The 46,549-nt window shown below is 58.2% G+C and carries 41 protein-coding genes and 3 tRNA genes; 19 read left to right on the top strand and 25 right to left on the bottom strand.

All coding sequences use genetic code 11. The features are described 5' to 3' along the window. The 8 genes from L972_RS17495 to repC all read left to right on the top strand — a co-directional run. Positions 1-1,660: restriction endonuclease subunit S (locus L972_RS17495; RefSeq protein ID WP_156127061.1), on the top strand; the 1,660-nt coding region annotated here is incomplete at its 5' end. Beyond that, positions 1,660-2,367: a DUF3800 domain-containing protein gene (locus L972_RS17490; RefSeq protein WP_081990753.1), complete on the top strand. Its 708-nt coding sequence runs from the start codon at positions 1,660-1,662 to the stop codon at positions 2,365-2,367. The genes L972_RS17495 and L972_RS17490, both read left to right, overlap by 1 nt. Further along, entirely contained in the window at positions 2,361-2,846 is a 486-nt protein-coding gene (locus L972_RS17485) for a hypothetical protein (protein WP_197058106.1), read from the top strand. Before L972_RS17490 ends, L972_RS17485 begins: the two co-directional genes overlap by 7 nt. A 395-nt stretch (positions 2,847-3,241) precedes the next feature. Then, positions 3,242-4,024: a hypothetical protein gene (locus L972_RS17480; RefSeq protein ID WP_047439892.1), complete on the top strand. Its 783-nt coding sequence runs from the start codon at positions 3,242-3,244 to the stop codon at positions 4,022-4,024. 53 nt (positions 4,025-4,077) lie between these two features. After that, complete coding sequence (locus L972_RS17475; RefSeq protein WP_231560945.1) at positions 4,078-4,647, top strand: hypothetical protein; 570 nt, start codon at positions 4,078-4,080, stop codon at positions 4,645-4,647. A 240-nt stretch (positions 4,648-4,887) separates the two neighbouring features. After that, entirely contained in the window at positions 4,888-5,223 is a 336-nt protein-coding gene (locus tag L972_RS17470) for a helix-turn-helix domain-containing protein (protein ID WP_015848536.1), read from the top strand. Then, positions 5,210-6,088 carry a helicase RepA family protein gene (locus L972_RS17465; protein ID WP_323136994.1) on the top strand — a complete coding sequence of 293 codons (879 nt, stop codon included), beginning with the start codon at positions 5,210-5,212 and terminating at the stop codon, positions 6,086-6,088. Before L972_RS17470 ends, L972_RS17465 begins: the two co-directional genes overlap by 14 nt. Before the next feature lie 25 nt (positions 6,089-6,113). Beyond that, complete coding sequence (gene repC / locus L972_RS17460; protein ID WP_052200084.1) at positions 6,114-6,914, top strand: replication protein C, IncQ-type; 801 nt, start codon at positions 6,114-6,116, stop codon at positions 6,912-6,914. A gap of 201 nt (positions 6,915-7,115) precedes the next feature. Here repC and L972_RS17455 read toward each other — a convergent pair whose 3' ends face one another. The 9 genes from L972_RS17455 to L972_RS17420 form a co-directional block, all read right to left on the bottom strand. Beyond that, positions 7,116-8,255 carry a site-specific integrase gene (locus tag L972_RS17455; protein ID WP_047439882.1) on the bottom strand — a complete coding sequence of 380 codons (1,140 nt, stop codon included), beginning with the start codon at positions 8,253-8,255 and terminating at the stop codon, positions 7,116-7,118. Between the two features lie 161 nt (positions 8,256-8,416). Next, positions 8,417-9,778 (bottom strand): tRNA uridine-5-carboxymethylaminomethyl(34) synthesis GTPase MnmE, encoded by a 1,362-nt coding sequence (mnmE, locus tag L972_RS17450; RefSeq protein ID WP_019445516.1) that lies wholly within the window; start codon positions 9,776-9,778, stop codon positions 8,417-8,419. A gap of 99 nt (positions 9,779-9,877) precedes the next feature. Beyond that, a complete protein-coding gene (yidC, locus tag L972_RS17445) occupies positions 9,878-11,524 on the bottom strand; it encodes a membrane protein insertase YidC (RefSeq protein WP_005355794.1) in 1,647 nt (548 codons plus the stop codon). Between the two features lie 5 nt (positions 11,525-11,529). Beyond that, entirely contained in the window at positions 11,530-11,778 is a 249-nt protein-coding gene (gene yidD / locus L972_RS21100; protein WP_010672280.1) for a membrane protein insertion efficiency factor YidD, read from the bottom strand. Then, a complete protein-coding gene (gene rnpA / locus L972_RS17440; RefSeq protein WP_005339313.1) occupies positions 11,745-12,104 on the bottom strand; it encodes a ribonuclease P protein component in 360 nt (119 codons plus the stop codon). The genes yidD and rnpA overlap by 34 nt, the downstream gene beginning before the upstream one ends. Next, a complete protein-coding gene (gene rpmH / locus L972_RS17435; protein ID WP_005307156.1) occupies positions 12,104-12,238 on the bottom strand; it encodes a 50S ribosomal protein L34 in 135 nt (44 codons plus the stop codon). The genes rnpA and rpmH overlap by 1 nt, the downstream gene beginning before the upstream one ends. A gap of 270 nt (positions 12,239-12,508) precedes the next feature. Next, positions 12,509-13,243, bottom strand: coding sequence for an amino acid ABC transporter ATP-binding protein (locus L972_RS17430; protein ID WP_005339311.1), 735 nt, complete (start codon positions 13,241-13,243; stop codon positions 12,509-12,511). Positions 13,244-13,255: 12 nt separating this feature from the next. Next, positions 13,256-13,924 carry an amino acid ABC transporter permease gene (locus L972_RS17425; protein ID WP_019445518.1) on the bottom strand — a complete coding sequence of 223 codons (669 nt, stop codon included), beginning with the start codon at positions 13,922-13,924 and terminating at the stop codon, positions 13,256-13,258. Next, complete coding sequence (locus L972_RS17420) at positions 13,925-14,683, bottom strand: amino acid ABC transporter substrate-binding protein (protein WP_047439880.1); 759 nt, start codon at positions 14,681-14,683, stop codon at positions 13,925-13,927. Positions 14,684-14,994: 311 nt separating this feature from the next. Here L972_RS17420 and dnaA point away from each other — a divergent pair, with 311 nt between their 5' ends. From dnaA to gyrB, 4 genes are all read left to right on the top strand, one after another. Next, positions 14,995-16,365: a chromosomal replication initiator protein DnaA gene (gene dnaA, locus L972_RS17415; RefSeq protein ID WP_005339307.1), complete on the top strand. Its 1,371-nt coding sequence runs from the start codon at positions 14,995-14,997 to the stop codon at positions 16,363-16,365. Between the two features lie 83 nt (positions 16,366-16,448). Continuing rightward, on the top strand, positions 16,449-17,552 hold the full coding sequence (gene dnaN / locus L972_RS17410; protein ID WP_005339306.1) for a DNA polymerase III subunit beta: 1,104 nt from the start codon (positions 16,449-16,451) through the stop codon (positions 17,550-17,552). A gap of 2 nt (positions 17,553-17,554) precedes the next feature. Continuing rightward, positions 17,555-18,658: a DNA replication/repair protein RecF gene (recF, locus tag L972_RS17405; protein WP_047439878.1), complete on the top strand. Its 1,104-nt coding sequence runs from the start codon at positions 17,555-17,557 to the stop codon at positions 18,656-18,658. Then, positions 18,655-21,066 carry a DNA topoisomerase (ATP-hydrolyzing) subunit B gene (gene gyrB / locus L972_RS17400; RefSeq protein WP_047439876.1) on the top strand — a complete coding sequence of 804 codons (2,412 nt, stop codon included), beginning with the start codon at positions 18,655-18,657 and terminating at the stop codon, positions 21,064-21,066. The genes recF and gyrB overlap by 4 nt, the downstream gene beginning before the upstream one ends. 103 nt (positions 21,067-21,169) lie before the next feature. On the opposite strand, the gene L972_RS17395 is transcribed toward gyrB, so the two are convergent. The 4 genes from L972_RS17395 to L972_RS17380 form a co-directional block, all read right to left on the bottom strand. Further along, positions 21,170-21,547, bottom strand: coding sequence for a VOC family protein (locus L972_RS17395; protein ID WP_047439875.1), 378 nt, complete (start codon positions 21,545-21,547; stop codon positions 21,170-21,172). A gap of 66 nt (positions 21,548-21,613) precedes the next feature. Next, positions 21,614-22,318, bottom strand: a complete 705-nt coding sequence (locus L972_RS17390; protein WP_047439872.1) for a helix-turn-helix transcriptional regulator — start codon at positions 22,316-22,318, stop codon at positions 21,614-21,616. A 65-nt stretch (positions 22,319-22,383) separates the two neighbouring features. Further along, the gene (locus tag L972_RS17385) at positions 22,384-23,343 is read right to left on the bottom strand and encodes a helix-turn-helix domain-containing protein (protein ID WP_047439870.1); all 960 of its coding nucleotides are present in this window, start codon (positions 23,341-23,343) and stop codon (positions 22,384-22,386) included. A 91-nt stretch (positions 23,344-23,434) separates the two neighbouring features. Next, the gene (locus tag L972_RS17380; RefSeq protein ID WP_047439868.1) at positions 23,435-24,205 is read right to left on the bottom strand and encodes an MBL fold metallo-hydrolase; all 771 of its coding nucleotides are present in this window, start codon (positions 24,203-24,205) and stop codon (positions 23,435-23,437) included. Positions 24,206-24,485: 280 nt separating this feature from the next. On the opposite strand from L972_RS17380, the gene L972_RS17375 reads away from it, so the two are divergent. Both L972_RS17375 and L972_RS17370 read left to right on the top strand, forming a co-directional pair. Further along, positions 24,486-24,899, top strand: a complete 414-nt coding sequence (locus L972_RS17375) for an Hsp20 family protein (protein ID WP_005339298.1) — start codon at positions 24,486-24,488, stop codon at positions 24,897-24,899. Positions 24,900-24,991: 92 nt separating this feature from the next. Beyond that, entirely contained in the window at positions 24,992-25,432 is a 441-nt protein-coding gene (locus tag L972_RS17370; RefSeq protein ID WP_005339297.1) for an Hsp20 family protein, read from the top strand. Positions 25,433-25,504: 72 nt separating this feature from the next. Here the strand turns inward: L972_RS17370 and L972_RS17365 are convergent, their stop codons facing one another. Continuing rightward, positions 25,505-26,755, bottom strand: a complete 1,251-nt coding sequence (locus tag L972_RS17365; protein ID WP_047439867.1) for a valine--pyruvate transaminase — start codon at positions 26,753-26,755, stop codon at positions 25,505-25,507. 293 nt (positions 26,756-27,048) lie between these two features. Between L972_RS17365 and L972_RS21095 the strand changes: the two genes are divergently transcribed. Further along, the gene (locus L972_RS21095) at positions 27,049-27,282 is read left to right on the top strand and encodes a hypothetical protein (protein ID WP_021230450.1); all 234 of its coding nucleotides are present in this window, start codon (positions 27,049-27,051) and stop codon (positions 27,280-27,282) included. Here the strand turns inward: L972_RS21095 and L972_RS17360 are convergent. After that, positions 27,212-28,036, bottom strand: a complete 825-nt coding sequence (locus L972_RS17360; RefSeq protein ID WP_047439865.1) for an AraC family transcriptional regulator — start codon at positions 28,034-28,036, stop codon at positions 27,212-27,214. The two genes, L972_RS21095 and L972_RS17360, sit on opposite strands and share 71 nt — an antisense overlap. Positions 28,037-28,128: 92 nt before the next feature. Here L972_RS17360 and L972_RS17355 point away from each other — a divergent pair, with 92 nt between their 5' ends. Then, positions 28,129-29,256: a multidrug effflux MFS transporter gene (locus tag L972_RS17355; protein WP_047439863.1), complete on the top strand. Its 1,128-nt coding sequence runs from the start codon at positions 28,129-28,131 to the stop codon at positions 29,254-29,256. A 4-nt stretch (positions 29,257-29,260) separates the two neighbouring features. Here L972_RS17355 and L972_RS17350 read toward each other — a convergent pair whose 3' ends face one another. From L972_RS17350 to L972_RS17305, 10 genes are all read right to left on the bottom strand, one after another. Further along, positions 29,261-29,944, bottom strand: coding sequence for a response regulator (locus L972_RS17350; RefSeq protein WP_047439862.1), 684 nt, complete (start codon positions 29,942-29,944; stop codon positions 29,261-29,263). A gap of 58 nt (positions 29,945-30,002) precedes the next feature. Further along, entirely contained in the window at positions 30,003-32,591 is a 2,589-nt protein-coding gene (locus tag L972_RS17345; protein WP_047439860.1) for a sensor histidine kinase, read from the bottom strand. A 126-nt stretch (positions 32,592-32,717) separates the two neighbouring features. After that, positions 32,718-33,245, bottom strand: coding sequence for a potassium-transporting ATPase subunit C (locus L972_RS17340; protein ID WP_047439859.1), 528 nt, complete (start codon positions 33,243-33,245; stop codon positions 32,718-32,720). Positions 33,246-33,306: 61 nt separating this feature from the next. Next, complete coding sequence (gene kdpB / locus L972_RS17335; RefSeq protein ID WP_047439857.1) at positions 33,307-35,364, bottom strand: potassium-transporting ATPase subunit KdpB; 2,058 nt, start codon at positions 35,362-35,364, stop codon at positions 33,307-33,309. A 67-nt stretch (positions 35,365-35,431) separates the two neighbouring features. Continuing rightward, entirely contained in the window at positions 35,432-37,126 is a 1,695-nt protein-coding gene (kdpA, locus tag L972_RS17330) for a potassium-transporting ATPase subunit KdpA (RefSeq protein WP_047439855.1), read from the bottom strand. Between the two features lie 454 nt (positions 37,127-37,580). Further along, on the bottom strand, positions 37,581-38,930 hold the full coding sequence (gene gorA / locus L972_RS17325) for a glutathione-disulfide reductase (protein ID WP_047439853.1): 1,350 nt from the start codon (positions 38,928-38,930) through the stop codon (positions 37,581-37,583). Positions 38,931-39,006: 76 nt separating this feature from the next. Next, the gene (locus L972_RS17320) at positions 39,007-40,974 is read right to left on the bottom strand and encodes an ATP-binding protein (RefSeq protein WP_047439851.1); all 1,968 of its coding nucleotides are present in this window, start codon (positions 40,972-40,974) and stop codon (positions 39,007-39,009) included. 118 nt (positions 40,975-41,092) lie between these two features. Continuing rightward, complete coding sequence (locus tag L972_RS17315; protein WP_005355755.1) at positions 41,093-44,173, bottom strand: multidrug efflux RND transporter permease subunit; 3,081 nt, start codon at positions 44,171-44,173, stop codon at positions 41,093-41,095. Between the two features lie 15 nt (positions 44,174-44,188). Further along, positions 44,189-45,322, bottom strand: coding sequence for an efflux RND transporter periplasmic adaptor subunit (locus L972_RS17310; RefSeq protein WP_005355753.1), 1,134 nt, complete (start codon positions 45,320-45,322; stop codon positions 44,189-44,191). Then, positions 45,319-45,915: a TetR/AcrR family transcriptional regulator gene (locus L972_RS17305; protein ID WP_005339267.1), complete on the bottom strand. Its 597-nt coding sequence runs from the start codon at positions 45,913-45,915 to the stop codon at positions 45,319-45,321. The genes L972_RS17310 and L972_RS17305 overlap by 4 nt, the downstream gene beginning before the upstream one ends. A gap of 232 nt (positions 45,916-46,147) precedes the next feature. Between L972_RS17305 and L972_RS17300 the strand changes: the two genes are divergently transcribed. The 3 genes from L972_RS17300 (at position 46,148) to L972_RS17290 (ending at position 46,457) form a co-directional block, all read left to right on the top strand. Continuing rightward, a tRNA-Arg gene (locus L972_RS17300) sits at positions 46,148-46,224 on the top strand. A gap of 51 nt (positions 46,225-46,275) precedes the next feature. Beyond that, positions 46,276-46,351: transfer RNA gene (locus L972_RS17295), tRNA-His, on the top strand. Between the two features lie 20 nt (positions 46,352-46,371). Then, positions 46,372-46,457: transfer RNA gene (locus tag L972_RS17290), tRNA-Leu, on the top strand. Positions 46,458-46,549: the final 92 nt, after the last annotated feature.

Raw genomic sequence — 46,549 nt, 5'->3', positions numbered from 1 at the left:
AGTCAGCCGAGAAGAATTTCCCCGCTTATTCGCACCTTCCCTAGAGCTGGCCGTGCGCGGTAAATTGGTGCCGCAAGACCCCAGCGATGAACCGGCCTCCGTGCTGTTGGAACGGATCGCCGCCGAAAAGACGCGGCTGGTGAAAGAGGGCAAGATTAAAAAGCCCAAAGCCTTGCCAGAAATTGGTGAGGAAGAGAAGCCGTTTGAATTACCGGATGGGTGGGTGTGGTCAATGCTTGCAGAGATCGCAGAGATCAATCCACGTAATGAAAGCGATGATACTGTTGACGCATCATTTGTACCCATGTCTTTAATCAGCACCGCATATAACGGGCAGCATGAATTTGAAGCAAGGAAGTGGGGCGAGATAAAGAAAGGTTTTACCCATTTTTCTAATGGGGATATTGGCATAGCAAAAATAACACCATGCTTTGAGAATAGTAAGGCTGCAGTTTTTCGTGGTTTAACTAATGGAATAGGTGCAGGAACGACAGAGCTTCATATAGCTAGACCATATACAGATTATGTTTCAGCATTCTTTATATTATTAAATATAAAATCGCCTATATATCTCAAAAAAGGTGAGGCAGGAATGACCGGAACCGCAGGTCAAAAGCGACTTGCCAAGGACTTTTTCTCATTCTATCCATTGCCAATTCCGCCATTTGCAGAACAGCACCGCATCGTTGCCAAAGTGGATGAGCTTATGGCCCTCTGCGACCAGTTGGAGCAGTGCAGCGAATCGCAGTTGGCGGCCCATCAGACGCTGGTGGAGACCCTGCTCGCCACACTGACAGACTCCTGCGATGCCGACGAGTTGGCGCAAAACTGGGCGCGGCTAAGCACTCATTTCGATACCCTCTTTACCACTGAGGCCAGCATCGACGCCTTGAAACAGACCATCCTGCAACTGGCAGTAATGGGTAAGCTGGTACCGCAAGACCCAAGCGATGAACCCGCCTCCGCCCTGCTGGAACGCATCGCTGCCGAAAAGGCGCTGCTGGTCAAAGAGAAGAAAATCAAAAAAGAGAAACCGCTGCCGATGATTCGGGCGGAGGAACAGCTATTTGAGCTACCAATAGGTTGGGAATGGGTTAGATTTAGCCAAGTTGCACACTCTCGCCTTGGAAAAATGCTCGATAATGCAAAAAATATTGGCAATGAATTGCCATATTTAAGAAATACAAATGTGCAGTGGGATCTGATTGAGCTTGATGATATAAAACAAATGAAAATCGATGATAATGAAAAAGATGAGCTAGCTCTTAGGTATGGTGATTTATTGATATGTGAAGGTGGTGAACCTGGAAGATGTGCTATTTGGAAGCATCATAATAAGGAAATGTATTTTCAAAAAGCACTGCACCGAGCAAGGCCTTATCAAGGGGTAATGGCAGAGTATTTACAAATTTGTTTAACTAATGATGCTGCTACGGGAACCTTAGAACAGTATTTTACAGGAGCAACAATTAAGCATTTTGTTGGTGCAAAACTGAATGAATATTCAATTCCTCTACCTCCTACTGCGGTACAAAAATTGATAGTAGCTAAAGTCGATGAACTGACGACACTCTGCGATCAACTTAAATCCCGCCTGCAAACCAGCCAGCAGACCCAACTTGCCTTGGCCGAGTCGCTGGTGGAAGGAGCCCTTGCCTGATGAGCCGCATATTTAATGTCTATTGTGATGAGTCCTGCCATCTGGAGAACGATGGTCAATCGGCCATGGTGCTTGGGGCTGTATGGTGTCCGCTGGATAAGCGCCACGAGATCGTGCGTCGCTTGCGGGAGATCAAGCAAAAGCATGGGTTGGCGCCGGATTTCGAGGTGAAGTGGACCAAGGTTAGTCAGTCGAAACTCGCCTTCTATCGTGACCTGCTGGATTACTTTTTCGATGATGATGACCTTCACTTTCGTGGTCTGGTTATCCCGGATAAATCACAGCTAAATCATGAAGCGTTTGGGCAGAGTCATGACGACTGGTACTACAAAATGTATTTCGTCATGTTGAAGACGATCTTTGAGCCGCAGAATGGCTATCGAGTCTATATCGATATCAAGGATACCTTGGGGCATGAGAAGATCAGCAAGTTGCATGATGTTTTGTGCAATAACACGTATGACTACTCGAAGAAAATCATTCATCGGGTGCAGCGGATCCACTCTCATGAAGCCGAGTTGCTGCAAGTTGCGGATCTTTTGATCGGAGCCCTGAGCTATCTGCATCGAGGGTTGACCAGCAGCCAAGCCAAGCTGGCGTTGATTGAAAGAATACGGCAACGAAGTGGTTACAAGCTGACACACAATACCCTTCTGCGAGAGAGCAAGTTCAATCTGATGGTCTGGTGCAGCAGGGGTGGATGGTGATGCAACCTATATGGCTACCTGACCTCATTCTGATGACCGCCTCTGGCGGTGATTGGGGGCGTTTTTTCTCTGCTGTTTATGCGGCCTTCGAACAAGACTTTGTACTCAACAAACCCGAGTTCAGAGGCAAGCGTCTTGGTCTGAAACGTCATCCTGAATATGCCGGGAAATCAGCGACCTTCTGGCACATGATTTCAACTGGAGAAGTTGAAGCAGAGCGAGAACCCGATTTACGTCGATGCGAACGCATCCGCTGGCCCAAACCCATCATCGAGAATGATAGCGATCCTGAGCTGAAGGTGTGGGCTGAGCCTCGTGGCAAGCAACAACGCATCCATATCTGGTTTGAAGCGGAAGGCTACCTAGTCGTGCTGGATGATCGAGGAGAATACATCCTGCCGTGGACGGCATTTTTCATCGAACATGAGCACGAACGGCGCAAGTACAACAAGCGCTGGGAACGGTATGGGAGTTATTGACTGCTAGGGGAGGGAATTAAGCTGGCCGCGCCCTCCGGAGAGGACGGGGCCGTAACTCCTTCTACGCTGACGCCAAAGGCTGGTAGATGAGATGCGCAAAGTGTAACGGTTACCCCGATGATTAGCAACCGACTGGCTGTATGGCGAAGTAATAAGGCGTGTATGCCGACACAAAGACAGATTCAAAAAAACAACCCCGGCGTAAGTTGCAAAGCAACCAAGAGGCCGGGGTCATGTTGCGGGAAACCTTAAAGAGACGCCCTCTTTCAGTCAAACATTTTTACCCCATTTTGTGATGGATAGAGTGGTAGTCGAGTGGATATCAAAGCAGGATCTCGAAGGCTCTTCAGCTAAGTGAGAGCCTGCTTGAAATATCAATATTACAAGGAGTTGCGATGCTACATGCAATCCTGCATGGCAAGGCTGGGCGTATCGAGCGGGAAGGGGAATCCCTGCGCTGGCGCGACCTGTTTAAAGGCAGCGAAGATCTGCTAACTGCCACTTTCTTTGGCCGTCTGCCCCACCTCTCGGACGGTACTCTGGGGGCCGTGCTGCACTTTCTACTCGGTGACAATCCGCTAGACCCGGCCAGCTTTCAACGGCTGGAGCTGTGGCCAAAACTGGTATCGCTGCAGGATCGCCGTTATGTCGAGCCCGATGTGCTGCTCCACTTTGACGACACGCTGGTGGTTATCGAGGTGAAGCCCCCGTTCGGTGGCGACCAGTATCGGGAGCAGTGGCTGGCGCAGGTCAATGCTGTGGTCAGTGAAGCCGAGTTTGATGACTATGAAGACCGGCTCTATTACGTGGCACTTGGCAATATCCCTGTCGCTCCGCTGTCTCCCCCCGATCTGCCGAAGCGCTTTGTCCAGATGACCTTGCGTGAATGGGAGCCACTGCGCCGCTATCTGCAAACTGCCTCCGAGTTTGAATCCTGCCGTCAGGATCGCGCCATCCGCGATGAGTGGCTGCAGGCGTTTGAGCTGTTTGGCATGGCCCCGGTGGTACCTGAATGGGCGCCGTTGTTTGCCTACGCAGGGCGGCTGGATCTGGATTGCGGGGTGATGTCAGAACGGCAAATTACCCCACCCGCTGAGCCTACTGGTTGGGCTGCTCTGCTCGATTATGCCGGGACATTCCACCTATCTCGCCCCGATTTCTCTTTTTTGAATCACTGACTCTGGCTAAGGATGCCGTCATGCCACACGATCTTGAACAGACCACCCAGCTGGTGACCCAACTGCAACAAGCTCACCGACTCGCAGCCGGTTTCTACCAGCGTATCCTCCCGCTATTCGATCAGATCGCCAGTCAGGCGCTGGACGCCGAGTTCTGGTATTGGGAGCCCAGCGAAAATAGCCGCCCCTGCCGCTCAGGAACCCGCCCTTCCAGCAGCTGGGCATGGGACTATCTGCCACTGTTTGCATCGAATCACGCTTACCGGGACAGGAATGGCGATAAGGCTCTGCAAGGTGATAAGACGCTGATTTTTCGCCTCTATATCGATGATGATTTCCGTCAAAACTCAGCCTTGCGTGCACATACGAAGGGTCAGCCTGATCCTTTGCAACTGTCTGGCAACGCCGTGGTTGAAGTAAATCTGTACCGTTGCCTGCAGGATAGTGATAACCACCTCTGGGATCTGCTCAAGCAGGTTAGCTGGCCTGCTCATCAACCTGACTGGCAGCAAAGTGACAAATGTCATCAGCTTGAGATCTGCTCCAATCATCTGCCGCTCGCCCAGCTGCTTGCCGACCCTGATAGCGTGGCCGATTGGATCAAAGAAATGAACCATCGCTGAGCCTGTGGTTGGCTTGGGATAGCCAACCTAGTGGAGCCTAATGACTTTACTGGCGGTCTCTCGCCCAAATGTCATTTGGCTCTACCAACCCCCCTTCCTGTTCCCATCTTAAATTTCACATCCGAAAATTTTCCAGAAAACGCTGTAAGTGCCCAAAACGGGCACTTACAGCGGTCTGGATTTCGTTAGGTCCCCGGTACGCTCTTGCATGCTGATGTTTGTAACTAGGAGACAATCTGCATGCGCGAACAAAATTCGTCAGTTTTCAGTGATCCGAATGGGGCAATCCTGAAAGAGCTTTATGAGCTTAAGCAGTTGGTAATCCAGCAAGGACAGGCGCAAAAAGAGGTGCTTTCTGCCGAGGAGTGCGCTGAGTTGCTGGGGGTTTCTGTCTGCTATGTGTACCGGCTGACCAGTGAAAAGCGTCTGCCGCATTACAAGCCACAAGGCAAAAAGATCTACTTCAAGCGCGTTGAGCTGCTGGACTGGCTGCTCTCCCACCGCATTTCACCAGACGCCGAACTCACTGAGCATGTAACCAAGCGTGTGCGGCAAGCTAGCCATGGGCGGTTGTGAGGTGGGTATGACACAGGATCTGATTACATCTCTCTGCCCCCGGGATCTCCGGTCGGCTTTTATTGAACCTCCGAAACCCCTCGATTTTGTCCTACCGGGGCTGCCTGTTGGCTGCGTTGGTGCGTTGGTGTCACCGGGAGGGGTGGGCAAATCGATGTTGGCATTGCAACTGGCAATGCAGATCGCCGGTGGGCCGGATTGGATTGGACTTGGCAAGCTGGGCAGGGGAACCGTGCTCTACCTGCCTGCTGAGGACCCTTGGCCTGTACTGCACCAGCGCTTGTTTGCCTTGGGCGGAGGTCTTGATGCTGAACTTCGTGCCAACGTCGAACGAAACCTTCGTCTTATACCGCTGCAGGGCTCCAGTCCGAATGTGCTGGATAGCCATTGGTGGGAAGCGATTGCTATATGGGCTGAAGGGGTGAGGTTGATTGTCATCGATACTTTGAGGCGCTTCCACGATGCCGACGAGAACGCGGCCTGTGCCATGACGCAGGTACTGGGTCAGTTGGAGCGGCTGGCCATGAGGCTGGGATGCGCTGTGTTGTTTGTACACCACACCAGCAAATCCGCAGTATTCCAAGAAGTTGGCGATCTGCAGCAGGCAAGCCGTGGTTCGTCGGTGCTGGTAGACAATGTGCGCTGGCAGGGCTACCTCGCCACTATGACCAAGAAAGAGGCGCAGCAGCTGGGAGTATCGGCAGAGAAGAGCAAGCTTCACGTGCGGTTTGGGGTAAGCAAAAGTAATTATGGGCCGCCACTACCGGAGCGCTGGTTGGTGCGGGGGGAAGGTGGCGTGCTGTATCCCGCTCCCGCTAGGTTGGGCGTAACACGCCGAGCGGGAGGCAAACGTGTCTTGCTTTGAATTGACTCATGCTAGGCATGACCATATGCACTGTCTTGCACCCGGGTTGTTTAGGGCGATCTCGCATGGCCAACGCCGCCGTGACAAGCTGGAGGTGATTTACCGTTTCGGTGGTGGCAATCAGATCGAGTTCTCCGGGCCTGAGCCGCTGGGTGCAGATGACCTCCGTGTGCTTCAGGGGTTGGTTGCCCTGGCTGGACTTGAGTCACAAAGTAACGAGATTGAGCCAGTTGCGGTGAGCGAAACTGGGGCGATATTGCGAGATCTTCTGGATCTTCGTTGGGCTGCCAACCAGCAAAGGGTATTGGTGGTCAGAAGCAGCCTGCGCAAACTGGCCAAGGAGGTTGGATACGCCAATCCTCGGGATACCAATACTGTACGTTGCTGTATCGAGCGATTGTGGAAGGTGTCGGTGATCGCAAAGGTGGCTGGCCAGCGTAGCGGCTTTCGCTTATTGGCGAACTATGTCAGTGACACTCAGACTGATGGACTTTTTTTGGCGCTTAATCCCTTGCTGACCTACGCCATTATGGGTAATGGTCGCCATGTTCGTATCGACATGACAGAAGTTCGGCACTTGAATGGCAGCATCGCTCGGTTGTTGCATCAGCGGCTATGTGCCTGGGTGGATTGTGGTCAGAAAAGGGCAGTGCAGTTAGACACCTTGGTCGCTTATGCCTTTCCCGATGAGGTCAGCACGGCCACCCATCGCAAGCGGCAATCAAGAGTTCGTAAGGCATTGGATGAGCTGACTGCTTTGGGCTGGTCTATCTGCGAACATGCCAAGGGGCGGTTTACCATCGGCCGGCCTGCACTATCACGATAACGGTCACAAACTATCACGAAAGTGGTCACAAAGTTCACGATAACGGTCACAAGCCAATTCAGTGAAACCCAGTTACCGCTTGGGCTGCAGGGCGATCCTGAAATCCGATCTATATTATCTAAGATAATCTAGGCCAGCGCATGGTCGCGCTGGCCTATTTGTTGGCTCTTCCTGGCCATGATCTCGTCGAGGGTGCTTCTATCACTCCAATACGTTGGGAAAATCGAGCATGGCATCTCTACGCCGTGATTCAAGGATGTCTGCATAGATCTCTGTGGTTCTCAGCTCACTGTGTCCCAGCAAGCGGGAGAGGGCATAGATATCGACGCCGCGGTTAAGCTGGATGACGGCGAAGGTATGACGCGCGCTGTGGAAGGTTACCTTCTTGGTTATACCCGCCTGCAACGCCCACCGGGTGAGCTCCATGTTGTGCCAAGCCGAGTACTTGAGGCCCTTGAAGATCCGCTCTGTTGCCTTGCCTGAGCGCCCCATCAGCTGCATCGCCATGTCATTCAAATCCAGGTATTGCAGGCCGCTGGTCTTTTTCTGGGTGAAGACGATACGGTAATGGCCATAGAAAGGCTCCAGCTCGGCCCAGGTCAGCTTGTGAATGTCGGACCAGCGCAAGCCAGTGCAACAAGAGAACAGAAAGGCGCGCTTAAGAACGTCATAGCGGCACTCAGCCTGGGCCATGGCCCGAACCTCATCTTCGGTCAGATAAACCCGCTTGTTCTTCTCCCCCTGGATGACTTTGACGCGTCGTACCGGATTATCCATCAGCAGCCGCTCCTGCTCTGCTTGGTTCAGGGCTGCCCTCAACTTGTTGAAGTAGGCACTTTGGGTGTTGCGGCTCAGTGGCGTGCCGCTTTTGGTGCGGGCCTTGTGCATCAGGTAGTGCCGAAAACCCTCCAGGAACAGCTGATCGACCTCCTCGAAAGTCAAATCAGGCAGTTTATGGTACTGGCGCAAATGCTTGAGGGTAGACACCCAGATGGAATAGTTGCTCTTGCTGCCTGCCGCCTTTTGGTCGGTCACTTCCTGGAAGTACTCAAAGAAGCTGGCCTTGTGGGCGCTCGATAAATCCAGATGGTGTTTGCCGGTCTCGTATTCGAAGAGCCGCTTGGCGCGAATGGCTTCGGCTGCCCGCTGGGTTTCTTTGTTGTGAAGCCGCTGTGCCGGGGTACGCGGCTTGTCGTACAGGAAGAGATCCAGGGGCTCTCTGCTGCGCTTGTGCTTGCGGATGCCTGTGGCGGGATCAAGGTAGGAGCCGGCGTAGTAGGTTAAGCGCGCAGTGCGCTTGCCTTCGGCGTCCGGTTCGCGGAATTCGATGCTGATCTTCATGAGTGTCCCCCAAAAGTACCCCAAGAGGTTACTTCGGGGTACTCTCGGGGTAAATTCTCACGAAACAAGATCAGGTAAGAACAGCCAGTAAAAACAAAGTCCAATATTTACAATGTCTTATGTTCTTTATGGCTGCTTTTTATTGCTGATTTTTCACCACATTACTTGCCGATGCAGAAGCTGGAGAAGATACGACCCAGCAGATCGTCGGAGCTGAATTCACCGGTGATCTCGGAGAGGGACTCCTGCGCGAGGCGCAGCTCTTCAGCCACCAGCTCGCCGGCCACGAACACTTCCAGCTGCTCTTTGGCCACCAGCAGCCGCTCGGCAGCACGCTCCAGCGCATCCAGATGGCGGCGGCGGGCCATAAAGCCCCCTTCGGTGTTGCCCTGGAAGCCCATGCAGGCTTTCAGGTGCTCGCGCAGGGCAGGCAGCCCCAGCTCTGTCTTGGCTGAGATGCGGTAGACGGCGTGGCCCTGCTCCTGGCTCGGTGCCAGATCCTCTCCGGTCAGGTCGGCCTTGTTGCGAATGACGGTGAGGCCGATGTTTTTTGGCAACCGATCAACAAATTCCGGCCAGATCTCCCGCGGGTCAACCGCGTCTGTGGTGGTGCCATCCACCATAAACAGCACCCGATCGGCCTGTTCGATCTCGGCCCAGGCGCGCTCGATACCGATCTGCTCCACCTTGTCCTGAGTGTCGCGCAGACCAGCGGTGTCGATGATGTGCAGCGGCATGCCATCGAGATGGATATGCTCGCGCAGCACGTCGCGGGTGGTACCGGCAATCTCGGTGACGATGGCCGACTCACGGCCCGCCAGGGCATTTAGCAGGCTCGATTTGCCGGCGTTGGGACGACCGGCGATCACCACCTTCATCCCTTCCCGCAGCAGGGCGCCCTGTTTGGCTTCCCCGCGCACGTCGTCCAGCTCGGACATGATGGCGTAGAGGTCGCCCGCCACCTTGCCGTCGGAGAGGAAGTCGATCTCCTCGTCCGGGAAGTCGATGGCCGCTTCCACATAGATGCGCAGCCGGATCAGGCTCTCCACCAGTTGCTGGATTTTGCTGGAGAACTGCCCCTGCAGGGAGTGCATGGCGCTGCGGGCGGCCTGTTCGCTGGAGGCTTCAATAAGGTCAGCGATAGCTTCGGCCTGGGCCAGATCCAGCTTGTCGTTGATGAAGGCGCGCTCGCTGAACTCGCCGGGGCGGGCAGGGCGGATGCCGTCGATTTTCAGAATGCGGCGGATCAGCATGTCCATGATGACGGGGCCGCCGTGGCCCTGCAGCTCCAGCACATCCTCGCCGGTGAAGCTGTTGGGAGCTTTGAACAGCAGGGCGATGCCCTGATCCAGTACCTGGCCTTGCTCATCCTTGAACGGCAGATATTCGGCGTAGCGCACCCGCGGGAGCTTGCCGAGCACTATCCCGGCGACCTGTTCGGCGGCGGGGCCGGAGACCCGGACTATGCCGACGCCACCACGGCCTGGCGCGGTGGCCTGGGCCACGATCGTATCTGTTGTCATCTTGCTTGGCTCGTTTGTTCGCTGATAGGAAAACGTAGTGGGAGACATTGTAATAAAAAAGGCGGCCCGAAGGCCGCCTCTTTTGTCATCACGGGAAGATTAGCTGCGTGAATGCAGTCCTTTCTTCTCCAGCTGACGATAGATGATGGTCTGCTGGATGATGGAGATGACGTTGCTCACCAGCCAGTAGAGAGTCAGGCCAGCCGGGAACCAGAGGAACATGAAAGTGAAGATGATCGGCATGAACTGCATCACTTTCTGCTGCATCGGGTCGGTTACGGTGGTCGGGCTCATCTTCTGCAGATACCACATGGAGGCACCCATGAGGATTGGCAGCACGAAGAAGGGGTCCTTCACTGACAGGTCAGTGATCCACAGGGCAAACGGCGCGTGACGCAGTTCAACGGACTCCATCAGTGCCCAGTAAAGGGCGATGAAGATCGGCATCTGAACCAGGATCGGCAGGCAGCCACCCAGCGGGTTGACCTTCTCCTTCTTGTACAGCTCCATCATGCCCTGAGACATCTTCTGGCGGTCATCGCCGAAGCGCTCGCGCAGGGCCGCAATCTTGGGTTGCAGCATGCGCATCTTGGCCATGGAGGTGTACTGGGCCTTGGTCAGCGGGAACATGATGCCGCGTACCAGCAGGGTCAGCATGATGATGGCCAGACCCCAGTTCTGGACGAAACCGTGGAACACGGTCAGCAGCCAGTGCAGCGGTTGGGCGATGAACCACAGCCAGCCGTAGTCGACGGTCAGGTCGAGGTGGTTAGCCACCTTGGCCATCTGGTCTTGCAGCTTGGGACCGACCCACAGCTTGCTGGTCACTTCAGCCTGTTGGCCGGCAGCCACGTCAACCAGCGGCGCCTTGTAACCGATGATGGCTTGGCCTTTGCCCGGGATCACACGGCTGTAGAAGCTGTTGGTATCGTCGGCATTTGGTGCCCAGGCAGAGACGAAGTAGTGTTGCAGCATGGCGACCCAACCACCCTTGGTGGTCTTGTTCAGGTCGGCATCCTTCATCTCGTCGAAGGTGTACTTCTTGTAGCGGGTATCTTCAGTGGAGAAGGCACCACCACGGTAAGCGCTGGCTACCATGGCATGACCTTCCTGATCCTTCGGCGTTGCTACGGTCTGCTTCAGCTGACCATAGAACTGCACCTGAACCGGCTCGGCAGATTTGTTGTCGATCTTGTAATCAACGCCAACGGCATAGTCGCCACGCTTGAGGATGAACTCCTTGGTGAAGACCACGCCCTTGCTGTCGGTCCAAGTCATCGGAACGACGACTTGATCCTGACCATCGGCCAGCTGATAGCTGGTCTGGGCGGCTTCATAGGTAGGACGACCTTCGGCCTGACTGTCCGGACCGTTGCGACCCACCAGACCGCTCTGGGCGATATAGAGGTGCTCAGGCTTGCTGGTCAGCAGCACGAACGGTTGGTCCTTGCCCTCTTCCAGTTTGTGAGACAGCAGTTCGGCAGACACGACGTCACCACCCTGGGTATCCAGGGTCAGCTTGAGCACGTCAGAGGAGACGGTGATCAGCTTGCGTGCGGCAGTCGCGTTGGCTTGCTCGGAAACCTGAGGAATATCACCGGTCTGACCGGCTTCAGGTACGAAATGTTCGGTTTGGGCCACGGTAGTCGGGGCCGGCTTCGGAGCCTTGTCGGACTCCCACTGTTGCCAGAGCAGAAAGCTCACGAACAGCAAACCGATCAGGAGTAGATTGCGTTGTGATTCCATAGTCTTCAGTTTCTTCGCTTTGGTTGCGGAACCGGGTCATAACCACCCTCGGATAAGGGATGGCATTTTAATAGACGTTTGCTAGCTAACCAAACGCCTTTTATGAAACCGTGAAGTCGGATGGCTTCTATCGCAAATTGGGAACAAGTTGGAGTAAAACGGCAGCGCGGCCCGAGCAGAGGGCTAATGATTAGCTGATACAGGCGTATCAGTTTGATAGCTACCCATTGCAACGGCGTGACAGAGTGCGCCATAGCTTTTCCAGTAACTTGAACAGTTCCTCGTTATCCATCTCTTTCACACCGGCCTTGGCGATCACCACGATGTCGATAGCGGGCAGCTGATGTTGTTTGAGGCGGAAACTTTCCCGGACCACCCGTTTGACACGGTTACGCCAGACGGCACGCTTGAGTGCTTTTTTAGGCACAGCGAGACCAAGACGAGAGTGTTCGAGTGAATTGGGGCAGGCGAGAAGCGTAATTTGCGGGGAAGCAGCCCGGACAGGCTCGGCGAAAACGCGTTTGAAGTGTTCGGGAGTTAACAGACGTAACTCCCGAGAGAAGGTGTGCTGGGTAGGCATTAAACTACCAGACGGGCACGACCCTTGGCACGACGAGCGGCCAGAACTTTACGACCGTTGGCAGTTGCCATGCGGGCGCGGAAACCGTGAGAGCGCTTGCGCTTCAGGTTGGACGGTTGAAAAGTACGTTTCATGATTCGATTCCGTATTTCTGTACAGTTTTGATTGTCACACTTAGCCGACGCGCCAGCTATAGCGTGTGACGACTAGCAAAAGAGGCCGAATTCTAAACAGAGTTCGGCTTTTAGTCAATCCGCCGTTCCCTCTCATCCTGCCATGGTCTTGAAAAGGCCACTGCCGAGCGTGAGGATCCAGAGGATCAAGGGCTCCGGATTATACTGGCAACCCGGGGTTAAACAAGGGATCCCTCAATAAAAAAGGCGGCCAGGCCGCCAAAGAGAGAGCTATTTAAGGACTTTCCGCAAGAACTCCCGGGTACGGGGATCCTTGGGATCGACCAATATCTGATCCGGCGGGCCCTGCTCGACGATCCGCCCCCCTTCCATGAAGATCACCCGATCGGCAACATCACGAGCAAATTCAATCTCATGGGTCACCACCACCATGGTCTGGTGCTGGCGGGCCAACTCTTTCATCAGTCCCAAAACCTCGTCGACCCACTCGGGATCGAGGGCCGAGGTGGGCTCGTCAAACAGGATCACCTTGGAGTGGGCCGCCATGGCGCGGCCAATGCCGACCCGCTGCTGTTGGCCGCCTGAGAGCGACGCCGGATAGGCATCCTGCTTGTCGGCAAGACCAATGTCCTTGAGGATGCCGAGCGCTGTGGCACGGGCCTCGGCTTTTGGCTGCTTCCAGACGGTGATCAGCCCTTCGGCGATGTTGTCGAGCGCCGTCTTGTTGGCAAACAGGGCATAGTTCTGGAACACGAAGGAGGCCCGCTTGCGCAGCTCGATCGCCTGCTGTTCACTGGCCTTGGCCAGATTGAGCTCGAGATCGTCGATGGCCAGGGTGCCCGCATCCGGGGTCTCCAGCAGGTTCAGGCAGCGCAACAGGGTCGATTTTCCGGTGCCGGAGGGGCCGATGATGACGACAATTTCCCCCTTTTTGACCTCCAGATCGATGCCGTTGAGCACCTGATTGCCGTGATATGCCTTGGAGAGGCCGGTTAGCTTGATCATGAACGCCCTCCTTTAATAGGCACGGTTGAGACGGACTTCCAGCAGATGCTGCAAGCGGGTAAAGAAGATCACCACCACCCAGTAGATCAGCGCCACCGCCATAAAGCTCTCGAAGAACTTGAAGGAAGAGGAGGCTTCCATTTGCGCCTTGCCCATTATCTCGGCCACCCCCAGCGTGAAGGCCAGCGAGGTGCTCTTGATCATGTCGATGAAGTAGTTCATCAGCGACGGGGTGGCGATACGGGCTGCCTGCGGCAGGATGATCCGCTGCATCGCCTGATAACGGCTCATGCCGATACTGAGCGCCGCTTCCATCTGGCTTTTGTGAATGCCGAGGATGGCTGCGCGGATCGACTCGGCCATGTAGGCGGCGAAGTGCAGGGTCAGACCGACGATGGCGGCGGTAAAGGCATCCATCCCCACGAAGATCGGGAACAGTTGCGGCAGTCCGTAGTAGAGCAGGAACAGCTGAACGAGTAGCGGTGTACCCCGAAAGAACGAGATATAGAGCATCGCCAGCCAGTGAATCGCGGGGACGCGAAACACCCGTACTATCGCCAGGGCCAGCGAGAGTACGAGTGCCAGCACGAATCCCCACAGGGCCATCTCCATCGTGGTGCCCAGATATTTGAGCAGGATGGGAAACAGCCCCAGCGTGTATTCGAGGTCAAATTCCATCATTTATTTGTCGGTGATGTCGGAAGCGAACCATTTCTCGGAGATCTGACGCAGGGAGCCATCCTTGCGCATGGCGGTCAGAGCCTCGTCGACCTTCTTCAGCAGCGCCTGTTTCTCCGGGGTCTTCAGGAAGGGCAGGGCGTTCTCGATAGTCTCGAACGGTGCGCCAGCCTGTTGCAGCGGCAGCTTGGACTCCTTGATCAGCTGGGCGGTGGAGACGCGGTCCATCACGAAGGCATCGATGCGACCCAGGGCAACATCCTGCTCGAAGGCGGAGTCATAGGTGCGGATATCGATCTTCTTGTTCGGGTCATTCTTGCGCAGCAGCTCTTCGAAGTTGGAACCCAGGTTCACGGCCACCTTCTTGCCTTCCAGATCCTTGATACCGTGAATGGTGCTGTTGCCCTTGCGTACTACGATCTGGGCGCCGTCATAGACGTAAGGCTGGGAGAAGTCGTACTTCGCCTTGCGCTCGTCAGTGATGGTGATCTGGTTGGAGATGGTATCGATGCGGCCGGTTTCCAGCATGCCGAACAGGCCGGAGAAGCTGGCGGTCACGAATTCGACCTTGTAGCCGGTACGCTCGCCGATCTGGTTCCACATATCCACTTCAAAGCCTTGTAGCTTGTCCTGCTTGACGAAGGTGAACGGGAAATATTTGCCAGACATGCCGACCTTGATGGTCTCCTGGGCGATGGCCTGACTGGACAGGGTGGCGAGCAGGATGGCTGCGCCGGAAATCAGTTTGATGGATGTTTTCATGGTGTTTCTCTCTCTCAATGTCTTGTATTTGTAGTTGTAATAACTGGTTTGGCCCTGATGTTATTGGAATAAAATTTAAAAAATAAATGACATTTGGTTATATGAAATAACAGGAGAGAAGCACGGGATCGACCAATCCGGACGGTGGATCAAGCTGTGGGTAACTTTGGGGATGAAATCCGATCCAAAGGCGCTGGATCCTTGAAAGTCAAGGATCTTATTTGCTGGATCCACCGGGCGATGGCTGGAGATCCGGCGGCTAAAAACGTAGAATAGCCGGTCTTTAGTTAATCAATCGACAGGAGTTTAGAGTGACTGCTTCGCTATGGCAGCAGTGCCTTAACCGGCTGCAAGATGAGTTGCCCTCGGCAGAATTCAGCATGTGGATCCGGCCGCTTCAAGCGGAGTTGAGTGACAATACTCTGACCCTGTATGCACCGAATCGCTTTGTTCTGGACTGGGTACGAGACAAGTATCTCATCCGGGTTAACGGCATCATCAACGAACTCTGCGGGGTCGACGGCCCCGCCCTGCGTTTTGATATAGGCAATCGTCCCCATCCTGTTGCTGTCGCCAGAGCGCCGGTACAGGGTGCCGCGCCTGTGAATAACTTGCAGAAGAGCTGGGAAAGCAAGGCTGAAGCCAAGCCCGAGCCGAACCACAAGAGCAACACCAACGTGAACTATACCTTCGAGAATTTCGTCGAGGGTAAGTCCAACCAGTTGGCGCGTGCGGCTGCCCGTCAGGTAGCGGACAATCCGGGTGGTGCTTACAACCCGTTGTTCCTCTATGGCGGCACCGGCCTGGGTAAAACCCACCTGCTGCACGCCGTTGGCAATGCCATCAAGGAGAGTAAAAAAGATGCCAAAGTCATCTATATGCACTCCGAGCGGTTTGTTCAGGACATGGTGAAAGCGCTGCAAAATAACGCCATTGAAGAGTTCAAGCGTTACTACCGCAGTGTCGATGCCCTGCTCATCGATGACATCCAGTTCTTCGCCAACAAGGAGCGCTCCCAGGAGGAGTTCTTCCATACCTTCAATGCCTTGCTGGAAGGTAACCAGCAGATCATCCTCACCTCGGATCGCTATCCGAAGGAGATCAATGGTGTCGAGGATCGCCTCAAGTCCCGCTTCGGCTGGGGCCTGACCGTGGCGATCGAGCCGCCGGAGCTGGAGACCCGCGTCGCGATCCTGATGCGCAAGGCAGACGAGAACCAGATCCATCTGCCGGATGAAGTGGCCTTCTTCATTGCCAAACGTCTGCGATCCAACGTCCGTGAACTGGAAGGTGCCCTCAACCGGGTTATCGCCAACGCCAACTTCACCGGCCGTGCCATCAACATCGATTTCGTGCGCGAAGCGCTGCGCGACCTGTTGGCACTGCAGGAGAAGCTGGTCACCATCGACAATATCCAGAAGACGGTGGCGGAGTACTACAAGATCAAGCTGGCGGATCTGCTCTCCAAGCGTCGTTCCCGCTCTGTTGCCCGTCCGCGCCAGCTGGCGATGGCACTGGCCAAGGAGCTGACCAATCACAGTTTGCCGGAGATAGGTGATGCCTTTGGTGGCCGTGACCACACTACCGTTCTTCATGCCTGCCGCAAGATCGAGCAGCTGAAGGAGGAGAGTCACGACATCAAGGAGGACTATTCCAACCTGATCCGTACCCTTTCTTCCTGATAACGGAATGGAGTGGACAGATGCAGCGCGAATATTCCAACCTGATCCGAATCTTTTCCTCCTAATCACAACGGAGAGCACAGATGCAGCTCGAAATTAGCCGTGAGGCCCTGTTACGTCCTCTGCAACTGGTGTCCGGCGCCCTCGGCGGCCGACCGACCCTGCCGATCCTCGGCAACGTGCTGCTTGATGTCAGCAACGGTCTGCTGTCACTGACCGGTACCGATCTCGAAGTAGAGATGATCGGTCAGGTCTATCTGAACGGGGCCAGCGAAGATGGCCGCACCACAGTACCGGCGCGTAAACTGCTGGATATCTGCCGTGGTCTGCCGGAAGGCGCCGAGATCCGTCTCAATACCGAAGGGGAGCGCCTGATCATCCGCTCCGGTCGCTCCCGCTTCAACCTCTCGACCCTGCCGGCGACCGAGTATCCGAACATCGAGGATTGGGAATCCGTGCTCGAGTTCGATATCAGCCAGCTGGAGCTGAAGAAGCTGATCGATGCGACCCAGTTCTCCATGGCCAGCCAGGACGTGCGTTACTACCTGAACGGCATGCTGTTCGAGAGCGAAGGTCACGGTCTGCGCACCGTGGCGACCGACGGTCACCGTCTGGCCACCTGCCGCCGCGAGGTAGTAGGGGAATCGCTGCCCGATCATCAGGTTATCCTGCCGCGCAAAGGGGTACTGGAGCTGGTGCGTCTGCTGGAAGCGGAAGACAAGCCGGTGCGGCTGCAGATCGGCCGCAGCAACCTGCGTGCTGCCCTCGACGGCTTCATCTTCACCTCCAAGCTGGTGGATGGCCGCTTCCCGGACTGGCGCCGCGTCATTCCGCGCAACAGCGACAAGGCCCTGATCGCCGGCCGTGAGGATCTGCGTCAGGCGTTTGCCCGCGCCGCCATCCTCTCCAACGAGAAATTCCGTGGGGTGCGTCTCAATCTGCAGGAAAACCTGCTGCGCATCACCGCCAACAACCCGGAACAGGAAGAAGCCGAAGAGCTGCTTGACGTACAATATGCCGCTGGCGAGATGGAGATCGGCTTTAACGTCTCTTATGTGCTCGACGTGCTGAATACGTTAAAATGTGACCAAATTCGGATTAGCCTGAGCGATTCCATCAGCAGTGCCATTATTGAGGATTTTGAACATCAGGATGCTCAGTACGTGGTGATGCCGATGCGGATCTAGTCGTGTCCCTGGTCAAACTCCAGCTCAGCGACTTTCGCAATATCCAGCAAGCCAGTCTCAAGCTGTCGCCCGGCCTCAACATTCTGGTCGGGTGCAATGGCAGCGGCAAGACCAGCGTGCTGGAAGCCATTCACTACCTTGGTCTGGGGCGCTCCTTTCGCACTCATTTGACCGGGCGGGTCATCCGCCAGGGGGAGAGGGCCTTTACCCTGTTTGCCCAGTGTGAACTGGAAGGGCGTCAGGTACCGATCGGTCTTGCCAAAGACAAGAGTGGCGAGACCCAGCTCAAGATTGCCGGGGCGCAGGCCCAGCGGCTTGCCGATTTGGCGGAGCTGTTGCCGGTGCAGTTGATCCATCCCGATGGCTTCAACCTGCTGACGGGCGGGCCTCAGGCTCGCCGCGCCTGGCTCGATTGGGGCGTTTTCCATCAGGAGCCGACCTTCTTTGCCCTGTGGGGGCGAGTGCGGCGGCTGCTGAAACAGCGCAATGCGCTGCTGCGCCAGAGCACCCAGTACCGCCAGCTGGCGTTCTGGGATCAGGAGCTGGTGCGGCTGGGGGGTGAGCTGGCCGAGTTTCGCGCCAGTTATTGTCAGGCCATTACGCCCCTGATCAAGGAGATGACGGCGGATTTTCTGCCGGAATTCGATATCAGTCTCGGCTTTTACCGAGGCTGGGAGAAAGATACTCCCCTCGGCGATCTGCTGGAGGCGGGGTTTGAGCGGGATCGGGCGCTGGGCTATACCGGTGTCGGTCCACAGAAAGCCGATGTGCGCCTCAAGGCGAACGGGGTACCCGCTCAGGATATTTTGTCCCGGGGTCAGCTGAAGTTGCTGGTCTGCGCCATGCGGTTGGCCCAAGGGCTCTATTTGAATCAACATAGCAGCCGTGGCTGTATTTTTTTAATTGACGATTTTGCCTCTGAACTGGATGTCGACAAGCGCCGCTTGCTGGCCGCAAGGCTGAAGCAGTGTGCGTCCCAGGTGTTTATCACCGCCATCGACACCGGTCAGCTCGCAGACATGATGGATGCGAATGACTGCAGGTTGTTCCACGTGGAACAGGGTAAAATCTCCGAAACGTTAGAGAAGGCAGAGAGTAAGCTATGAGTGAAAATACTTACGACTCCTCGAATATCAAGGTGCTGAAGGGCCTGGATGCGGTCCGCAAGCGCCCGGGGATGTATATCGGCGATACGGATGATGGCTCGGGTCTGCACCACATGGTGTTCGAGGTCGTCGATAACTCCATTGACGAGGCGCTCGCTGGCTACTGCTCCGATATTCTGGTCAAGATCCATTCCGACGGTTCTGTCTCTGTGCGTGACAATGGCCGGGGTATCCCGGTAGACATGCACGAGGAGGAGGGCCGCTCCGCCGCAGAGGTCATCATGACCGTGCTGCACGCTGGCGGTAAGTTTGATGACAACTCCTACAAGGTATCCGGCGGCCTGCACGGCGTGGGTGTCTCGGTAGTTAACGCCCTCTCTGACAAGCTGTTGCTGACCATTCGTCGTAACGGCCACGTCTACGAGCAGACCTATCATCTGGGTGAGCCGCAGGCGCCGCTCAAGCAGATTGGTGACAGCACCGGCACCGGTACCGAAGTTCGCTTCTGGCCGAGCCCTGCCATTTTCAGCGATACCCTGTTCCACTACGAGATCCTGGCCAAGCGCCTGCGCGAGCTCTCCTTCCTCAACTCCGGTGTCTCCATCCGTCTGCAAGACGAGCGTGATGGCCGCGAGGCGCATTTCTGCTACGAGGGTGGCATCAAGGCGTTCGTTGAATACCTGAACCAGAACAAGACCCCGATCCACCCGAAGGTGTTCCATTTCACCACCGAGCAGGATGGTATCGGCGTTGAAGTGGCGATGCAGTGGAACGACGCCTATCAGGAAGGGGTCTACTGCTTCACCAACAACATCCCGCAGCGGGATGGTGGTACTCACCTCGTTGGCTTCCGTACCGCGCTGACCCGTACTCTGAACTCCTATATGGACAAAGAGGACTACAGCAAGAAGGCCAAGTCTGCCGCCAGTGGCGACGACGTGCGTGAAGGTCTGATTGCCGTTATCTCCGTCAAGGTGCCGGATCCCAAGTTCTCCTCCCAGACCAAAGACAAGCTGGTCTCTTCCGAAGTGAAGACCGCCGTTGAACAGGCGATGGGTGAGAAGCTGGCTGACTTCCTGCTGGAAAACCCGGGCGATGCCAAGATCGTGGTCAACAAGATCATCGATGCGGCCCGTGCCCGCGAAGCGGCCCGCAAAGCCCGCGAACTGACCCGCCGCAAAGGCGCGCTGGATATCGCCGGTCTGCCCGGCAAGCTGGCTGACTGTCAGGAAAAAGACCCGGCTCTCTCCGAACTCTACATAGTGGAAGGGGACTCTGCTGGCGGTTCCGCCAAGCAGGGTCGCAACCGTAAGAACCAGGCCATCCTGCCGCTCAAGGGCAAGATCCTGAACGTGGAGAAGGCCCGTTTCGACAAGATGATCTCCTCGCAAGAGGTGGGCACCCTGATTACCGCACTGGGTTGCGGTATCGGTCGTGACGAGTACAACCCGGACAAGCTGCGTTATCACAACATCATCATCATGACCGATGCGGACGTCGATGGTGCGCACATCCGAACCCTGCTGCTGACCTTCTTCTATCGTCAGATGCCGGAAATCATCGAACGCGGCTACGTCTACATCGCCCAGCCGCCGCTCTACAAAGTGAAGAAGGGCAAGCAGGAGCAGTATCTGAAAGACGAAGACTCGCTGCTGCAGTACCAGACCGCCATGGCGCTGGATGGTGCCACCCTGCACGTCAACGAGTCTGCCCCGGCTATCGGTGGTGAGGCACTGGAGCGTCTGGTCAACCAGCACCGCTCGGTGACTCACCTGATCACCCGCATGTCTCGTCGTGCGCCAGAAGCCGTGCTGACCCAGCTGATCTATCAGCCGGAGTTGAACGAAGCGCTGCTGAATAGCGAGAGCGATCTGCTGGCCTGGTGTCAGGGTATGGAAGCCGTGCTCAACGAGAGCAACCACGCTATCCAGTACCAGATCCAGGTTCGTCGTGATGAAGAGCGCAGCCTGTACGTGCCACACGCCGTGGTACGTCAGCACGGTGTCGACCGCGAATATCCGCTCAGCTACGACTTCCTGCAGTCTGGTGAGTACCGTCAGCTGGTTTCGCTGGGCAAGGAGATCGCCAACCTGATCGAGGAAGGTGGTTTCATCAAGCGTGGCGAGAAGGTCAAGCCGGTTGCCAACTTCGTGGAAGCAGTCGAGTGGCTGATGGGCGAAGGCAAGCGCGGCATCTACATCCAGCGCTATAAAGGGTTGGGCGAGATGAACCCGGACCAGTTGTGGGAAACCACCATGGATCCGGAAGCCCGCCGCATGCTGCGCGTCACCATCGACGACGCCGTCGGTGCTGACCAGCTCTTCTCCACCCTGATGGGTGATGCCGTTGAGCCCCGTCGTGACTTTATCGAGACCAACGCCCTGCGCGTAGCCAACCTCGACGTCTAATCGACGCTATCAGCTCGATATACAAAAGCCGCTCCCTGTGAGCGGCTTTTTGTTTTTCTGGCGGAGGAGACGTTGCTCGTTCCACGTGGAACATTGAACCCGATTAACCAAGCTCAGGTGCCAGGCAGTAGAGTCGCAGACGATGGCCATCCGGATCGAGGGCCATGCAGGTGTAGCCAAACTCCATCTTGGTCGGCGCCTGGATCAGGGTGAGCCCGCGTGCCAGCCATTCGGCAGACAGGCGATCGACGGCATCATCATCGGGGAGGGCGAAGGCCAGCTCCATCGCTCCGGCCGTTTGGGTCACGGCAGGTTCAACAGTGGCGCTGGACCAGAGTGCCAGTCTGGCGCCTGACTCGAACACGAACATGGCAAAGGTAGGTGACTCCTCCACCGGTTCACGCCCGAACAGCTCGCGGTAGAAGAGCGCGCTGCGGGTCGGATTGGTAACGTAGAGGATGGTGAACTGGGGGACTAACATGGTGATGCTCCTTGCTGATGAGATGGCGCATCGGCGTCGACCCCCTCAGGATGGCGCTACCTGCTGTCAGTTTCTGTCAGCAATGAATTTCGGCTGCGGGATCTGCTGGGTGGTGCGCCACTCCTTCAGCAGGCTCTCTCTGTTTTTTGGATAGCGGCAATCTTGCGGCTGCATCCGGGTGATGCGATCGACCCGAAAGTGGCGAAAGCCCTGACGCAGTTCGCACCAGGCCACCAGTACCCGCACCTGTTCGAAGTAGCCGAGGGCAAATGGCCAGATGGTGCGCTCAGAGGCCTCATCCTTGAGATCGCGATAGCCCAGGGTCACCTTGCGTTGTTGGCGGATGGCGCTGCGCAGGGGGGCTTCATCGGTGAGGCTCTCGCTGCGGGAGGTGCCGATCAGCAGGGCATTGCTCTGGAGCTGCTGGCGATAGTCGGCTGGCAGTACGGCTTCTATCTTGGCCAGCGCACTGCTGGCCGATGCTCTCAAGGCTCCGTCACCGTGGGCGACGACCCAACGTGACCCCAGCACTAGCGCATCCAGCTCCTCTTCACTGAACATCAATGGCGGCAGCATGAAGCCGGGACGCAGCACATAGCCGATCCCCGGTTCACCCTCGATATGGGCACCTTGCGCCTGCAGGGTGGCGATATCCCGATAGAGGGTGCGCAGGCTGATGCCAAGCTGGTTGGCCAGCTCCGCGCCTGTGATGGCGTAACGGTGGCCGCGCAGCAGCTGGAGCAGGGCCAGCAGGCGTTCGGAACGGGACATGGGATTACTCCTCGGGATTTCTGGTTAGCCTGCCATAGCGGAGTGAGCGGGTATAGAGGATGTCATCAGACATTGTTTCCGCGAAAAGATCGGCGCCACTCGCTGGGGGAGATGGTAAAGCGGGCGCGGAAGTGGTTGCGCAGGGAGGTGGCACTCTTGAAGCCGACCAGCTCGGCGATGCGATCGATGGAATGGCCGCTCACCTCCAGCAGCTCCTGACTGCGCCTGAGCCGCTCCGCCAGCAGCCATTCACCCACCGAGAGGCCGGTAGCCTGATGAAAACGGCGGGTAAAGGTGCGGCGGCTCATCAGGGTGTGGGCCGCCAGAGAATCCAGGGTGTGGGGTTCGGCCAGATGGGCACGCAGGTGATCGAGCAACTGGTTCATCCTGACATCGCGAGTGGAGGCGGGCACCGGCTGTTCGATAAACTGGGCTTGGCCCCCTTCCCGGTGAGGCGGGATCACCAGCCGCCGCGCCACCTTGTTGGTGATGGCCGAGCCGTGGTACTGGCGTACCAGATAGAGGCAGCAGTCCAGCCCGGCGGCGGTGCCTGCCGAGGTGACCAGCCCTTCGTCATCCACATAGAGGGCGTTGGTATCGAGCTGCACGCAGGGAAAGCGGTGGCAGAAATCCTGCTCATACTCCCAGTGGGTCGATGCCTTGCGACCATTGAGCAGCCCGGCGTAGGCGAGCACATAGGTGCCGAGACAGAGCCCGACCAGTCGGGCACCTCTGGCTCTGGCGGCAATCAGAGCATTGAGCAGCTGTGCTGGTGGTCGTGCTGCCGGGTCGTGCCAGAAGGGAATGACGATGATCTCCGCCTCGGCCAGTACCTCCAGCCCATGGGGAGCCTGAATGGTGAAGCCTTGCGCCGAGTGTGAATGAGGGTTGCCATCACCGCAGCAGATCTTGAGCTCGAACAGCGGCTGGCCCGGCAGGATGTCGCCGAAGATGAGGCAGGGGACGGCGCAGTGAAAAGGGCTGAAGTGATCGAAGGTCACCACGGCAACGATCGGGGTGGGCATTATGTTGACTCCTCTCTGCGCGCAGACCACTCATCATAAGCGTCTGGCAGTAAAAGCCGAAGGGCCATGTTTGGCATGGCCCTCTTGTGGATCACAGCGATATCGCCTCGCCATCTTGCGGCACCCGTACCCGATCCATCATGCCCCGTTCCGCCAGATAGTCGCGCAGCTCCTGGCGTGACAGTACGGCGTGGTTGACCGCCTCCATATGGCTGGCGATCAGCGTGGCCTGCGGTGCGGCCTGATAAACGGCGGCGACATCCTCCTTGCCCATGATGATGGAACCGAGCCCGGGCACCTGTGCATCGCCACAGTTGAGGATGATGACCTCGGGCTGATGCTGTTGCAGGGCTTGCTCGACCGAGGGATGCCAGATGGTATCACCGGCCAGATAGAGGCACTGTTCGTCGGGATGGGAGAAGACCACGCCGCATACCTCTCCCATGCGCTCGCCCAGTACCGCCATCAACTGGTCGTTGCCGTGCTGGCCACCGGTCTGCTGCAGGCGAATGCCGGCAAACTCGGGCTGGTCGCTCAGCAGACGCACATCCTCAAAGCCACTGGCACGAATAGCATCGGCATCTTTCTGATGTTGCACCAAGAGCGGCAGATGCTTGGGGATCAGGGCTTTGGCGGCGTCATCCCAGTGGTCGGGATGGTCGTGGGTGACGATAACGGCATCCACATCGACCAGCTCATCGAGCGGCAGCGGCAGCTCGACCAGCGGATTGCGCAGATGGCTGTTGGCGGTGCCCTCAAAGCCGGGGAAGGCTCCCTTGGCCGAGAGCATGGGGTCGATCAGAAAGCGGGTGCCGGCATAGTCGAGCAGCAAGGTGGCGTTGCGAACCTGGGTAATCTTCATGGGATGGCTCCATGTTGGCTGGTGGGTATGCAACCAATTATGGGAGACGGAGCGAGTTGTCATCAGTGGCCCACGGGTCGATTATCATCACTATCGGGCCAACAGGTTGATGTTCTACAGGTCGGTGCGGCCATTTAAAAAATTTGAAAAAATCCCCTTGAAAGGAAAAAGTGAGCCCCTATATAGGTAACAAGGCCGGAACGCTCGACAGAGGTTTCGACCAGGCGCCCGTCCATAAGGAGGGCAAACAATCCGTTATCGCTCATAAGAGGGTAATACTATGCGTTCTATCGACTTTTCTCCGCTCTATCGTTCTGCCATCGGTTTCGATCGTCTGGCCAATCTCATCGAATCTGCGGCCAGCAATGGCAATGCCGGTTATCCCCCCTACAACATCGAGCAGCTGGGTGACAACGACTACCGCATCAGCATGGCGGTGGCAGGCTTTACCCAGGAAGAGCTGGAGCTGAGCTTCCAGGAAAATCTGCTGACGGTAAAAGGCAACAAGCAGGCCGACACCGGGCGCAACTATCTCTATCAGGGGATCGCCGAACGTGGTTTCGAGCGCCGCTTCCAGCTGGCCGACTATGTGCGGGTGAAAGGGGCCGACCTGAAAAACGGCTTGTTGCACATCGAGCTGGTGCGTGAAGTGCCCGAGGCGATGAAGCCGCGCAAGATTGAGATCAACGGCTGATAGCCTGAATTCACTGAAATTTTAAAATTTCCCGGGTGCCGATAACGGGCCTGTGGAGAGTTGAACCTGTTGCTTATTAGAAGGATAGGATTATGCGTAACCTCGATTTTTCTCATCTCTATTCCAACGCCGTCGGCTTCGAGCGGATGGCCCGCGAGCTGGAAGGTTTGTTCGAGCAGAAGACTGCCGCTTACCCTCCGTACAACATTGAAAAGCGCGATCAGGATGGCTATCGCATCACGGTCGCCGTGGCTGGCTTCGAGCGCGAAGAGCTGGAGCTGGAGACCGAAAACGGTACCCTCAAGGTGAAGGGGCGCAAAGGAGCTGCGGCCGGTGAGCGTCAGTTCCTCCATCAGGGGATTGCCGAGCGTGACTTCGAGCTCGCCTTCAAGCTGAGCCAGCACGTGGAAGTGCAGGGCGCCAAACTGGAGCATGGTCTGCTGACCATAGATCTGGCCCGCGAACTGCCGGAGGCTCTCAAGCCCCGTGCCATCCCCATCGGCAAACCCGAGCAACTGGCGCTACCCGGCTAAGCAAACCGGATCGCGATAAACAAGGGAGGCCTGCATCTGCAGGCCTCTCTGTTTTTGGCTGGCCGGACTGACTTAGCCAGCGTAGAGGGCGTTGATCTCGTCGGCCAGAATGGCGATGCCGCGGCGCACCAACTCCTCGCTCTGGGAGTAGTTGAGGCGGATGCACTCCTGGCTGTGGCGCCACTCGGGGTCGTCGATGCCGGGGAAGAAGTAGTGACCCGGCACGATCAGCAGGTTCTTCGCCTTCAGTCGCTCATAGAGTTCCTGACTGTGGATCGGCAAGCCTTCAAACCAGAGCCAGAGGAAGAGGGCCCCTTCCGGCTTGTGGATATGGAAGCGCGGGTCGGGGATCGCTTCGCGCAGCAGCTTCACCGCCAGCTCCGCCTTCTGCTGATAGAAGGGCTTCACCACCTGTTCGCTGAGGGCGATGATATCGCCGCTCTCGATCATCGGGATGGTGATGGCGGGGCCCAGACTGCCCGGTGCCAGATTGATGATGCCGCTCAGGTTGGTGATGGCCTGGATGATCTTCTCGTCGGCGATGACGATGCCGCAGCGAGTGCCCGGCAGGCCCAGCTTGGAGAGGCTCATGCAGAGGATGGTGTTGGCGTTCCAGAACGGCTTGGCTTCGCTGAAGATGATGCCCGGGAAGGGGACGCCGTAGGCGTTGTCGATCAGCAGCGGGATTCCCTTGTCGCGGGCGATCTGATCGAGATGTTCGATCTCTTCGTCGGTCAGCACATTGCCGGTGGGGTTGGTCGGGCGGGAGACGCAGATCACCCCGATATCGTCACCTACCTGCAGACTCTCGAAATCCACGTGGTATTTGAACTGGCCATCTGGCAGCTTCTCGATGGTGGGCTTGTAGGCCACGAAGTAGTCGTCGGCTAGCGCCGAGTCGGCATAGCCGATGTATTCGGGGGCGAGCGGGAACAGCACCTTCTTCTTGCGGCCATCGGCAAATTCACCGGCCAGCAGGTTGAACAGGTAGAAGAAGGCATTCTGGCTGCCGTTGGTCAGGGCGATATTGCGGGCCGAGATATCCCAGCCCAGCTCCTTGCTGAGCAGGGCTGCCAGCGCTTTGGTGAACCTGTCTTTGCCTTGCGGGCCGTCGTAGTTGGCCATCGCTTTGACCAGCTCGCCGTTGTCGAGCAGGCTCTTGGCTTCCGCCTGAAAGCGTTCCAGCATGGCGGGGATCGGGGCCGGATTGCCGCCACCCAGCATGATGGCGTCCGGATTGGTCAGCCCCTGATTGAGGTCATCCATGAGTTGGGTAATGCCGGCGTGGCGAGTGAACTTCTCGCCGAACAAGGAAAATTCCATTCAGTGACAGATCCAGATTTGAGTTACGGGGATGTAGCACCATAGCTCAGTTTAAAAGCGGGTGTCGATCAAAAAGATGGGACGTTCCACGTGGAACATGGCGCAAAAATCAAGCGTGGTTAAAAGCACCAACTGTTGGTTTAAAAATGACCGAGCGGGATGCATTTTGCGACTCAATTTGGTATCGAGATATAGTTAATTTGAACAAAATCATCATGTTATGAATTGCGTGAGGATTGGCACAACTATTGGAATAGTTATCTGGTCATCTCAACCATACCGGAGCAAACCAGATGAAAAGCCTGATCGCTACCCTGATTGTGAGTGTCCTGAGCCTGAACGTGATGGCCAACGAAAACCCGCGGCCCGAGCTGGAGAGTGCCCAGCTGGAGCAGGATGTGCAGAGCGAGTTGCAACAGGCATCCCATGCCGTGGTGCAGGATGCGTTGCACAATCTCAAGCCGCTGGCGCTGGATACCCTGGTGGTGGAAGCGAGCCAGGCTGTGGCGACTCACCCCGAGAGCTGAGATAGCGCAGGGGGGTCTGTCCCGTATGTTGTTTGAAGAAACTGATGAAGGCGCTGTCGCTGGAGAACTCCAGCGCAGCGGCAATCCGGCTGATGGGCTCGCTTTCTGCCAGCAGCTCCATGGCGCGCAACAGCCGCCACTGCTGACGCCACGCCTGATAGCTCATGCCGGTCTCCCGCATGAAGATGCGGCTAATGGTCTTGTCACTGGCACCCACCCGTTCGGCCAGCCGGTTGAGCCGATCGGGCAGGACATCCTCCCGCTTCAACTGCTGTAGCCAGTCGCCCAGTCTGGGATCCGTCGGCAGCGGCAACTGCCACGACTCCCGTGGCGCCTGCTCCAACTCCTCCATAAACAGTGCAACCGTCCGTTGCTGCTGCTCTTGCGGTTTGTCCCACGGCCAGAGCGCCATCCGCTCGATCAGTTCGTGCAGCAGCGGATTGACCGCCAGCACCTCCACCGTGCCGGGCAACTCGGGGTGCGGCTGGAAGTAGAGTGAGCGGTAGGCCACCACACCACGCATCAGTACCCGGTGGGCTGTGCCCGCAGGCAGCCAGGCGGCGCGGGTGGGTGGCAGCAGGCAGACCCGACCTTCCAGCTCCATGGTCATGCAGCCGGATTGGGCGAACAACAGCTGATGGCGCTGATGTTGATGCAGGCCCGAGTCGTGCCAACCGAGGGCGGAGGCGATGCCGATCACGCTGCCCGTCAGCTGGTCGGGGTCAAAAGGGTGATCGGGAAGAATAAAGGCCATATGTTCGATTTTTGATGTTTATAGTCCTGCTTATTGTAATCAGACAATCGGTATCTCTCTAGAATGGCGACCTCTTGTGAAGGAGGTTTGTCATGAACAACAAGTTGCCACCGCTCTGGCTGGTGGTGGGATTGATGATGTTTCCCCAAATTGTGGAAACCATCTACAGCCCGGTCCTGACCCACATCGCTACCCAGTTTCAGGTGAGCGAAGGGCAGGCATCCCAGACCCTGTCGGTCTATTTTCTGGCGTTTGCGGTGGGCGTGGTCTGCTGGGGACGGCTCTGCGATCTGATTGGGCGGCGTCCCGCCATGCTGGCCGGTCTGCTCACCTATGGTGTAGGCACCTTGCTGGCGCTGCTGGCCAATCAGTTTGAAACCCTGCTGCTGGCCCGGGTCATCGCGGCCTTTGGCGCTGCGGTGGGATCCGTGGTGACCCAGACCATGCTGCGCGACAGCTATCAGGGCAGCGATCTGGCGCGGGTCTTCTCGGTGATGGGCATTGCGCTCTCACTCAGTCCGGTGCTGGGGTTGCTCAGTGGTGGTCAGCTGGCGAGCGGGTTCGGTTATCTCGGGGTATTCAGCGGTCTGCTGATACTGGCGGCTCTCTTGCTGCTGGTTGCCTGCTGGCAGCTGCCGGAAACCCGCCCGGCCACCACCCGGAAAGTCGCACTCTGGCCGCTGGCGTGCCGGATGATGAAGGATGGCGGGCTCTGGCGCAGTGCCATGCTGGTCGCCCTGTTCAACACCATGCTGTTTGGCTACTACAGTCTGGCCCCATTCCTGTTTGCCGGATTGGGATTGAGCACCGGTGAGTTTGGCTATTCGGGGATCTTGCTGGCGCTGGCGACTCTGCTCGGCAGCCTGCTCAACAAGCATCTGCTGGGGAGGGGGTGGCTGCCGTCATCTCTGGTCAGATTGGCTTGCGCTCTGGCGCTGGTTGCCGGGCTGCTGGTATGGGCGACTCAGGCCAGCCTCTGGTTCCTGTTGCCCATGATGGGTGTAGTCATCGCTTTTGGGCTGGCGATCCCCAATGTGCTGAGTCAGGCGTTGCTGGCCTATCGCGAAGTAGCGGGCAGCGCTGGCGCCCTGTTCGGGCTTGGTTACTACCTGCTGCTCAGTCTGGGGTTGGCAGTAGCGGCCGGATTGCAGGATCTCGGCCTGTTGCTGAGTGGCTGCGGTCTATTGGCGCTGCTTTGCAGTGGGCGTCGTTCCACGTGAAACGTCAGTTGCCGATAAAGCGGTAGCCAATACCGGATTCGGTCTCGATAAGCGTCGGTTGCTGGGGGTTATCCCCCAGCTTTTTGCGCAGGCTGGCGATGACGATGCGCAGGTAGTGGGTGTCCTCCTTGTGGCTCGGCCCCCAGATGTCATTGAGCAGCTGGGTCTGCATCACCAGCTTGCCGGGGTGGCACACCAGCGCCTGTAGCAGGGCGAACTCCTTGCGGGAGAGGGGGATCTCCTCCTCTTTCATGGTCACCTTGTGGCTGCTGACATCCAGCGTCAGGCCGCATTGGGGGAAGTGGCGCCGCTCGCCGCTGCTGACGCCAGCTCGCTGGCGCAAGAGCACGCGAATGCGGGCCATCATCTCGCCGATGCCGAACGGCTTGCTCATGTAGTCGTTGGCGCCGGCATCCAGCAGCCGCACCTTCTCCTGCTCCGAATCACGGGCCGACAGCACCAGCACAGGATTGGGGTGGTGTTCGCGAATGGCCTGCAACACCTGAATGCCATCGCCATCCGGCAGACCGAGATCGAGGATCACCAGATCGGGGTTGAGGTGGCGATACTGCTCCAGCCCTTCATTGACCCCCACCGCCTCACTCACCTGATGCCCCTCGGCAATCAGGCTGATCCGCAGAAAGCGACGGATCGCCGCTTCATCATCTATGACCAGAATGTGTGCCATCGAACCTCCAGAGGCGAATGGTGGGAGGGGCTGATTGACCCGATCTGGCGGTCAGCCATCAGACCTCCGGTGAATTGAGGGCGAGCGGCAGGGAGATGCGCATGCAGGTGCCGTTGCCATTGGGGCCGGAGAAGGCCCAAATCTTGCCGCCGTGGGCCTCTATCATAGCGCGGGAAATGGCGAGGCCAAGCCCGGTGCCACGGCTGCCGCAATCGCCCACTGGCTGGGTGTAGAAGAGGTTGAAGATCTTCTCCCGATCCGACTCGGCGATGCCGACCCCGATATCGATGATGTCGATGATGAGATCGGGCTCGGCCAGCATCACCTTGAACTCGATGGGGGTGCCTGCCGGCGAGTAGCGGGAGGCGTTGTCGAGGATGTTGACCAGCACCTGCTCGATCAGGGCGCCGTGCACATAGAGCTGGGGCACATGCTGATCGAAATGGACCAGCAGCTTGTGCTGGCGCCAGGAGGAGTCGAGCCGCTTGCGGGCGCTCTCCACCAGATCCGCCAGATCGACCCAGTCCCGTTTCAACTGGAAGTCGGGGGAGCCGATGCGGGTCATATCCAGCAGATTCTGCACATAGCTGTGGAGGCGGCGCGCCTCCTCCTGCACCGAGTGGAGCAGTTCGTCGCGGTCTTCGGCGGGGATCCGGTCACCATATTCCAGCAGGGTGCTGCCAGCCCCCATGATGGTGGCCAGCGGCGTCTTCAAATCGTGGGAGACCGAGGAGAGCAGGGCGGCGCGCATCCGGTCGGTCTCCGCCTGCAGCTGGCTGTCGGCCAGCCGCTCATTGAGGTCGATCCGCGCCAGCGCGGCGCGAATATCGGTGAGCAGCGCCTGCAGCTGGTGTTCGGCAGAGGAGGAGAGCGGATTGGCCAGCGTTATGCCGATCACCAGATCGTCGCTGAGGTGGTGATACTGGGCCTCGGCGGCATTGAGGGTGGCGGTGTGGGCCCCGGCGCTCTGCTTCTGGGCCAGACACCAGTCGATGGCCGCCTTGTCGGTCTGGCCGGGCCTGTGCTTCTCGTTGCCGAGCCTGTCGTTGAACTCCTTGTCGATCACCACGGTTGGCTGGCCGAGTGCCAGTGAAATGGCCTGGGCACCTTGTCTAAGCACCTCCTCCGGGCTGCTGGCGGTGGCCAGCCCCTGACTGAGGGAGAGCAGAGCATTGCCCAACTGCTGGGTCTCGCGCAGACCGATCAGCTGTTGCCGCTGGCGGGAGGCGAGCCGTCCCGCCGTCATGCCGACGATAAGCAGCACAAACAGAGTGAGCAGGTCGCTGTGGTTGGCGACGCTCAGGGAGAAGTAGGGGGCGGTGAAGAGCAGATTGTGGGCGATAAAGCCCAGCACCGCTGCCAGTGTGGCGGGTACCAGACTGGTGGTGAGGGCAGTCGCCAGCACCCCCAGCACGAATATGAGCGGTAACGCTGCGGGCGGCAGCCAGTAGGAGAGCCCCCAGGCGGCGGTCGAGGTGATCCCCATGATGGTCACCGCCAGCAGGCTGTGGTGAATATCCTTCGGGGTCGGGACGCGCATTCCCACTTCGGGCTTCTGCTTCTCGGTATCGACCAGCGTGATTTCGAGCCCCTGCGCCTGTTTGAGCAGGTGTTGCACCAGCGAGCGGCGCCACGGCGCCTTGTGAGGTTTGCCGAGCAGCAGCTGGGAGACCTGCTGCTGTTCGGCGGTCTCCAGCAGGGTGTTGGCGACCGCCGGACTGGAGAGGGTCAGCACCTTGGCGCCGAGGTGGGAGGCGAGCGCCAGCGCCTGCTCCACATCGGCCGAGCGGCGGCCATTGCTGTCGACATGCACCACCAGCCACGGGAGCTGACGGCGCTGGGCAAAGCGGTGGCCGTAGCGCACCAGCGCCGAGCCGTGCAGGTCACCGAGGCAAACCATCAGCTTGCCCCGCAGCGGCAAGGTGCTCTTGCCTGCCGCCTGCCACTGCAGTTGCAGATCGCCCTCCACATGGCTGGCGGCGGTCTGCATCGCCAGCTCCCGCAATGCGGTGAGGTTGTTGAGGGAGAAGAAGGATTGCAACGCAGCCTTGGCCTGATGGGGCACATAGACCTTGCCCTCCTTGAGGCGGCCGAGCAGTTCCTTGGGGGGGAGGTCGATCAGCACCAGACTGTCGGCTTCCAGCAGCACCTGATCGGGCAGGGTCTCTTTCACCCTGACCCCGGTCAGCTGCCACACCAGATCGTTGAGGCTCTCCAGATGCTGCACGTTGAGGGTGGTGTAGACGTCGATCCCGGCGTTGAGCAGCTCCTCCACATCCTGCCAGCGCTTCTCATGGCGGCTGCCGGGGGCGTTGCTGTGGGCCAGCTCGTCCACCACGGCGATGGCCGGTTTGCGCGCCAGCAGGCCGTCGAGATCCATCTCCTCCAGTCGCTGCTGGCGGTGCATGTGGATCTTGCGCGGCATGATGGCGAGCTTGTCGAGCAGGGCCAGGGTCTCCTGCCGGCCGTGGGTCTCCACCACGCCGATCAGGATGTCGACCTCCTCTTTGGCCTGTTCCCGCACAGCCTGCAGCATGGCGTAGGTCTTGCCCACGCCGGGAGCGGCGCCGAGAAACACCTTCAGCTTGCCCTTGTGCTCCTGTTCCAGGCTCGCCAGCAGGGCGTCGGCCCTTACCTCATCACGCATCCCCATGCTCCTGCATCAGAATCGCCAGCAGGGCGTCGGCGCTTGCTACATCAGCCATTGTTATCCCTATCGAGCCAACCGCCCGTTGCGAAAATCGAGGTCATCACCAAACCGGAATGGGCACCATCAGGCGCCCTTTTGATGATCCAGTTGCAGATTCAGCTGGAGAATGTTGACCACCTGCGGGCCAAGGATACCAGCTTGTGTGGCCGACTTGACCTGCTCCGTCAGTTGGGCGGGATCCAGTCCACGTTCTTTGGCGACGCGGTCCACCTGAGCCAGCACCGCATCCAGCGGCAGGTGGGGATCGAGGCCGGAGGCGGAGCGGGTCAGCATGGCGGGGGAGCGGGTTCCCAGCTGTGCCTTGGCCACCTGTTCGGCAAACTCTGCCCGCAGCGGTGAGCTCATCCCCAGATTGCTGGCGCTGCCGCCAATGGTGTTGAAATCGCTGGCGGAGGGACGGGGATGGAAGTAGTCAGCCCGCTCGAATTTCTGCCCCAGCAGGGCGCTACCGATCAGTTGCTGTTTGCTGTCGGTCAGCTGGCTGCCGTTGGCCTGCCAGGGGAACAGCAGTTGGGCCAGCCCGGTGACGGCCAGTGGATAACCCACTCCCAGCAGCAGGGTCAGGGTCAACAGGGTTCTGATTGCTATCATGATTCTCTTGCTCCAAAGGATGGCTGGGGATGCGGATCTGACCCGCATCCCGGTTATGTCGTTACACCAGACCCAGGCCGGTGATGACCAGGTCGATCAGTTTGATGCCGATAAACGGCACCAGCAGGCCGCCGACACCGTAGATCAGCAGGTTGCGGCGCAGCAGGCTGGCGGCCGAGCCTTTCAGGTCGACACCACGCAGTGCCAGCGGCACCAGCGCCACAATGATCAGGGCGTTGAAGATGATGGCCGACAGGATGGCGCTCTGCGGGCTGCCCAGCTGCATCAGGTTCAGTGCCCCCAGTTGCGGGTAGGCGGCGATGAACAGGGCTGGCAGGATGGCGAAGTACTTGGCCACGTCGTTGGCGATGGAGAAGGTGGTCAGGGCGCCACGGGTCACCAGCAGCTGTTTGCCGACCAGCACCACATCCAGCAGCTTGGTGGGGTTGGAGTCGAGATCCACCAGATTGCCCGCCTCCTTGGCGGCCTGGGTGCCCTCGTTCATGGCCAGACCCACGTCAGCCTGCGCCAGTGCGGGCGCATCGTTGGCGCCGTCACCGCACATGGCGACCAGACGGCCATCGGCCTGCTCCTGCCGGATATAGGCGAGCTTCTTCTCCGGCGTCGCTTCGGCGATGAAGTCATCCACCCCGGCTTCGGCGGCGATGGCGGCGGCGGTTTTCGGGTTGTCACCGGTGATCATCACGGTACGGATCCCCATGTGGCGCAGGATCTGGAAGCGAGCCTTGATACCGGGCTTGATGATGTCCTTGAGGTAGACCACCCCCAGCAGTTTCTCCTGAGTGCAGACCAGCAGCGGAGTACCCCCCTGACGGGCGATGCTGTCGACCGACTTGAGCACCAGCTCAGGCACCGCCTTGCGGTCGAGGCTGAGGTAGTTCAACACGGCATCCACCGCACCCTTGCGATATTGATGACCGTTGCGATCCAGTCCGCTCAGGCGAGTCTCGGCGCTGAAGGGGATCACCTTGTCGCTCTCCAGCTGGCTCGGCTTGGCCATGCTCTTGCTGGCCAGAGTCAGGATGGATTTGCCCTCCGGAGTGTTGTCACCCAGCGAGGCTAGCATGGCCGCTTGTGCCAGCAGGGCGGGGTCGACACCCGGTGCCGGGATCAACTCGTCGGCCATCCGGTTGCCGAAGGTGATGGTGCCGGTCTTGTCCAACAGCAGGGTGCGCACGTCACCGGCCGCTTCCACGGCACGGCCAGACTTGGCGATGACGTTCAGCTTCACCAGTCGATCCATACCGGCAATGCCGATGGCGGAGAGCAGGCCGCCGATGGTGGTCGGGATCAGGGTGATAAAGAGAGCGATCAGGTAGAGACGCGGGACCTGGGTGCCGTTGTAGTCGAGGAACCAGGGCAGGGTGGCGACCACCAGCAGGAAGATCAGGGTCAGGCCCACCAGCAGGGCGTCGAGCGCCATCTCGTTGGGGGTCTTCTGGCGCTTGGCCCCTTCCACCAGTGCGATCATCCGATCCAGCGTACTTTCGCCCGGATTGTTGCTGACGCGCACCCAGATCTCGTCGGAGACGACCGTCGTGTTGCCGGTCACGCCGCTGCGGTCGGTGCCCGACTCGCGGATGACGGGGGCGGATTCACCTGTGATGGCCGCCTCGTTGACCGAGGCGATGCCGGCGACCACTTCGCCGTCGGCCGGGATCATCTCGCCGCTGCGTACCAGCACCAGATCCCCCTTCATCAGGCTGGTGGCGGGCACCCACTCGCCCTGACCATCTTTGGCATTCGCCACCCGACGGGCCTTGAGCTGGCTCATGCCCGCTTTCAGGCTGTCGGCGCGGGCCTTGCCGCGCCCCTCGGCCAGGGTTTCCGCGAAGTTGGCAAACCATAGGGTAAGCCAGAGCCAGGCGGTCAGCTGCCAGGCCAGTGAGGGAGCAACGCCGGAGAAAGGCTGCCCCAGCAGGGACTCCACGGTCGCCATGACTGCGGCCAGCCAGAGGGTGAACAGGATAGGGCTGCCAAACAGCGCCTTGGGATTGAAGCGATAGAGGGCCTCAACCATTGCCTGGATGATCTGTGATTTCTGTTTTTTGCCCTTCACCAACATGGTGTCAGTGCTCATTGCAGTGGACTTGCTCATTGGAAAGCTCCCAGCATCAGATAGTTGGCCATTGGCATCCGGATGGTGATCGACAGGGTCAGGTTCATCAGAATGCTCCTCCGATCAGACTCAGATGTTCGGCCACCGGGCCCAGTGCCAGCACCGGCAGGAAGGAGAGGCCACCTATCAGCAGGACGGTGATGATCAGCAGGGTAACGAACAGCGGGCCGCTGATGGGGAAGTCCCCTTCGCTCGTCTCCTGACGGGGCGCACGGGCCAGCTGACCGGCGATGGCCAGTACCGGAATGATGTAGCCGAAGCGGCCGAGCAGCATGGCCAGACCGATGGCGATGCACTGCCAGTTGTCACCGGCGGCAAAGCCGGCGAAGGCGGAGCCGTTGTTGCCGGCAGCCGAGGCGTAGGCATAGATGAGGCGTGACAGACCGTGCGGGCCATCATGGCCGATGATGGTGCTGGCATCCGGCATCAGCAGGGTGACACCTCCGATCACCAAAACCCCCACCGGCATCACCAGCATGCTGGCGACCACCCACTGCATCTCGGTGATACCGAGCCGTTTGCCCAGATAGGTCGGGGTACGTCCCACCATCAGGCCGCACAGGAACACGGTCAGCAGTACGAACAGCATCATGCCGTAGATACCGGAGCCGACCCCGCCGAAGATGACCTCACCCAGCAGCATGTTGATCATGCCCACCATGCCGCCGAGCGGAGTAAAGCTGTCGTGCATGGCGTTGACGGCACCGTTGGAGGCGGCAGTCGTCGCCACTTCCCAGATGCTGGAGAGCACAGGGCCGAAGCGGCTCTCCTTGCCTTCCCAGTTGCCAGCTATGTTGCTGGCGTCAGTGGTGAGCTGGGCGAGGGCGTGATCCGGTTTCAGCTCCTGGGAGAGGGAGACGAAGAGCCCCAGCACCAGCATGAGGGTCATGGCACCGAGAATGGCGCGACTGTGGGCCATGTCCTTCACATAGCGGCCAAGAGTAAAGACCATGGCGGCGGCGATGGTGAGCAGGGCGACCATCTCCAGCCAGTTGGAGAGGGCTGTCGGGTTCTCGAACGGATGTGCCGAGTTGATGCCGAAGAAGCCGCCGCCGTTGGAGCCAAGCTGCTTGATGGCGATCTGAGAGGCTGCCGGACCGAGGGGCAGCAGCTGCTCCTGACCTTCCACACCGTGGAACGGCAGATAGGCTGACAGGCTTTGCGGCACCCCTTGCCATACCAGCACCAGCGCCATGATCAGCGCGATGGGCAGCAGCACATAGAGGCAGAAACGCACCAGATCCTGCCAGAAATTGCCAAGGTTGATGGTCTGCTGACGGGCGATACCGCGAAACAGGGCAATGGCGACGGCGGCGCCCGTCCCTGCGGAGACGAAGTTCTGGGTGGTCAGGCCCACCATCTGGCTGAAGTAGGAGAGGCTGGCCTCACCGGAATAGGCTTGCCAGTTGGTGTTGGTCATAAAGCTGACTGCGGTGTTGAAGGCGAGTTGCCAGCTCAGACCCGGCAGTTGTTGCGGGTTGAGGGGCAGCAACCCCTGCGCCATCAGGATCAGGAACAGTAGACCGAAACCGGCGCCGTTGAAGGCCAGCAGGCTGAGGGCGTAGGACTTCCAGTCCTGCTCCCGTCCATCGGTGCCACAGCAAGCCAGCGTGGTGCGCTCGACCGGTGCCAGCCAGTGGATTTTGCCTTCAAATACCCGGTAGATGTAGTTGCCCAGCAGCGGTGCCGGCAGCAGAACCAGCAGCACGAAGGCCACCGGATAGATTATTTCTTGCCACATGTTCTAGTTCCTCACTCGTGGTCACGGTGCGTCAGGGCACGCATTGGATTGCTCACGAGGCTCGGCAGTTTGCTGGCCACAGGGTAGATAATTTCTTGCTGCATATAGGTAGTCCCTCACTCGTGACTGCGCGTGAGTGCGCGCATCAGATAGGCCATCAAGGCGAGGACGAGCAGCAGATATAGCCAATTCATATCGACTCCATTGAGATAATTAGCTGCGAGAGCCGATGTAAGACCATATCGACTCTGTTGGTGTCATTGACGCTGAAAAGGGTATGTAAAACAGGCGTAAAGGCGCCATAAAGCGCCATGTGGCAGGCGTAAAATCGGCGTAAAGAACGACGGATTTGCGAGAGCAATGGCGAGGAGGGATCAAAAAACCCGGCCTGAGCCGGGTTTGAACGCTGGTGGATGAAGATGACCTGATAGTGGCAGGTCAGCCTGCAACGTGCTTATCGCATTGTCACAAACTCTTCCGCACTGGTGGGGTGGATTGCGACACAGTTGTCGAAGTCCGCCTTGGTGGCACCCATCTTCATGGCGACGCCGAAACCTTGCAGGATCTCGTCCATCGCAAAGCCGATGCCATGCAGACCGACCACCTTCTCTTCCGGGCCGACGCAGACCAGCTTCATCCGGGTGGGCTGGCGATGCTGGGTCAGCGCAGAGTACATGGCGGTGAACTGGCTGCGGTAGACCTTCACCTGGTCCTCGCCGTATTCGGCGATGGCTTCCGGTTCGGTCAGGCCGATGGTGCCGATGGGCGGGTGGCTGAACACCACGGTCGGCACCAGATCGTAGTTGAGGTGCTCGTTCGGCTTGTTGTTGAACAGCCGTTCGGAGAGGCGACGGCCCGCCGCGACGGCCACCGGGGTGAGCTGGATGCGACCCGTGTTGTCACCCACCGCATAGATGTTGGCGACGGAAGTGTTCTGGAACTTGTCGGTCGGGATAAAGCCCTTCTCGTCCAGCGCGATGCCTGCGGCGGCCAGATTCAGGTTGTCGGTAGCCGGTACCCGGCCGATGGCCCAGATCAGGCAGTCGACGGTGAGGTGGCGACCATCTTCCAGTTGCAGGGTCAGGCTGTTGTCAGCGTTTTTGAGCACGGCTTTGGGAATGGCGTGGGTGTGCAGCTTGGGCCCTTCCTGCGCCATGATTTCGACCAATGTCTCGTGGATCATGGGGTCGAAGTTGCGCAGCGGCGCGTGCTTGCGCACCACCAGATGGGTCTCTGAGCCGAGCGCCTGCATCACCCCTGCGATCTCGACTGCGATGTAGCCCGCACCCACTACGGCAACCCGCTTGGGTTGGCTTTGCAGGTCAAAGAAACCGTCGGAGTCGATACCCAGCTCGGCTCCCGGGATCGCCGGAATTTCCGGGCGGCCACCGGTGGCGATCAGGATGTGATCAGCCGTGTAGTGCTCGCCATTAACCTCGATGGTGTTGCTGCTGACGAAGCGGGCGAAGCCCTTGATGACGGTGATCTGGTTCTTGCCCAGCACGTTCTGATAGGACTGGTGAATGCGGCCGATGTAGGCCTGGCGGGACTCGACCAGCTTGGCCCAGTTGAAGTGGTTGAGGGTGGTGTCAAAGCCGTAGTCGGCGCCATATTTCAGGGCATCGGCGATCTGGCCTGCATACCACATGGCCTTCTTCGGTACGCAGCCTACGTTGACGCAGGTTCCACCCAACTCTTTGGCTTCAATCAGGGCAACTTTCTTACCGTACATGGCAGCCCGGTTGGCAGAGGCGATGCCGCCGCTGCCTCCGCCGATGGCGATATAGTCAAAATGCTGTGCCATTGCGAGGTTCTCCGCTCATTAAGAATGCAATCACAGCATGATGGGGATAAAGCGGCTGGCTCACAAGAGCCAGCGCTCAGTTATGTTGGATCGGCAGGCGAATATGGAACTGGGCGCCCTGGCCCGGTTCGCTGGCACAGCTGATACGGCCTTTCAGCAGTTGCACCACCAAGTTGTAGATGATGTGAGTGCCCAGACCGCTGCCCCCCTGACCCCGCTTGGAGGTGACGAAGGGATCGAAGATGCGCGGCAAGATTTCGGGCGGGATGCCGCGGCCGTTGTCCGAATAGTCGATAAACAGCTCCTCTCCCTGCTGTTCCACCTTGATGGTGATCTTCTTCGGTTTGTCCCAGCTGTCGAACCCGTGGTTGATGGAGTTGAGGATCAGGTTCGAGTAGATCTGGGTAAAGCTGCCCGGGAAGGAGAAGATTGACAGCTTGGGATCGCACTGGATATCCACTTCGCACTGGCTCTTCTTCAGTTTGTGGCCAAGCGAGACCACCACCTGATGGAGGTTGTCGGCGAGGCTGAAGTTGTAGCGTGCTTCCGATGACTGGTCGACAGCCACCTGCTTGAAGCTGGCGATCAGCTCGGAGGCGCGCCGCAGGTTGCTCTGCAGCAGCTGCATCGACTCGTCGAGGTTGATGGTGAACTCGTTGAGATAGGAGCGCGACAGCTGCTTGGAGTCGATATGGGACTTGAAGTCGGCGACCCGCTCCTGCAGGTAGGAGGAGGCGGTCACGCTGATGCCGATGGGGGTATTGATCTCGTGTGCTACCCCGGCCACCAGCGAGCCGAGGGAGGCCATCTTCTCCGACTCCACCAGGGTCTGCTGGGCCTGTTTCAGGTCATCGTATGCCTTGCCGAGCTGGTTGTTGGCTTCACTCAGGCTGCGGGTACGTTCCACCACCTTGCCTTCCAGCTGTTCGTTGAGCTGGATTATCTCCCGCTCGACCTTTTTCAGCTGGGTGATGTCGTAGCCGAAGCCGATCTGGTATTTGAGGTTGGGGCCATCGTAGAAGGGGACGAAGGTCCATTGCAGTACCAGCTCATGGGCCTGCTGGTCATGCATGATGACCTCTTTGTCGGCCAGTGAACCTTCCGCCGCCAGAATATCGTTCAGCTCTTCCCGTTGCGCCGGGCTGACAAATAGATCCAGCCAGTTGTGCTGCAACAGCTCCTGCTGGTGGTAGCCGGTCAGCAAGATGGCTGCCGGGTTGATGCTGGCGATGGTCAAATCCGGTTCCATGCAGCAGATGACCATGTTGGCGGAGTTGATCAGGGTGGCGGAGAAGTCCCGTTCCTTTTGCAGTTGTTCGACCGCCTGATGGCGGGCAACCAGCTCGTCACGCAGTCGGGTACGCATCTGGTTGAGGGTGGATACCAGGGTATCCAGCTCATCGGGTTTCTTGCGTGGCTGCGGGCGGCCTTCCAGCTCCAGCGCCATGTCGAGCCGATCGAGGTTGAACTTCTGGGCGTAGTTGGCGATGCGGTTGATGTGCCTGACCACCAGATAGTAAATGATGATCAGGATGCAAAATGAGACCACCAGGGTCTTGATGGTCTGGCTGACCATGATCAGCACCGATTTTTCGATGAGGCGCTGGTAGATCTGCTCGAGAGAGGCGGCAACGAACAGCTTGCCGACAATCTCTCCCTGATAGGTGAGGTTGAATTCTCGGGAGATATCATAGCTTTCCCGCTCGACCCCCTGGGTCAGCAGCGGGACTTCGGAGTTGCCGAGCATCTCCTTGACCATCACGAACTGCATGTTGGGCAGGTTCATGATCCCTTCAATTTGCACTTTGACCTGCTCTTCATCCAGGTTCCACAAGCTGGCGGCGATGGGTTGCAGGAACGAGGCCTCGATCTGGCCGATGCTGTCTTCGATGACGGCGACATCCTTGCGGTAATCCCACGCGAGTTGCAGCGCCGTAATGATCATCGCCAATACGGTACTGCAGACCAGAATGTAGGAGAGCAGGCGATATGAGAGTCCGTTGCGGCCTACGGCCCTGGCGGTCTTGGTGAAGAGTCCTGACATGGCGTCCTTGCGGTCTGGATGTGGTGTTTTTTAGTTTAACTGCTTCATGCACTTATGTCGTCTTTCCTGCGAAGCATAAAAAAGGCCCCGTATCGGGGCCTTTGCATGTGATTGATGATTAATGTCCGCCGTTTGCTTTGGGCGGAATGGTTTCATCGAATACCGGCAAGGGTTTGTGCTCGGAAGCCAGATAGGTGTAGATCACCGGCAGCACGAACAGGGTGAACAGGGTACCGATGGCAAGACCAGCCACGATGACGATACCGATACTGAAACGCTGTGCCGCACCGGCACCTGCGGCGTAGAGCAGCGGGATCAGACCGGCAATCATGGCGGCGGTGGTCATCAGGATCGGACGCAGACGCACCTTGGCGGCTTGCATCACGGCCTCCATCCGGTTCATGCCGCGCAGCAGCTGCTCTTCCTTAGCTACTTCACAGATCAGGATACCGTGCTTGGTAATCAGACCCACCAGGGTGATGAGGCCCACCTGGGAGTAGATGTTCATGGTCGCCATACCCCATGCCAGGGCAATCAAGGCCCCGCTGATGGCGAGTGGTACAGAGACCATGATGACCAGCGGGTCACGCACCGACTCGAACTGGATTGCCAGCACTAGGAAGATGATGGCCAGTGCCAGCGCGAAGGTGGCATAGAGCGCATTGCCTTCGGTGACAAACTGACGGGCTTCACCCATGAAGTCGTAACGATAGCCTTGCGGCAGCTTCTCGTCGGCGGTGGTCTGGAACCAGTTGATCGCATCACCCATGGCCACGCCCGGAGCCGGAACGGCGCCGATGGTGGCGGAGTTGAGCTGGTTGAAGTGGGGCAGGGCACGGGGCTCGCCAACCACTTCAATGCTGATCAGACTGCCGAGCGGGATCGACTTGCCGTCTGCGGCCCGCACGTAATAGCCCTTGATGGACTCCGGATTGAGACGGTACTTGCGCTCGACCTGCGGGATCACCTCGTAGGAGCGGCCATCCAGGTCGATACGGTTGACGTAACCGTCCGCCATCATGGTGCCCATGGTGATACCGATATCCTGCATGGTGATGCCGTAGGCACCCGCCTTGTCCTTGTCGATGCGGATCTTCATGGTGGCGGAGTCGTAGTTCAGATCGAGATCCGAATAGACGAACTGACCGTTACTCTGCGCCGCTGCCAGAATTTCCCCGGCCACCAGGAACAGGCTTTCGAAGCTGTTCGGGGTGGTGATGACGAACTGGATCGGCAGACCACTCGATGCACCCGGCAGTTCCGGGAACTGGAAGGTGGTGATGGCCATACCCGGGATGTCTTTCACCAGATTGGCGACCCGGTCCAGCACCTCTTTCTGGCTCGCTTCACGCTGGCTCCAGGGCACCATGGAGGCGATACCGAACGCCTGGTTGGCGTTGAACACCCCTGAGAAGACCTGGGAGAAGGCGATCTCGGGCTGGTCGTCCAGGATCTTGTTCACATCCGCCATGGTGTTTTCGATGTAGTCCAGGTTGGCGTTGGACGGTGCGGTACCCAGCACGGCCATTACCCCCTTGTCCTCTGACGGTGCCAGTTCGCTCGGGATGAACTTGAACAGCAGCGGCAGGCTGGCGAAGACGATGACGGCGAACACCACGATGACGGGGCGCTTTTTCATCACGGCGTGCAGCATGCTGTCGTAGCGATCGGTCATCCGCTCCAGCAGGTGGTGGACCGTGCTCTCGAACTTGCCCGGCTGCTCGTTGGCCTTGAGCATCTTGGAACACATCATCGGTGACAGGGTCAGGGCGATGATGCCCGAGACGAACACGGCACCAGCCAGCGTCAGGGCAAACTCCTTGAACAGGGAGCCGGTGATGCCCCCCATCAGGGCGATAGGCGCGTATACCGCCGCCAGGGTGACCGTCATGGCGATAACCGGCACCGCAATTTCACGGGTACCGATAATGGCTGCCCGGAACGGTTCTTCCCCCTCCTTGATATGACGGTCGACGTTCTCCAGCACCACGATGGCGTCATCCACCACCAGACCGATCGCCAGCACCATCGCCAGCAGAGTCATCAGGTTTATCGAGAAGCCGAACATATCCATCATCATCACCACGCCGATAAGACTGAGCGGAATGGTGATGATCGGGATGATGACAGCGCGGAACGAACCGAGGAACAGGGTGATGACCACCAGAACGATGGCGGCTGCCTCCAGGATGGTCTTGATAACCTCGTGGATGGACTCGTTGATCGCCACGGTGGAGTCATACATCACGTTGAGACGCATGGTGCTCGGCATGTTGCGCTCAAGGCTCGGCAGCAACGCCAGCACATCGTGGGCGATGTTGATGGGGTTGGCTGTCGGCGCGGCGTTGACCGCCATGACCACTGCTTCGCGGCCGTTGGCGCTGGCGCGATAGATGTCGTGGCTCTTCTCGAGGGTCACCTTGGCAATGTCGGAAAGGCGGATCACCTTGCCGTCACGGGTAGCAACAACCAGACGCTTCAGCTCGTCGACATCCTTGACCTGGGTCTCGGCGTTGCCGTTGAACAGGGTGAAGTAACCGGTCGCCTGACCTGTCGCTGACTGATAGTTGTTGCTGTTGAGCACCGTCATCACGTCACTGGCAGTCAGGTTGAAGGCCGCCATCTTGGCCGGATCCAGCCATACCCGCAGGGCAAACTCGACACCGCCGTAGAGGTCAACCTTGGAGACCCCGCCGACAGTAAAGAGCTGCGGCTTGATAACCCGCTCCAGATAGTCGGTGATCTGGCTGGAATTGAGCTCCGGGCTGGTAAAGCCGAGGTAGAGCACCGCCGTGGTTGAACCGGTGGAGGAGGTGACCGACGGGTCTTCCGCCTCTTTCGGCAACTGGGATCGCACCGAGTTCACCTTCGCCAGGATGTCGGACAGCGCGGCGTTGGGGTCGGTGTTGAGCTTCATGTACGCAGTGATGGTTGAGCTACCCAGCTGGCTGGAGGAGGTCATGAAGTCGATGTTGTCGGCTTGCGCGACTGCCTGTTCCAGCGGCTGGGTGATGAACCCCTGGATCAGATCAGAACTGGCGCCATAGTAGCCAGTGCTGACGGTGATCACCGTGTTGGTCACCTCGGGGTATTCCCGTACCTGCATCTTGAAGATGGCCTGAAAGCCCAGCAAGGCGATCAGGAAGCTGAGCGAGATCGCCAGCACAGGCCGTTTTATAAATATGTCAGTAAATCGCATCGCAGATCTCCGCGCTTACAGCATCGGGGTTTGTGCCGGAACGGCCAGGGCATCGTTCTCGACCACATGCACCTTGGTGTCGTTGCTCAGGCGAACCTGACCCGACAGTACGATCTGGTCACCGGCCTGGATGCCGGAGAGCACATGCACATCGTTGCCACGGCGCTCACCCGCCTTGACCACAACCTGCTTGGCTCGCAGCACTTTCACCTTGTTACCCTCTTTGTCGGTCTCTTCGCCCTCTTTGAGCACATAGACGTTCTGACCGTAAAGGGTGAAGGAGATCGCGGTCTGCGGGATCACGATCTGATCTTTCACCGTCGGCAGAATGATGCTGGCGCGGGCGAACATACCGGAACGGAGCTGGCCGTCGTTGTTCGGAATGTCTGCCTGTACCTGGATCAGGCCGCTTTGGAAGTTGACCGCAGGCTCGATGGCGGTGATATGACCGTCAAACTGGGTTTGCGGATAGGCATCCACATTGATCTTGATGGTCTGGCCCAGCTTGATTTTGGAGATATCGGTCTGGGGCACGGTGAAGCGCAGGCGCATCACGCTGGTATCCTCCAGGCGCACGATATCTGTGCCCGGCTGCAGATACTGACCGAGGAACACATTGCGCAGGCCGACCACGCCGCTAAAGGGCGCACGCACTTCACGACGGGCAATGGTCGCCTTCAGACTCTCGATATCCGCTTCCAGCGAGCGATAGGCCGCTTCCGCCTCATCCAGCTGCTCTTTGGAGATGGAGCTGGTCTTGTAGAGGTTCTGGAAACGATCGAACTTGGCTTTTGCCGCCGGCAGTTTGGCCTGGGAGGCACGCAGATTGGCACGCTCTACGGTGGAGTCCAGGCTCAGCAGCAGCTGGTCAGCCTTGACCGGTTTGCCTGATTCGAAGGTGATGGCGTCAATGGTACCTGCCAGTTCGGTGGAGAGGGTCACCCCCTGATTCGGCTCGATGAAGCCGATCGCTTCGATGGTCGGTACCCAATCCTGCGCCTTGGTCACCATGGCGGTGACGGGGAACTCGGGCTCCGGCCGGTTGGCCATATATTGGGCAATCATCTTCTGTTTGAACAAATTGAAGCCGATGACGCTGCCAAACAAGGCGATCGCTATCAGCAACATAATGGCCATCCACTTTTTCATGAACAGGCTCCTGAGGTGGAAAGATTGGGGGATAAAATGGCATTCCAGCTGGCCCGGATCGCGGTTTCCAACTGCGATTCGGTCAGCGTGATGTTGTGCACCCTGCACTGCAGGGCCAGATGCATGACACTGTCCAGACTCAACACCTGGAGTGCCCGTATCGGTAAATCAATAAACAGTCCTTGTTCAACGCCCTGTTCAAAAAATCGGTCCAGAGGCTCCCAGGCGGCCAGAATGACAGGATTGGTCTCCAATTCTGCCCCTAGCGGAGAGCTCTCGTACTGCAATTTGCACCGGATAGCGTTGGGTTCGTTAACAAAAATGGCATGAATATTGAGCCATAATTGGCGAAATTGTTGAAATGAAACTTTATCGATTGCTACATCGGCCATGACCATGGGCACACACTGCAAGATAGTGTGCTGGTGCAGTTGCCGGATCAGATCATCCTTGTCGCCGAAGTAACGATAGATAGTGCCGGTGGCAACATTGGCCTTCTTGGCGACTTCTGCAATCGACAGACCATGAAAACCCCGTTCACCCAGCACCTCATGGGCCGCGTTGAAGATGCTCTCTTTTTTATCCAGAATCATCAGTGTGACTTTCGATTGAATGAACGTTCATTCATTCTAGATGGGCATCAAATCAAGTCAAGGCAGCAAGGCGATTTGCGACAGTGATCTGCCCCTTTTCGGCTGGCAGCAGGGGAATAGTGGAAGAAAAGTGCGCAATGTGCTTGAAAAAACAACGAACAGTGCTTCGGTGACAGAAAAGTGTAGACAAACCAGCAACCATCATTAATAATGCGCCCCGTTCGACAGCGTAGCGCCCGTAGCTCAGCTGGATAGAGCGCTGCCCTCCGGAGGCAGAGGTCACAGGTTCGAATCCTGTCGGGCGCACCATCAAAAGTGCGTCGGTTAAACGGGCGTTGTTGTGGAACGAAAACAGCTGTGGTGGCTGTAGCTCAGTTGGTAGAGTCCCGGATTGTGATTCCGGTTGTCGTGGGTTCGAGCCCCATCAGCCACCCCATTTTACAGCTTGTCAGGTACGCGAAGGTGGCGGAATTGGTAGACGCGCTAGCTTCAGGTGTTAGTGCCCCCCGGGTGTGAGGGTTCGAGTCCCTCTCTTCGCACCATACTTGCTGTATGACGAGGATGACCGTCAGGTCGTCTTTGTTTTTTTGAAGTAAACTATTTTGAAAGAAATAGCCTCGGTGATTAGCGCAGT

The sequence above is a fragment of the Aeromonas sp. ZOR0001 genome (genome assembly GCF_000801015.1).
GTDB classification, from domain to species: domain Bacteria; phylum Pseudomonadota; class Gammaproteobacteria; order Enterobacterales; family Aeromonadaceae; genus Aeromonas; species Aeromonas veronii.
Note: the sequence above shows the minus strand (reverse complement) of the source record. Positions and strands in the feature narration are given on the sequence as shown.

Bases quoted from the DNA above. Each gene is read 5' to 3' on its own strand.
- L972_RS17490 (WP_081990753.1), top strand. From the start codon at position 1,660: ATGAGCCGCATATTTAATGTCTATTGTGATGAGTCCTGCCATCTGGAG.
- L972_RS17485 (WP_197058106.1), top strand. From the start codon at position 2,361: ATGGTGATGCAACCTATATGGCTACCTGACCTCATTCTGATGACCGCC.
- L972_RS17480 (WP_047439892.1), top strand. From the start codon at position 3,242: ATGCTACATGCAATCCTGCATGGCAAGGCTGGGCGTATCGAGCGGGAA.
- L972_RS17470 (WP_015848536.1), top strand. From the start codon at position 4,888: ATGCGCGAACAAAATTCGTCAGTTTTCAGTGATCCGAATGGGGCAATC.
- L972_RS17465 (WP_323136994.1), top strand. From the start codon at position 5,210: ATGGGCGGTTGTGAGGTGGGTATGACACAGGATCTGATTACATCTCTC.
- repC (WP_052200084.1), top strand. From the start codon at position 6,114: ATGCACTGTCTTGCACCCGGGTTGTTTAGGGCGATCTCGCATGGCCAA.
- L972_RS17455 (WP_047439882.1), bottom strand. From the start codon at position 8,255: ATGAAGATCAGCATCGAATTCCGCGAACCGGACGCCGAAGGCAAGCGC.
- mnmE (WP_019445516.1), bottom strand. From the start codon at position 9,778: ATGACAACAGATACGATCGTGGCCCAGGCCACCGCGCCAGGCCGTGGT.
- yidC (WP_005355794.1), bottom strand. From the start codon at position 11,524: ATGGAATCACAACGCAATCTACTCCTGATCGGTTTGCTGTTCGTGAGC.
- yidD (WP_010672280.1), bottom strand. From the start codon at position 11,778: ATGGCGCACTCTGTCACGCCGTTGCAATGGGTAGCTATCAAACTGATA.
- rnpA (WP_005339313.1), bottom strand. From the start codon at position 12,104: ATGCCTACCCAGCACACCTTCTCTCGGGAGTTACGTCTGTTAACTCCC.
- rpmH (WP_005307156.1), bottom strand. From the start codon at position 12,238: ATGAAACGTACTTTTCAACCGTCCAACCTGAAGCGCAAGCGCTCTCAC.
- L972_RS17430 (WP_005339311.1), bottom strand. From the start codon at position 13,243: ATGATCAAGCTAACCGGCCTCTCCAAGGCATATCACGGCAATCAGGTG.
- L972_RS17425 (WP_019445518.1), bottom strand. From the start codon at position 13,924: ATGATGGAATTTGACCTCGAATACACGCTGGGGCTGTTTCCCATCCTG.
- L972_RS17420 (WP_047439880.1), bottom strand. From the start codon at position 14,683: ATGAAAACATCCATCAAACTGATTTCCGGCGCAGCCATCCTGCTCGCC.
- dnaN (WP_005339306.1), top strand. From the start codon at position 16,449: ATGCAGCTCGAAATTAGCCGTGAGGCCCTGTTACGTCCTCTGCAACTG.
- gyrB (WP_047439876.1), top strand. From the start codon at position 18,655: ATGAGTGAAAATACTTACGACTCCTCGAATATCAAGGTGCTGAAGGGC.
- L972_RS17395 (WP_047439875.1), bottom strand. From the start codon at position 21,547: ATGTTAGTCCCCCAGTTCACCATCCTCTACGTTACCAATCCGACCCGC.
- L972_RS17390 (WP_047439872.1), bottom strand. From the start codon at position 22,318: ATGTCCCGTTCCGAACGCCTGCTGGCCCTGCTCCAGCTGCTGCGCGGC.
- L972_RS17385 (WP_047439870.1), bottom strand. From the start codon at position 23,343: ATGCCCACCCCGATCGTTGCCGTGGTGACCTTCGATCACTTCAGCCCT.
- L972_RS17380 (WP_047439868.1), bottom strand. From the start codon at position 24,205: ATGAAGATTACCCAGGTTCGCAACGCCACCTTGCTGCTCGACTATGCC.
- L972_RS17375 (WP_005339298.1), top strand. From the start codon at position 24,486: ATGCGTTCTATCGACTTTTCTCCGCTCTATCGTTCTGCCATCGGTTTC.
- L972_RS17370 (WP_005339297.1), top strand. From the start codon at position 24,992: ATGCGTAACCTCGATTTTTCTCATCTCTATTCCAACGCCGTCGGCTTC.
- L972_RS17365 (WP_047439867.1), bottom strand. From the start codon at position 26,755: ATGGAATTTTCCTTGTTCGGCGAGAAGTTCACTCGCCACGCCGGCATT.
- L972_RS21095 (WP_021230450.1), top strand. From the start codon at position 27,049: ATGAAAAGCCTGATCGCTACCCTGATTGTGAGTGTCCTGAGCCTGAAC.
- L972_RS17360 (WP_047439865.1), bottom strand. From the start codon at position 28,036: ATGGCCTTTATTCTTCCCGATCACCCTTTTGACCCCGACCAGCTGACG.
- L972_RS17355 (WP_047439863.1), top strand. From the start codon at position 28,129: ATGAACAACAAGTTGCCACCGCTCTGGCTGGTGGTGGGATTGATGATG.
- L972_RS17350 (WP_047439862.1), bottom strand. From the start codon at position 29,944: ATGGCACACATTCTGGTCATAGATGATGAAGCGGCGATCCGTCGCTTT.
- L972_RS17345 (WP_047439860.1), bottom strand. From the start codon at position 32,591: ATGCGTGATGAGGTAAGGGCCGACGCCCTGCTGGCGAGCCTGGAACAG.
- L972_RS17340 (WP_047439859.1), bottom strand. From the start codon at position 33,245: ATGATAGCAATCAGAACCCTGTTGACCCTGACCCTGCTGCTGGGAGTG.
- kdpB (WP_047439857.1), bottom strand. From the start codon at position 35,364: ATGAGCAAGTCCACTGCAATGAGCACTGACACCATGTTGGTGAAGGGC.
- kdpA (WP_047439855.1), bottom strand. From the start codon at position 37,126: ATGTGGCAAGAAATAATCTATCCGGTGGCCTTCGTGCTGCTGGTTCTG.
- gorA (WP_047439853.1), bottom strand. From the start codon at position 38,930: ATGGCACAGCATTTTGACTATATCGCCATCGGCGGAGGCAGCGGCGGC.
- L972_RS17320 (WP_047439851.1), bottom strand. From the start codon at position 40,974: ATGTCAGGACTCTTCACCAAGACCGCCAGGGCCGTAGGCCGCAACGGA.
- L972_RS17315 (WP_005355755.1), bottom strand. From the start codon at position 44,173: ATGCGATTTACTGACATATTTATAAAACGGCCTGTGCTGGCGATCTCG.
- L972_RS17310 (WP_005355753.1), bottom strand. From the start codon at position 45,322: ATGAAAAAGTGGATGGCCATTATGTTGCTGATAGCGATCGCCTTGTTT.
- L972_RS17305 (WP_005339267.1), bottom strand. From the start codon at position 45,915: ATGATTCTGGATAAAAAAGAGAGCATCTTCAACGCGGCCCATGAGGTG.